Origin of the sequence: Anabaena lutea FACHB-196, assembly GCF_014698305.1 — a bacterium.
GTDB lineage: Bacteria > Cyanobacteriota > Cyanobacteriia > Cyanobacteriales > Nostocaceae > Anabaena > Anabaena lutea.
In genome coordinates this window covers 115,343-171,724 of record NZ_JACJST010000001.1, presented here as the reverse complement: position 1 = coordinate 171,724, position 56,382 = coordinate 115,343, and the positions used below count along the sequence as shown (strand labels likewise).

The window sequence follows — 56,382 nt, the reverse complement described above, 5'->3', positions numbered from 1 at the left end:
AGATTTCCTAACAGAATATCAGACCAAGAATAACCTGTATTTCCTAATGGTGAACCTGGCAACCATTCAACAGTTCCGTGCATTCCAAAATGAACAATTGCATCAGCTTGAAAATCATTTTGTAACCATTTATAATAAGCTGCATATTGGGGATGTGGGGTTAAATCTCTTTCAAACATTAACCGCATGGGATCGCCTTGAATTCCCAAAGGTGGCTGGACACCTATCCACACATTTCCTAATTGCACACCACCAATATTAAACTCATCACCATAGGTTTTAATGCCGCTACCTGTCAGATATTTCCATTGTTTTTCAATGCGAGATGTAAAAAGATATCCTAACCATTTTTCTAATGTTCTAGCATTAACTGTAGAACCCCCGTAAACGAGGGGGGATATGACTCCCTCCTTGTTTGTGGGTAGATTGGGGTTTTCATCTGCTTCTTTAATTTGGCGAATTAATTCTTCCCCATCTTCGGGAAGATCACCAACTGTATAACCCTGTTCTTTCAGTGCATTTAGTAATTTAATTAAACTGCGAGGAACGTTTAATAAAGCGGCAGTTCCTACAGCCCCATAACCAGGAGGAAAGCCATATAAAATAATGGCAATTTTCCGTTCAGAAATAGGTTTTTGGCGGAGGGAAACCCAGCTTTTAACTCTATTAGTTAAACGTTGTAATCGTTCAGGAACTAAATAAATTTGTTCACCAACTAATCCACCCAGGGGAATTGTATCAATTGCGCCATCTAATTCTGGTAAAGCATACAATACAACACTTTGTAAACCGCCGATACCTTGCCTTGTCCAAGAATAAATATCTTGAATTAGTAAAGGTGCAGCGACGATATAAGGAACATTTTTAGCAGTGAGAATGCGTTTAGCAACTTCTATTTGTCTTCCTGCTTCCATTGAACCTGCGGGGCCACCAACCAGGGGAAAACCAATTGTAGAAACTATGGCATCAACTTTTACTGCTTCTGATGAAAGTGAAGGAGTTTCAATGTTACCTATTTGACGTTGTTGGTTTTCGTAGTCACTTGTCATCCAATCTCTGACGGCTACGTGTCCTTCTACACCGTTGATAAAGATGGGTAAAGGTATTAAACCTGCTTCTTCAAAATAGCGTATCAGTTGGGGAATATAGGGTAATTTGGTAATAACGTGCTTTCGGTAAAGTAAAATACCGATGATTGGGTAATTTTTTCTTCCCTGTTCCCTGTTCCCTGTTCCCTGTTCCCTTTTGCGATACCATTGTAAATACTCACGGGGTGATGTAAAAAACCCTTGATAATCGGGATGTAATAACCCCATATCGGGGGTTTCGATGGGTGGCGGTATATCTCCGACTTTTAAATCTAAGTATTTTTCCGCAATTGTCAAAAATAGGGAAGCGACGTTTTCTGAACCGCCGGCGTTCCAGTAACCATAGATAATTAACCAGTTGCGTAAGTCTTGGACTTTTTGCACTGGGACGAATTTTAATAACTTGGGGCCGATTTTGAGAAAACTGATATAACCGGCGAGTTTGTCTTCTTCTTTACCGTTGGTGAATTTGTCAAGGATGAATTTAATGGGTTTGGGCATTCCTTTGGGTTTGTCACCAATGGAAAATGCACCGATTTTTGTTAAACTCATCAATTCCAGTGCTGACTCGAAAATAAGACGAATGGGGATGTTAGCGACGCGTTCCCGCAACCACACAACTTGGTCATAATCGAAGAGTAAGCTGCCAAAGAATACATCTGCGTCTTTGAGTGCGGCTGCAACTTCGGTGCTATTGGTGGTAATATTGCGATCGCTAAATACTCGAATATCCAACTCTGGACACCGAGAATTAGCCACAAAAGCCGCTTTCCGGTATAAGTCCGCGTTAAACGATTCAAACCCAGCAATCAAGACAATGCGTTTCATGCGCTTTTGCTACGAAATATTTCTTTACCTTGATCTTAAACATTCTTGGGGATTATTGGGGGGAATATCTACCTAGAGATTATAATCAACAAGTCTGTTTCCCCATTTGTTGAAAATACAACAGCATACAGAATTTGTGCAATTTGGGATTTATAATCTGTTTGACAGTAGTTAATTTCTCCTAAAAAATCCTCAATTGGCATGGTTGGAAGTAAAAATGTATATTTAAAAATAGCAGCAGTTGAGAAATACTAAAAAGTAAATTGAGGATACACCCATGAAATTTGGAATTGATATGGGGCATAATTGCCCTCCTGATACTGGAGCCAGCGGCATTAAATTTGAGGATAATTTAACTGTAGAGGTAGGTACTAAAGTTATAGCTAAGTTAAAAAGCTTAGGTCATGAAGCAATATCCTGTAACCCAAGTAGTGCTAGTACAGTAAGTCAATCTCTCGGCAGACGCTGTGATATTGCTAATAGAAATAAAGTTGATCTTTATGTTTCTATTCATTTTAATGCCTTTAATGGACAAGCTAATGGTACAGAAATATTTGCTATTAGCGATGCTGGCAAAAAGACCGCCAAATCTGTATTGGATGAAATAATTAAGTTAGGATTTTTTAATCGGGGTGTTAAAAGTGGGTCGCACCTGTATGTTCTCAGAAATACAAATATGTCGGCGATTCTCATAGAATGTTGCTTCATTGATTCTGCCAAAGATATGCAACTATATGATGGTGAAGCAATGGCCAGTGCGATCGTCAAAGGCTTAACTGGTAAAGTCGCATCTGCTCCTGTAAACATCATCAAAGATGAGGAAGACAACACAGATACCAGTATTCTCAAACTACAAAAAGCCTTAAATCAACTCAAAATAACTGATAAAAATGGTAAGCCTTTGGATGAAGATAACTCCATAGGACCAGCAACAGCCTCTGCTGTCGAAAAGTTTCAGAAGATTGCAGGGATTATCCCCACAGGAATGGCAAGCAAGGCCACATGGGATGCCATAAATCAGATATTATCTAAACGAGTCGTCGCCGGAACCAAAGCTACCGGAGCGATTGTTAGATACTTGCAATATCGTGTAGGTGCTGTACCTGATGGGATCTACGGGCCACAGACACAAGGAGCAATTAAGAAATTTCAACAGCAGAATGGTTTAACTGCTGATGGCATTGTCGGAGCAATGACTTGGCAGAAATTAATAGGTTAGATTGAGGAATTGCTGGGGATTAGACATAGGAGTGAAAAAGAATGTAGAGCCGAGAATCCCTACCCAGGTTACGTCTCTACAAGGGTTCTAGGGTACGCATATTTCACTTCTGGAGATGTCTATTGGGGAATGGGAAAGAACTCTTACCAATTCTTTTCCCCACCACCCAGCTAAAATTCTGAAAACAGAGTGCATAAACCAAAAGTGGTCAACCTATAAGTCAGTGAAGGGGATGAAACCCCAGCAAAACAATGACTTCTTAGGAGTATGACCATGAAATTCCGTCACTTAACTGGCTCTTTGTTAACAGCTACCGCACTAATAACCACGACATTACCCGCTTTCGCCGGCCCCTTTGAAATCAAGCCTGCTGGTGTTTTTGCTCCCGCAGCTATCACCCCCGGAACATCCATAGGAAATGGAACTCCCAGCACCTCTACTCCTAGTAACCCAATTGGTACTAGTGAAGTTCAAGGATTAGGAGATCATCAATCTTGGGTAGATCCCAAAACCCTCGCCAAAGACCCCCGCGCCCTATGTAGTGATGTTGGCTTGGGTAACAATACCCGCAACAGTTCCACTAAACTTGCCCTAGCTACCTCTACCAGCACTCGTTCCAGTTCTGCTAGTAGCCATAATGATGGCGGTGGAGGTGGTGTCAGTTTCTTAGGTATTGGTGTCAGCGGTAGTGGTTCTAGTCAAGGTAGCACAAATAAGAGTGACTCCCGCGACCAACGCAACAACCGCACAGAAGAAAATAGCAGCAGTTCCTCAACAGTAGCTCAAGGCAAGAATTGTGATGCTTTTGTTAACTCTGCCGCTGCTAGAGATATGAACTTTGAAGACAACCTCACCCGTCGTTATGAAATCAAATCTGGTCGTCGGGGACAGCAAGTAAATCAACTGCTAGAGGATAAATAAGGTAATTGATAATTGGTAATTGGTGTTGGGTGATTGGGAAAACTTTTCTCATCTCACCCTATTTAGCTTGAGAAAAAATTCACCATGAAAAGCTCAAATCGAGGGATAACTATTACCCTCAGTACAATCTTATTCTTATCTATCACATCTGTTGTTCATGCTCAAACTCCTTCTCGGCACATTCGTGATTCGCAAATTCTCCCCTATTTACTAGATAATCCCGATCAAAATTCGTCGGTGCGAGTACGTTGTGTACCTACTCAGCGACAGGAAATAGACCGACGAAGACGCATGATTAGAGAGAGTCTACTACAACCAAATTCTAATACTGTCACCATTGAAATAGAAGGCAATTGTCGAGGTGTGAGAATAATTACCCCAGAAACTACAGATTTTTTAAATCCCTCGGACTTTAACGACGACTGGCTAATTCGTGAAGGTTCTGGTTGGAATTGGTTGCTACATAATCGTTATCGTTAATTTATACCAAGAGTTACGGGTTTCACAATATTTCAGCGCCGACAATCCTCTTTTCTGATTTTTTCTCACCTGACTGCATAAACTCATCACCCCAAACCTATTGATTGAGTGAAGGGTTAAAACCTCAAAAACACTCACACCACAGGAAAACGGTTATGAAAACACAAATGCTTTTGAGTTTTGCTTGTTCTTTATCTCTGTTGAGTTCTCTCACTATTCCAGCTAATGCTCAACCAGTTCCCTCTCAACCCCCAGTAGTCAGTCAAGAGATTACCATTTCCCAGGATACAGCAATTATTGTCTCTTTTCCTGCACCTGTGACTGTAGATGTAGGACAAAAAAAGGATTATCCGCTCACAGTTCCTTTATCTAGTGCAATTAAAGATGGTCAAGGTAATGTGATTGCACCAGAAAATACACCTGTTACTATTGTTCTCAAACCTGCTGAGGGAGGTGCTAAAATTGTGGCTCAGTCGTTGGTTATTAATGGGCGCATTGTTGCCATTAAAGCATCTAGTCAAATAATTCCTGGTACTACTATTACCCATAAGCGAGCTAATGATAAAGCTGTGGAAAATGGTTCCATTTGGGGGAGAATTGGTGGTAGTACTTTAGGCTTTTTAGGCCAAGGTGATCCTGAGCAATTTGACCGAGGTGCAATGTTAGGAAGCGCTGTAGGATTGGTTTCCGGCTTGCGTTCTGCTGAAAATACCCGCATTGTCCAAATTTCCCAAAGCAGTGTTTATGTGTTGTCTCTTGATGCTCCCATTAGCGTATCTATTCCTTAATCAAGTTTATAGTAATTCTGATTTTTTGAATTACATTTGAATTACATGGGTTGCAAAATTGTTAAATGAAATTTATGGCTAGTTTCAGCTTTCAGATATTGTTCTTGTAGTGGTTGCCATTGCTGCCACAATTGGTAACGATTTGCTGCTAATAATGTGGTTAACCCCCGTAGTTGACTGTTGAGTTCTGATTTAAAAATATCTGCGAGCCACTCATTTAAAACTACGCTATCTTGCAACATACCCAAACTTTCTTGGATATGTTTTACATCAGAGATGTTGGCTGTGAAAGATTCACCATATAACTCAGTAAATAACTCCATTTGGTAGCGAATACGTTTGGCTTGTTTTCGCAAACTATGCAGAGTTTCACCTTCAGTTTTCAGATGTTGTTCTAGTTGTTCCGGTGTCCAGTTAGTTTGAACTACAATTTTTGAATCTACAATTTCAGTACCAATCAGCCACCCTGGATGTAAGAAAAATTCACTCACTTCAGGTAACAACAAATCAGGCAATACTTGCTGAATTGGTAAAGATGCTAAGGGTTGATAACTAGGTTTTTCTAACCAGTCCTGCAAGTCTTTTTTGAAATCTTTGTAAAGTTCATCTTTGAATATTTTATGAACATGAGAAACTTCAATTTCTCGCTGTTTATCTAAAGTAGAGAAAGCTATTTTTAGAGATTCTTGTTCTTTATGAAGCAAATGTGGTTTGTAATCGTTTTCCAGTATCTCTTTTAGCACGTCTAAATCTCGGAGCTTTCCCAGAATGCGGGCAATTTTACCAATATTTTTGTCGCTGACTGACTTAGGTAAATTTAAAGATAGCCCGAACCGACTAACGGCTGTGCGTAGACGACGCATTCCTACACGCATTTGGTGTAGTGCTTCTGGATCTTCATCTTTCTTGACTGATTTTTCCCACTTTACGGTTTTCTTAAAGTGTTTGTCAATTGCTTGGTACGCAAAATCTTCTAAGGTTTTGATTATTGTTGTGGTGTCTGGATTCATAAATAATTACAATTAACTATTTAACAGGTTTTTGCATGATAGCACTAGTCAAAAATTAATATCTACCCTTTGATAGAGTTTTTTAACAACATTTGATACTTGATAAAACTTGATATTTTATATCTATAGATACTTGAATTTTAAAGATTAATGTGCATTAATTACTAATTATTGATTGTTTCATAACCATCAAGTTAAATCAGGAAATTTGAGCAGTTTTAAAGATTAGTAGAGATAGCCTGTACCGGGCAGGTGGGAATACACTGTTCGCAGACAATGCAACGCGATCGCGTGAAGGTGAGTTTATAAGTCTCTGGGTTGACGGATAGGGCTTCAGTTGGACAAACCCCAGTACACAAACCACAGTCTACACATACATCTTCATCAATCACAATTTCACCTAAATTATGGGAAACACTGATATGTTGCGATCGCATCCACTCTATCGCGGCATCTAACTGATCGATATCCCCCAATAGTTCCACTACCAGTTTACCAATTTGATTAGGAGCAACTTGAGCGCGGATAATATTAGCAGCTACGTTAAAATCTTTTGCTAGTCGATAGGTGACAGGCATTTGAATAGCGCGTTTAGGAAAGGTAAGGGTAACACGTTTTTTCATAGATAGGGAAATCAATAATAGGTTTTGTTTTTGTTGTCACGGAAGCAATTCAGGAAGACGTTACACTAGATAATGAAAATGCTTAATAAGTTTTAATAAATCAATTATGAATACAGATGCACCTGTAAAGCCAGAATCGACTGTTGGCGGGCGCTTGAAAAACTTCATCATAGTCATTGTAGCGATCGCACTGAGTGCAGCGCTATTTTTAGGACTGCGAACCCAGACAAATTCAGTTTCTCTCACCCAATTAGACCAAGCATCCACACCCTTAGAGGTAGCAGTTAGCAATAATAAACCCAGCTTAGTAGAATTCTATGCTGATTGGTGTACTGTCTGCCAAAAAATGGCTCCAGATATGGCTCAACTCAAACAGCAGTACGCTGACAAGGTGAATTTTGTCATGCTGAATGTAGATAATATCAAATGGTTGCCAGAAATGCTCAAATATCGGGTAGATGGCATTCCCCATTTTGTGTTTTTGGGCAAGCAAGGAGAAGGTATAGCCGAAACAATTGGCGATATACCCCGTTCCGTCATGTCCAGCAATTTAGAAGCCTTAGTAGCGGGTTCTGCCCTTCCTTATGCCCAAGCCAGCGGACAGGTTTCCAAATTCTCAGCCCCAGTATCAGCAGAAAGTAGTCAAGATGATCCTCGTAGTCATGGTAGCCAGGTTGTAAATTAATTCGTAATTCGTAATTATTCAGGAGTACCGAGTACCGAGTACCGAGTACCGAGTACTGAGTACTAAGTAACCCCATAACTGAAGTTAGGGGATTGAAGCAAGGAAGCATTATTTAGGAGTGCAATAATCTCGTACCCTGCTCTAAGAGGATGTCTGAGAAGTATTTTCTCAAACACCAAAGCCTCGAAACCTAACCCCCCTACCCCCCTTCCCTACAAGGGAATGGGGATTTCAAAGCCTCTCCCCCCGTGGGGGAGAGGTTTGGAGAGGGGTTTATTTATACATTTAATGACTTTTCAGACATCCTCTAAGCAAGCTACGCGCAGCGTGCCGTAGGCATAATAAATACTTTTCCTTCTTCCATGAATGAATTCAGGGGCTTTAGACCTATTTGTGCTGAGTTCTAAATAGGATTCTCACTCATTACTCGGTACTCGGTACTCAGCACTATTTCGGTAATGGGTAATGAGTAATTAATTGCTCATTACCTAATTTTTATCTTCCAAAACACCGCTGCGAATCATCAGTTTTGGCCAGATTAACAAAAAGAAACCCATCCAAATTAATAAAGGAATAGCAACCACAATTGTTAGCCAGATAATTTTAAATATTAACCAGCTACCGCTAATCAATGTTATACCTGTGAGAACTATTGACCAAGGCTGACACCACCAAGGTTTATAGTTCCAAGGACTTATAAGCTTTTGTTCAGACATTGTTTGTACTTAAAAAAGTTTCTTATCAAAAAAAACCAAATGCAAGGAGTTGAAATAATAGGAAAACGATTGGTAGTAGTAATTTAATCCACCACTACAACCTGACCACATTTAGCGTCCATCAGGGTTCCATTTTTCCAGAGCTATGTATTCGTTCTTTACTAAATCTAAAGGCTCAATCACATTACCAGAACTGGATACACGAAACCAATAAACTGGATGAGTAGTTTTATCTGGGTGATTCTCAAACACTCTAACTACATAGAAAGACGCATTGACAGTAGGAGAACTATCAACAACCGCTGCAACACGGATGCTTCCTTTAGAAAGGTTTTCAATTTCTCGTGCTTTGCGTTGCACTTGTGGGAGATTCCAAACTAAATTGTAGGCTTTTGTTGCATCTATTGTTTTGGTAGCTTTATTTGTTTTAGCCACAGTTGGTAAATAAGCCAATCTCTTATGAGGCTGGTTTTCCTGATGATGGCTAATGCTGACAATGCTTGAATATCCTCCTACAACTCCTAGAATGAATGACGCAATTAGAGGGTAATAGTTGAATTGTTTATTGATGCTACGCCTAAGCATAGTGATGCACCTCCGTAATCATTTAACTTTTATCCCTGTGTAACTAGGATACCAGGGGTTAGACCCCCTATGTCTAGTCTTGACAAGAGCATAGATGTTGTTGTACTGAGATGGGTTGGATTTGGCGAATATTTTTGTAACCGGCTTAAGCCAAAAACCCGGATAGACAATAGCGATCCCCACCTCTTACCATCCTATAACTAATCGTGGATATGTGGGGTGGTGTTTTTATCGTGCTAGTAATGATCCCCATCACTGCAAATTACCAAATGGCTATGATCAAACAGTGTAGAAACTTCAAATTATGTGGGGAAGTTTCGGTTGATTTAACTGGTGTCGTAGACTGAGCAAGGACTAAAAGATTTTAAATGAAACAACAATTACGAGTTAACTCATTGCACTTTCTAAGCCTTGGTGCATGATCATAATTACTAGCACTTAATATCATGTCCGGTTGTTCGCGTAGCGTCTCGTCAGAGATATATTTATCATTTAGACTGACGCGGGGACGCGGGGACGCGGAGATTTTTTTTGATAAGTGATTAGGCGGACATGATATAACATGATCTCTGAGAGGATGTTTTAAAAAAAAGACAATAACAACCAAATCGCAACCAAATGATAAATTAGATGTAGAGCATTGAGAGCGATCGCGCAATTGGAAGCTCAAATCCAGTTCACAAGGTCGATTGGGTGCGACTATTGGGGCTAAATAGTGGTAATAAACTTAATATTGTAATTGTAGCGATCAGAAAAACTATGTTTTCACAGAAATTACAGGGTGTGATTTTCGCAATATTCTTAACCCTAAATATGTTCATGCTTCCTGCGGTTACTTCGGCTGCTGGGTTAGGAATTGAGTCAGGTCATCTCGCTTCTTGTCCAGCTTCCCCGAACTGTGTTGTCAGCCAAAATGCTGATGCTAAACACAGCATTGAACCGATTCCCTATCATCTAGACCATGATACAGCCAGAGAAATCTTACTAAAAGTTCTAACTGTCGTTCCCCGGACAGAAGTTATAGAACAGACTGATAATTACATTCATGCTCTTTCTAAAAGCCGTATTTTTAAATTTGTTGATGATGTAGAATTTTATTTACCTGCCGATGAGTCAGTAATTCATATACGTTCAGCATCTCGTGTGGGAGATTCGGATCTGGGAGTTAATCGCAGACGTATGGAACAAATTCGTCTAGCTTTGCGCGATTTAAATATATAATTAGGCATCGCTTGCTTAACACTGCACTTTCCCAAATAGCTCATGTTTTCCGATTTTAGAAAAGTATCCTCAAAAATATGGATTCAGTAAATTATTGGCTAATGAAATCAGAACCAGAAGTTTATAGTATTGCTGATTTGCAACAACAGCATGAGACTATTTGGGACGGTGTACGTAATTATCAAGCTCGTAATTTTCTACGCCAAATGCAGTTGGGAGACTTAGCTTTTTTTTATCATTCTAATACTAATCCCCCAGGTATTGTGGGGTTGATGCGTGTAGTTAAAATAGGTATTGCTGACCCAACACAGTTTGAGCCAACTAGTAAATATTATGACCCTAAATCAACTCCTGAATCCCCTCGGTGGCAAACAGTAGGAGTGGAATTTGTTGAGACTTTCTCTAACCCCATCTCACTATCAACACTCAAAGAAAAATTTACCTCTGATGAGCTACTTTTAGTAAGACCAGGAAATCGGTTATCGGTAATGCCTGTGTCCTCAGCAGTAGCTAAAAAAATACAGATTATGGCATAGAAACTAGTATTAATAAAGTAATGGATTACGCAGTGGCCATTGACAAAATAAAACAAACAGATCCTATTTTAGCTCAAGTAATCGACAAAGTCGGCGAGTGTAAACTCAATCAGGTGCAGCAAACAGGAGATTTATTATCTTGTTTGTGTCGTTCAATTATTTATCAGCAAATATCAGGTAAAGCAGCAGCAGCTATTCACCAGAGATTTTTGCAAATTTACACTGAATCATTAACAAGTTATGATATTCTCAACACTCCAGAAGATGTTTTGCGTTCTGTTGGTATTTCCCGTCCCAAGATTTCATACCTTAAGGATTTAGCACAGCGGTTTGAGAAACTACCTCACTTAGATGAATTGCAAACAATGGATGATGAAACTATCATCAAAACCTTAACTCAAATCAAGGGTGTTGGACGTTGGACTGTGCAGATGTTACTAATGTTTAGGTTACATCGTTGGGATATTTTACCAGTAGATGATTTGGGTATTCGTGCGGCTATTCGTCAAATTTATGATTTATCTGAACTTCCTAAAAAACAAACTGTAGAACAATTTGGTCAACTATGGAAACCTTACCGAACTATTGCTTGTTGGTATCTTTGGCGTAGTTTAGAAAAGACGAGCAAGGAAAATTAAACTAAAATTAAACTAGCGATAGTGTTCCGTAGGAATCGCAACGAGAACAGCGCAGGCATCACTACAGTTCTAACCAATCCATGCAGCTTGAAAAAAGTCACGTTCACAGAACATAGCATAGCGATATGTTGAGTGAATCAAAGTAGAAGTACTATTGTAATTATCTACCAAACTATCTAATTGTTGTGCCAACGGCTGAAAATCTGCACTACTATAAGTACGAATCCAATCTGCATAAAGGTGATTGGGAATGCCATTAACAGCTAACTGTTCTCCCAGAAAAGCATACAAACGCATACAGGGGGACATAGCTGCCGCAGTTAAACCCACATCTCCACCCCAAGCAGTAGCTAACAAAAAGTCAGTATAGCGACGGGTGGCTACTCCTGGTTCTACATCTCGTAAATCAACACCCCACTGAACAGCATAGCCTTGATGTAGCTTTAGTTCTTCCATAACCCCACTAGCTAAGTCATGAAAAGTGGTAAAACCTTGCCAATCTGGGGCTTTAGCAGCTGCAATACTGTAAGCACGGGCAAAGGCTGCTAAGAAAAAAGCATCTTGTCCGACGTAGTAGGCAAACTTCTCTTGTTTGAGAGTACCATCACCAATGCCTTGTACAAAAGGATGCTCTAGACAAGCTTGGGCTAAATCTTTGTTCGCTGCCCACAATTGAGTCGATAAAGTCATTATTTACTCTCTTCCCACAATTTCCCGCACCAACGCTGCTAACTTATCAGCACTATCGGGAACTGCGATCGCTTTGGCATTCTCTCCCATCTTCGCCAACTCTGTCGGTGACTGCAACAAATCTAAAACTCGCTTTTGTAATATTTCCGGTGTCAACTCTGACTGTTTAAAGGTTAAAGCTGCACCAACATTCGTAAAAACCGCAGCATTATAAGATTGATGATCTTCTGCCGCAAAGGGATAAGGTATCAAAATTGCTGGTGTACCACAGACTGCCAATTCTGTTAAACTCCCTGCACCAGAGCGACTAATGGCTAAATTAGCACGGCGCAATAAGGGAGCCATATTGTCGTAAAAAGGTAACTCTATATACTGAGGATGTTGCAGACTTCCAGATTCTGGATCTTTATCCCCTGTTAAATGGACGACATAAGCACCTGCGTCAAACCAAACTTGAGCCGACTGACGCACCAATTTATTCACAGCTACTGCACCCTGACTACCGCCAAAAACGACAATTAGAGGTACACCGTCAGGAATTGGTAAATCTAGAGTATTATCTGTTCCCTCCTCTAGGAATTGAGAACGAACAGGAGTACCCACACAGACATTTTGGGAACGGGGTAAGTATTTTACAGCAACATCAAATCCTACTGCTACTGCACTACACCAAGGGCCAAAAAAGCGAGTGACTTTCCCCGGTAAAGCGTTAGATTCATGAAAAACGACCGGTAAACCCAAAGAACGAGCCGCAATTACCCCAGGGCCAGCAATATAACCACCGGTGGTGAATAATCCTTGAAAATTGCCCTGTTTGAGAATGCGTCTGACTTGTAGAATTGAACTGACAAGCTTAACCAAAACTCGCAGTGAGGAAAAGCCAAAACCTTGCTGAAACCCTTCAACTGCGATCGTATTCAAAGGATATTGGTCTGGGACAAGCTGAGTTTCTAGTCGGTTGGGGACACCCAGCCATTCAATATCATAGTTTGGCAGTTTTTGTGCCAGTGCGATCGCTGGAAACAAATGTCCACCAGTCCCACTAGCAGCTATTAATAATTTTATGGGTGCGTTTGCCATTCAAGCTATACCATTTAGCGCCTAGCTTAACTAAGATAAAACAAATTCCTTACATTCTCTAATCAAATCAGTAAACTATTACTAATGACTAACTATATTGCCTTATTAATGAAACGCAACAAAAAAGTTCCTAGCAGCATTTCTCTGCTTTCGTTCCTACTAACTCTGGGTTTCAGCAGTACTGGGCAATTTGCTCAAGCCGCTACACCCGATAATGCACCCCCATCACTGAAAAACCTGTTGGCACAAATTGATATAGCCGCTAGTCGGGGTGATATTAAAGGAGTAATGCAATTTTACAGCCCTAATTTCAGTCATGGCGATGGTTTAAACCGCCAAACGATGGAACAAGCCTTAACATCTTTCTGGAAGCGGTATCCCCAATTACGCTACAGCACACGTCTGCAATCTTGGAAATCTGAAGGCAATAGCATCATTGCAGAAACTGTCACCAACATCACAGGTTTACCCTCCTCTAATAGTAGTAATCTAGCTCTCAACGCTACTATTACTTCACGTCAGCGTCTTAGTGGTACAAAAATCCTGCGTCAAGACATTTTATCAGAACGCACTCAACTTTCCTCTGGTAGCAAACCACCCCAAATAGAAATTAACCTACCACAACAGGTAAAAGTTGGACAGCAATATAACTTTGATGCTATTGTCCAAGAACCATTGGGTAATGATTTCCTCCTCGGAAGTGCGCTAGAAGAAACTATCCAACCAAACAAATATCTCAACCCCACAGCTATAAATTTAGAATTACTGAGCGCTGGTGGACTGTTTAAAATCGGACGCGCACCATCTACTCCCGGTAATCAATGGATTTCGGCAGTAATTCTGCGTAATGATGGCATGACAATGATTACTCAACGTTTACAAGTAGTGAAAAATTAGTAACTTATTGACACTCCCCACGCCTAAAGGCGGGGGATAAACAGCGTGACTGACGTTTCTTGCTTTTATTGGAATTGCGTCCAACGGAAGTAGAGGGATAAACAGCGTTATAAGTGTGGCGATTGTAACAAATCTGTTTGCATTGACTAAGTTTTTGAAAATACGTATTATGTGTACATAATTACTCAAAATCTCATGAAAATATCTCCGTTCTTGCCATTAGTTGTTGGTAGTGCAGCTGGTATCTTGGCTAGTAGTGCATTTCCAGCACAAGCTTTGGTGTTTAATGTTGGTGGAACAGACTACGACATTACCACTACTACTGATACCTATGATAATATTTCCTCAACGCTGCAATCTCAGCCTTGGTGGGGAATATCTAATCTAGCAGATCAATTGGCTCAAGCAGTTGGTACACAGTTAGGTACACCAAATACTGATGATGAGGGAGATCCTGTTAGTCCCCTTTTTGCATACAATTTTCCAGATCCTGATAACCTTGTTAATGGCTATTATTCTCCTGCTACTAATACATTCACGATTTTCTCCGATACACCATATACTTATGCTATCGTTTCTACTCCTGTCCCCTTCGATATCCCAGGAGGCGCAACAATCCCTACCGTCGGTTCTCTATTCGCCTTGGCACTGATGAGAACAGCTAAAAAGAGAATGGCATTTAAAACCGCTGAATCTACTATCAGTACAGTGATTAGTTAAGTAATTAATTTTCTACTTATATTGGCAGACAATGCAAACGTTTTTTTGTAATCCCGAAGGAATTCTGCTTTTCAATGCTTGATTTATTTTTGTCTCTAATTCCTCAAAATTGTTGATTTGGCGTTGCATATTTGCGGGATATTTTGAATTTTTGTAAACGAAAAAATCTCACTTCTTCGCGCACTATCCCTACGGGACATTATGGCTAACGCCAAGCTTCGCGAACGTGAACGCGTCTTTGCGGTTCAATAATTCATCCCTGTTTTAAGCAGCGCCGTTAATTTTATTGAGATGATATCTAATATCAGTTATCATGACCAAAAATTAATTCACGGTTACAAAGTTGCGCTCTGACTTCTTCGTCGTGAAAAATGCCAATTAAGGCACAACCTTGAGCTTTTTTCTCTTGCAGCAGTTCAATGACTACCTGGCGATTGGTAGCGTCTAGGGCTGAAGTTGGTTCATCTAGTAGCAAAATTGGATAATCAACTGCTAAAGCACGAGTAATATTTACCCGTTGCTTTTCACCTCCAGAAAAGGTAGTGGGGGAAAGATGCCACAGTCGTTCTGAAAGGTTGAGGCGATGAAATAAGTCTTTAACTTTGTGATATGCAACATCTATATCAATACCTAATTCCAACAGTGGTTCTGCGGCAACATCTAACGCTGGTACTCTGGGAATTACTCTTAAAAACTGACTGACATATCCAATGGTTTTCTGCCGAACTGCTAAAATTTCGTGGGGAGCGAGTTGACATAAATCCACCCAATATTCATCATGCTTCACCCAAATAGAACCACTATCAACGCGATAGTTAGCATATAAACAGCGCATAAATGTAGATTTCCCACTACCGGAAGTTCCAGAAAGAGCAACACATTCCCCAGCATTAACGCTCAAAGACACACCTTCTAGCACCGATAAATTAATGCCTCCTTGCTGATGCAGAATAAAACTTTTTCGCAAATTATCAACTTGTAAAAGTGCTTGGTTAGGAAAGTTGACTGGATGATGATTAATAGTTAATGATTGCATTGTTAAGAAACTCACGGTGTTAAAGCGGCGCTGACTAGTAGTTGAGTGTATGGATGTTGTGGATCATCAAGCACTTGATCAGTTAAACCTGATTCCACCACCTGTCCTTGTTGCATGACTAATAATCTGTGTGCCAGCAATCTGACTACGCCGATATCGTGGGTAACTATAATCACGCTGAGGTGAAAATTGCGGACAAGCGATCGCAACAAATCCAATAACCGCGCTTGCACCGAAACATCCAACCCACCTGTCGGTTCGTCCATCAAGATTAACCGAGGACGTGTCACCAATACACGGGCAAGTTGTAATCTTTGTTGCATCCCTCCAGAAAAGTGGACTGGTAAATCATCTATCCGTGTTGGGTCAATTTCCACTTGTTGTAGCCAATGGGCAGCCTCATCTCGAATATTGCCGTAGTGCCGTACCCCAATATCTAGTAAGCGTTCACCGATATTTGCTCCCGCACTCACCTTCATTCGCAGACCATCACGGGGATTTTGCTGTACAAAGCCCCACTCAGTTCGCATCAATAATCGCCGTTTAGCTTCCGCAAGTTGAAAAATTTCTAAGTCTTCACCGCTACGGCTAGTATAAGTAACATTACCTTTGTCAATAGAAATGTAATTGGCAATAGCACTTAGCAAAGTAGATTTACCCGAACCTGATTCTCCGACAATACCGAGAACTTGCCCAGGATAGAGATTAAAAGAAATGCGATCGCAAGCTTTAATTGCGCCGTAAGATTTACTCAGTTGGTGAACCTGTAAAAGGGGTTTAGTCATTTTATTGGGCATTGGGCATTGGGCATTGGGCATTGGTCATTGGTCATTGGTCATTGGTCATTAGTCAAGAAAGTTGTTAGCTAGGGAATAACTCTCTACTTTTTCTCCCCCTACAAAAGTCTGTATCTGAGCAGATCCACATTCGTCCACCTTGGTCGTCAATGACTACCTCATCTAAGTAGCTTTCTGTAGAACCGCATAATTCACAAGCTTTATCCCATTTTTCTACAGTAAAGGGATAGTCCTCAAAATCGAGACTTTTAACTTTGGTATACGGTGGAATTGCATATATGCGCTTTTCTCTCCCTGCACCAAATAATTGCAATGCCGGACTCATATCCATTTTGGGATTATCAAAGCGAGGGATCGGACTAGGACTCATCAGATAGCGGTTATGCACCATTACTGGGTAGTCGTAGGATGTGGCAATATGTCCATGTGTGGTAATATCTTCGTAAAGCTTGACGTACATAGCTCCGTATTCTTCCAGAGCGTGCATTTTGCCCGTCTCGACAGATGAGGGTTCTAGCCAGCGCAAAGGTTCAGGAATGGGTACTTGGTAAACTAAAATCTGTCCTTCTTGTAGTGGTGTTTCGGGTATACGGTGGCGAGTCTGAATTAAAGTCGCTGCTTGTGTGTGTTCTGTTGTCTTTACACCACAAACTTTTTTGAAAAAGCGACGAATATTCACGGCGTTAGTGGTGTCGTCTGCTCCTTGGTCAATAACTTTCAAGACATCATTTTGACCAATGACAGCAGCCGTGACCTGAATTCCACCAGTACCCCAGCCGTAAGACATGGGCATTTCTCTGGAAGAAAAGGGAATTTGATGTCCTGGAATTGCTACGGCTTTCAGCAAGGCACGACGAATGGAACGCTTTGTTTGCTCGTCTAAGTATGCAAAGTTAAAGCCTGTTTCTGGGGATTGGGGATTGGGGATTGGGGACTGGGGACTGGGAGAAATATTCATTTGATTGGCGATATGAAACAGAATCTGGGATGATAATGCTTTCAATGGTAGGTTTCATAGTTATTTGATGTGATATCGGGCGACTTCTTGACCTGTTACATAAACAGATGCGATCGCAGCTATGGCGGATGGTAAAGGATTATCAGGAGATATCAACAGGAAATCAGCATCTAACCCAGGAGCGATTTTACCTTTGCGATCGCTAATTCCTGCTGCTTGTGCTGGTCGGTTGGAAACTAATGACCATGCTTGTTCAAAGGACATTAAGCCTAATTCTTGGAGTTTGAAGGGTGCATAAAACAAGGAAGGATAATGATAATCTGAGCAAAGACAATCGATGACGTTATTTTTAACTGCCTCAGCTACACTCATTAAGCCTAAGTGAGAACCACCACGCACTAAGTTAGGCGCACCCATGAGAACTGCTGCACCATATTCACGAGATTGGGCAGCTAAGTCCACAGTAGCGGGAAATTCGGCGATCGCTACTCGGCGTTGTTGACTGAGTGTTACTTTCTCAGGACTATCATCATCGTGGGAAGCAAGGGGAATACTGTAGGTATGAGCTAAATTCACTAGTTGTTCTATTTGCGCTTCTCCTTCATGTCGTCGTGCTGCTACCTGATCGATTAATTCTTCAATCTCTTCTATAGACATGGATGATCTTTGCTTCACACTATTGAGATAGCGGCTCAATCTCTTTTGATTTCCTGGAGGTGGTAGGTGATCGTTGATGGATAAAATATGTACCCTGCCAGATTCCATCCAATCACACAATTCTTGATGACCTACGATATTTGCTTCTTCATGTCTGATATGAATGCGATGGTTGCAATTTAAGACTTGTTTTCCTGCCCCTAAGATGAAGTCAATTAAAGCACGGGCAGAATCTCGGCTACGTAAACCTGGTTCATAAGAATCGGTAATTGAGCAATAGAAAGTTGTGATACCAGATGCTAAGAGGTTGCGGTCATTATCTGCGATCGCTATTGGTAGAGGAAAGTTAACTCCCGGACGGGGGCAAATCATCCTTTCAAAAGCATCGCCATGTAAGTCAATAATTCCTGGTAACATCTGGAGTCCTTGAGCATTTACCAAATCAAATCCATCAGGACTATTTGTCTGATCAATCCTGGTAAATTGCCCATCTTCAATTAAAACTGTGGCATCTTTTAACCAACCATCGGGAGTTAATACATTTGCTCCTTGAATAGCAATTTTTGTATTTCTTAGTTTTGAGGTTATTTGCATAGTTTGTGTTATTGTTACTGACTTACACTAATTTTTTCAAACGAGGATAAAAACTAAATTTCCCGTAAGTATTCAGGATAGATAATACTCCAAGTCAGAAGAATAAAGACGTTTCGAGTCAAATTTAATAATTTTGATAAAATCTTGCTTCTCTCTATTCTTCATTTCATAAGCATTCTGATTCCTGACTCCTGACTCCTGAATTCTTACAATTTCCCTATTCCCTGTTCTCTCTACTTCTAATTTTCCGCACTACATTTAGCTCTGCTTGAAAGTCAATGTAGTGTGGGAGTTTGAGATGTTGGACAAAACCTTGTGCTTCCACATTGTCAGAGTGGGAAAGTACAAACTCGACGTTTTGGGCTGGGCCTTGAATAGTTTCCCCTAATTCCTCGGCTCGCATTGCTCTATCAACCAACGCCATCGACATAGCTTTACGTTCGTTGTAGCCAAAAGTGAGACCATAACCACGGGTAAATTGTGCAGGTAATTCTTTACTACCTTTAAACTGATTGACCATTTGCACTTCGGTGACAGTAATATCTGCGATCGCTATTTCAAATCCCAATTCTTCTGGACAAATCACCACCTCTACTTCCCCCATCCGAATCTCTCCCGCAAAAGGATGGTTTCTGCCATAGCCCCGTTGTGTAGAATATGCCAGCGATAACAAAAAACCTTCATCTGCACGCGCTAAATTTTGCAGTCTTGCATCCCTTCCCGCAGGAAAAGTCAATGGTTGACGAGTTAAGTCAAATGGTTGAGATGAGGGAGATAACGGAGAATCATTATTTACTTGCTCCCCCTGCTCCCCTGCTCCCCTGCTCCCATGCCCTTCTTCCGCTTGCATCAATCCTTCACGATCTAAAGTGTCAATTACACGCAAAACTGTTTCTGTAATTGCTTCTGCTTCTGGTGCTTCAGGAATTTGTCCTTCTGCTATTAATTTAAAGTCTAGTAGACGATGAATGTAATCGAAGGTAGTCCCTAATCTTTGTCCTCCTGGTACATCTTTAAAAATGGCAGAAATGCGGCGTTGAATCTGCATTTTGCTGGTGTCTAATGGCTGGCTATAGTAAAAGCGGGGTAGTGTTGTCCGGTAGGCTCGTAATAAAAAAATTGCTTCTACTAAATCACCCCAAGATTGTTTAATGGCTAGGGCTGCCAACTCTCGATCATATAAGCTACCTTCACACATCACCCGTTCTACTGCTAGGTTTAGCTGTTGTTCAATTTGGTCTAGGCTCAGTTCGGGAATAGCAGGATCACCTCTGCGTCTACTTTGCAGGAGTGCTTCTGCATTTTCAATTGCCTGTTCACCGCCTTTAACTGCAACGTATGGCATAATTTGTAATTTGTAATTTGTAATTTGTAATTTGTGATTGATAAATTGGCGTTGCTGATTAAGAGTATGATTTTATTTCACGCAGAGGCGCAAAGTCACAGAGAGTAACAGTTTGAAATCTTTGATTTTTCAATTTCATACTTCAATTCAGCAACGCCGATAAATTTAGGTTTGAACTGAGTTTTTTACTACTAACTTTGCTGTGCGTGGTAGACCCATGACTGCATTTTTTGTAAATAAAAACACATCTACACCTTGTGGATAAGCTTGGTGATTCTGCATCCAGAATTCCCAAAAATGATGGGGAAGTGTGGGAGAAATCTCTTGCTGATCTAAAATACCTGAACCTGTCAAAATTACAGGCTTTCCCATCTCAAAACTTTCTACCTGTATCAACAATGTTGTTGAAGCCTCAGGTTTTTCAGCTGTCCCCCAGTTAAAAATAGATAATTCTGGCAATGCTGCCAAATCTTGAATTAAAGCAAAATTAGCTTCCTCTGGGTACTGAGTAAAACGACAGCCAGCATGGAACAACAACCAATCTCTCACTTGATCTGCAAAACTCGGCTGTAGCCATACCACAACATCCAAATCCAGCAATGTCAAACAAGCAGCCCCACAAGCAGGTGTTACACCCAAAGGTACACTCATATCAGCGCTGATATGATAAGGTGTACCCGGTCGAGCATTAGCATCAAGCAACCCTCTAAACGTCCTCTGAGCATCATGAATTGAGTCTCGAAAGCCAGGTAAGTACGTAATTTTATTCATTAATTTTCCCTTATCTCCCCCTGCTTCCCCTGCCCCCTGCCCCCTGACAAGGGTAGGTTTTTAATATTATCTGTTAAGGCAGGACTAGGAAGACAAGGAGGGAAAGTAGACAAGGAAGATTTTCTCCGCACAATGGTCTTTTTGTTACCAATAAAATATAATTTTGTACGGTTTTCCTCCCTTGTCCACTGTCCTTCCTTGTCCCCCAAGTCTTGCCCTCACGACAATGTAAAATACCTACCCTTGTGAGCCCCCTGCCCCTCACCCTTCCCCTCTCACCATTGTGAAGAAATTGACCTGAGTGGCTGCTGCTTGACGCTGCTTTAGTTCCTGCTGCTGTTGGTATTCAGCTTGCAAAGGTTGAATTACTTCAGCCTGAATTTGATCGTGCCAATTTGGGGTTTGTAGTAACGCATCACAAACAGCGGCTAGTTCTGCATGACGGTGCGATCGCCCTGCTACATAACCAAATCCAGCTATCGCTTCGTGGCCTTGGCTCTCTAACTGTACGACACAGCGAGTTATGGTAATTTCTCCCAAGTTAAATGGCTGTCCATTACCTCCAGCACATCCCCGCACCATTGCTAAACCAATCTCTGGGGGGCGTAAAAAGCTATAGTTGGGCAAAGTACGTAATTTGTTTACCAGTTTTTCTAATAGCTCTAACTCGGCTTTAGCTAATGTTGCCATCCATACTTGTCGCTGCGTCACAGTAGACATAAGTTGAGTTATGGTATTTTGTTTTAAACTATTCTGAACTTGTCTAGACATCTAGATGAAAAATAGATTAACGCAATTTTGACAATTTGACCTTTTTTTAATTGGGAGCGAAGCGACTTGACATCTAAATTATTGATATATGAAGGAAGTAAGATTAACGAACCCTCCTGACCTCTGCTAAACTAGCCATTTTCTCACTCTCGCAGAAAGCAAATCAATGGTAGCAGTAGCAACAACCAAAATAATGAGAATTACACAGACTTTTTGATATTCAAATGAACCAAAACTTTGATATAATGAAACACCAATACCACCAGCCCCGACGATTCCTAACACAGAAGCAGAGCGCACATTTGACTCAAATCTGTAGAGAGTAAAAGAAGTCCACAAAGGCATAACTTGCGGAATCACTCCATAAATAACTTCTTGAATCTGACTTGCACCAGTAGCTCTAATTCCTTCTATAGGTCCTGGCTCAATTGATTCTACAGCCTCTGAAAACAGCTTACCGAGAATGCCTGTAGTATGCACAAATAAAGCCAAAACTCCTGCAAATGGACCTAACCCTACAGCAACTACAAATATAAGTGCAAAGACGACTTCATTAATAGCACGCATAGCATCTAAGAGGCGACGTGTCGGTTGTACAACCCATATTGGACACATATTATTAGATGCTAGGATAGATAGAGGAACAGCTGCGATCGCTGCCATTATGGTTCCCCAAATTCCCATTGATATAGTAATTAGTGTTTCTGAAAAATAATACTTCCAATCAGTAAAATCAGGTGGAAAATATGCTCTTATATATTCCACCATGTTGTCTCCCTGTAGTAGAAGCAAAGGGAAATTTAACTCACTTTGGTTATAGGCAAAAATCAATGCAGCAACACTCACTAAAAAAAACACAACTCTTTTAATATTCACAAGTTTTGCTTCTTTCTCTAACATTGCTACTACGGTGGGAGATGCGTTAGTAATTGTCTGGTTTTGTGACCGCATTTTTTCTAACTATAAACTGAAGTTTACTGAATTTCTTTAAGTTGCTGATTGAGTTCTGCTATTTTTTGCTTTTTTTCTTGCTCACTAAGATTGTCTTGATTTTTAGTTTCTTCGATTTTTTTTCCAATTTCTAGTTCGCGAATTGTATGCCAATTTTTATCTTCAGCCTCTACAAAACCAGATACTTTCATAGGTGCTAAGATTTTAGCATCTTTGTAGTTATAGAAAAAGTTTTGAAACTTCTTTTTGATATCTGCTGGTAAATCTCGACGATAAGCAATCGGATCACTGGGAATTAGAGGTGATTGCCAAATAACTTCAAGCTTCTGTCTAGCTGTAGGATTGGTGCTTTCTAGACGACTTAATACCTCATTGCTGATGGTTGCTACATCTATCTGTTTATTAGCTACAGCTAGGGCGCAGGCTTCATGATTACCAGCGAAAATCAAACGTTTAAATGCTTTTTTAGGATCAATACCATTTTTAGCAAAAATATAGTAACTGGGAACTAAAAACCCAGAGGTAGAGCTTGGATCATTAAAAGCAAAGGTAAGCTTAGATGCATTTTCAATTACATATTTATCGCCACCTGCTGCTATCGCTTTGGCCGTAATGGAATTGTCTTTATTAGCAATTAAATGAGAATAGTAGCCTTTAGTTCCATCTTCACTCACAACCTGAGCAAATGCTTCTGCATCTGCAACTTTTGCTGCTTGAATATAAGGTTTACCACCTAGCCAAGCTACCTGAACTTTACCAAAGCGCATGGCTTCTATAACTGCTGCATACTGGGTAACGTAGAAGGGTTTAATGGGAATACCAATTTCTTGTGACATAGCAGCAGCGAAAGGTTCCCATATCGGTTTTTGATTAGCTTGAGATTCTGTAGACAGAACACCAAAATTAATTTCTTTAATGGCTGCGGTACTACTATTAGTAGTGCTAGTAGTACTCTTATTATCAGAATTAGAAGTACAAGCTGAAAGTATTTTTGCACTTGCCAAAGTCATGGTAAACAAAGAAGCCTGTTGAATAAATAATCTTCTGTTCATAAGTTTTAGTTGTGGAATGTAAGTCAAAAGATGATAATTTACAGCAGATTAAGCTAGTAACGAGTAACGAGTAGGAAGGAGTGTCAACCACTCGTTACTCACAATTCTTCTGAGTCTATAATAGTTCTCCGTGTCCTCTCATGATTAGTTCTTCGACTGCTGTACCGTAAATTTCATTAAGTTTATTGTCATTTAGTTCTACGGTTGCACCATCAAACATGATTTCGCCATCTCTGAGTGCGATCGCTCGATCAAAGTAACAACGCACCATTTGTATCTGATGCAAGGAAGCCACTACAGTAATTCTGCTTTGGCGATTTAGCTGCACGAGTAACTCCATGACTTTCCGCGCCGACTCAGGATCTAGGGAAGCAATGGGTTCATCGGCAAGGATGATTTTCGCTCCTTGCACTAAACAACGCGCGATCGCCACCCGTTGCTGTTGCCCTCCAGACAGTATAGATGCGCGATTATAAGCGTATTCAATAATACCTACTCGCTCTAGTGCAGCCAGAGCTTGGACTTTTTCTGCTTTGGTAAATAAATGTAATATTGAGCGTAAAATAGACAATCTTGCTAAGTTACCAACAAGAACATTTTCCATCACTGTTAGCCGATTGACTAAATTAAACTGTTGGAAGATACAGCCTATCTGACTTCGTAAATACCTAATTTTAGAGTGTAATTTCCCCTCGCTTTGTAGGGCAGTGCCAAAAATATGAACTGTACCTGCATCTCCAATATGCAAGCCATTGATGTGCCTCAAAAGGGTAGATTTGCCTGAGCCAGATGCACCTATAAGAGCAACCATTTCTCCTTCATTAATTGTGCAGGATACATCTTTGAGTGCTGTTTTACCTTTGAAACTTTTCGAGAAGTTACTAACTTCAATAGCCATTTGTTGACATTTCAATATCTCCGATTAAAATTAATATTACTTTATTAAGTAATGATTATGCAAAAGTTAATTGATAACTGAATTATTTAACTATATATAAGTAGCATTTAGCCCTGATAGCAAGACTCTAGCTTCAGCAGGGATGGATGGCATGGTTAGACTTTGGCGGCGCGACGGTTTGAAACCATTCACAGATAACTACAATGATTCATTTAGAAAACCAAATCGTATTCATCACAGGTGCAAGTAGCGGCATTGGTGCAGCTTGCGCCAAAATCTTCGCTAATGCAGGTGCAAAACTGATTTTAGCTGCTCGACGGTACGATCGCTTGCAAGAATTTGCCAAAACCTTAAATTTACAGGCTGACAAAATCTATTTATTGCAACTAGATGTGTGCGATCGCGCTGCCGTCGAATCCACAATCTCTAATTTACCCCCAGATTGGTCAAATATTGACATCTTAATCAACAACGCCGGTTTAAGTCGCGGATTAGATAAACTGCATGAAGGCGATATCCAAGACTGGGAAGAAATGATTGATACTAATATCAAGGGTTTGCTCTACCTCACCCGCTACGTAGTCCCCGGTATGGTTGCTCGTAATCGTGGTCATGTAATTAACCTTGGTTCCATTGCCGGACATCAAACTTACCCCGGTGGTAACGTCTATTGTGGGACAAAAGCCGCAGTTAAAGCCATTTCCGAAGGTTTGAAACAAGATTTATTAGGTACTCCCATCCGTGTAACATCTGTTGATCCGGGAATGGTGGAAACAGAATTTAGTGAAGTCCGTTTTCATGGTAATAAAGAACGCGCCAAAAAAGTTTATCAGGGACTTACACCCCTTACCCCTGATGATGTCGCTGATGTCATATTTTTCTGTGCGACGCGATCGCCTCACGTTAATATAAACGAAGTCATTCTCATGCCCGTTGACCAAGCTAGTGCAACCTTAGTTAACCGACGCATTTAAAAAACCTAATTGGGTAAATCCCTGCTAAAAATTAAGAGTTCCTGCACATTCCCAACCATCTTAAAATGTCCCCAGAATTTCCTATCGGTAGTAAAGTCCGTGTCGTAGAACTACCACCCTACGTCAAAACCGCTGACCCAATGCCCATGCTACGCCCTCCTAACGTAATTAGCATTGGCGAAGAAGGTATAGTCCTTGACCGTCGTCCCGGAGGATATTGGGGCGTGCGTTTTGGACAGGGAGCCTTTCTCATAGATAGCCAATACATTGAAAGCACAGAAAAGCTTCCTGAATCTCAACCAGAATCAGAATAGCAGCCACCAAGAATGATAACTTAACATAAGTTATTATTCAGGTTTAGACAATGATTTCCCGCCGCACTTTTATCAGCATCTTATTTGCCACTTGTTTGTCCCTGATGAGTTGGTTAAACTTTACCCCCACTGCTCATGCTTTAGGAGGTAAACTACCCACAATTAACCAACCAGCACCAGAGTTTACATTACCCACCAATACAGGAGAGGGCAAAATTTCCCTCTCTGACTTGCGTGGTAAATGGGTAGTTCTGTATTTTTATCCCAAAGATTTCACATCTGGCTGCACAATCGAAGCACGTCGTTTTCAGCAAGATTTGCCCAAATACATAGAAAAAAATGCGGAAATTATCGGTGTTAGTGCAGATGACATTGATTCCCATGCCGAATTTTGTGACTCAGAAGGGTTAAAATTTCCTTTATTAGCTGATACTAACGGCGCAGTCAGTAAAACTTACGGTTCTTGGATAGGCTATGTATCTATGCGCCATAGTTTTATTATTGATCCTCAGGGTGTTCTTCGTGATACTTTTGTGAAAGTCAACCCAAATATTCACAGTGCAGAAGTTTTAGCGCGACTGGAAAAACTACAGTCAGCCGCTTCTTAATTCAAATTTCCATAAGTTAAAACACAGAAGGACGAAAAGTTAGTTGAATTTATCAACATTTATCTCCTCTGTGTTCTCTATTTGTTCTCTATATCCTCTGAAGTGATCACCTCTTTTTTATAAATAATTGGTAATTCTTCATTCTCTCCGCGTCTCCCTATCCCCAATTTCCCATTCGGGTACTATTTCCAATGAATCATGATCCTTTTATAGTTCCACCAGGTACAAAGATTTCTTTAAAAAATGACTATAACCCAAGTTATCAAACATCCTCTGAAGAAAAAGTCGATGCCAACATAAAATTAACAGCAGGTATTCAACAATTAGCTAATTATCAAGATATTCTTTATGCTCAAAACACCTATGCCTTGCTGATTATTTTTCAAGCAATGGATGCTGCTGGTAAAGATAGCACCATTAAACACGTAATGTCTGGTATTAATCCCCAAGGATGTCAGGTTTTTAGTTTCAAAGCACCAAGTGCAGAAGAATTAGACCATGATTATTTATGGCGATCAATGAAGGCTTTACCAGAACGAGGACGAATTGGCATATTTAACCGTTCATACTATGAAGAAGTACTAGTAGTGCGCGTACATCCAGAAATTCTAGAAAAACAACAACTTCACTGTATTCCTCAAGGTAAACATATATGGCAACAGCGTTTTGAGGAAATTAATAATTTTGAAAAATATTTAGTAAATAATGGAATTATTGTTCTCAAATTTTTTCTTAATGTCTCTAAAAAAGAACAGAAAAAACGTTTTTTAGATAGAATTAAATCACCAGAAAAGCATTGGAAATTTTCAGCTAGTGATGTAAAAGAACGGGCTTTTTGGGATGATTATATGCTCGCTTATGAAGAAGTTTTTAATCACACTAGCACTGAATTTGCACCTTGGTATATTATTCCTGCTGATCGTAAATGGTTTACAAGGTTGATAGTCGCTGATATTATCTGTAAAAAATTACAAGCATTAAATTTACAATATCCAACTCTTAGTGAAGAGCATAAACAGCGACTTTTGGAAGCTAAGAAAATGTTGGAAAGCGAAGATTAACTTACAGTAGTTTTCGTTGCTTGTAGATGAGAGTGCGATAGGGCAAGTGCTGAACCGTTAGGTCTGGTAGGTCTGGGAATCGTCTTTGCTGATTACTTAATCCATTATATAATGTAATCATCATCCTATCGAGTCAGGAGAATTTATTATGCTGACTACTAATACTAACAAAACATTATATGAACAAGATTTCTACTTATGGATACAAACCACTGTTAAACTATTGCAGGAAGGTAAATTAGAACAATTAGATATTCAGAATTTGATTGAAGAAATCGACAGTATGGGGCGGAGTGAAAAGAAAGAATTAAAAACTCGCTTAATAGTCTTAATTGAACATTTATTAAAACTGCAATATTGGATAGAAGAGAAAGATTATAATGCTAGAGGTTGGCGCAATACGGTTGTTGAGCAAAGACGACAAATAGCTTATACTCTGGCAGATAGTCCCAGTTTGAAATCTGTCTTAAATGATGTATTTCTAGACTGTTATACAGATGCTAGAAATGATACCCTCAGAAAATATCAACTTGACTCAGAATTATTCCCCGAAGAGTCACCCTTCTCTTTAGTTGATATTCTCAATGTAGATTTTATACCCTAAATTTAGAGCGTTCACTTCTTATAAATCAAAAACACCGAACCAATCGGCCCAAAGTTTTCCAAATAGATTTTCTTGTTGTAATACAACCCCGGCGACATTCCCCCATCAAATAAAATCCCCTCTTGAATTCTCCCTAAACAATTATTTCTGGCAATTCCTGTTAACACATCATCAAACTGACTGGGTAGCAACTCTTTATTATTTGCAGAAATTTCCAGACTAGAATTAGCTTTTGCATCATTTACTAACAGAATTACATAACCTTTACTTGTAATCGCAGCCATAGAGCGATTAGTTGCACCTTTACAAGCAAATTCTCCCAAGGCTTTACAAATATCTTTAAACTTACCTTGACTATAAAATCTGCCATTACCACCTACCAAATTATAATTAAGAGAATTCGCTCCTCTTCTTCCAGTATCAATAGTAGCTATACGTTCCTTTGGGTTTCCACCTGATATCCCAAAAGAAGAACGTTTATTTTTAAACGCACCTGAATACTCTACCCCACGAGAAATATTTAAACCTTGGGGTTTATTCACAGTATCTATATAGTCAGCATTAATTGCTGCAATTGGTGATTTACCATTTAATTTAGAATTTTCATCCGCAATTAGTTGACCAAACTGTTTGGGTATGAATTCTTTGCGAAAGTTGCCTCTACTATCTTTAGCATATATTTTATGAGCTAAACCCACATTAACTTTAAAATCTAGTTCTGCTGATTTAGGATTAAAAAGAATTACATGATTTATACCTTTAGTGTATCTTTCACCTTGATTATTAGTCTTAAAAAATTCAATACTAAACTGCGAATTATTACCTGGACACTTAGCAGATGGTTTTGGGGCTGAATTAGCTGCCATATCCTGACAACCTGATAATAAACCTGCTGCTATTGTCGCAATAAATAAAGAGAAAGGTAAGTTACAGTTTCTTTCCTCACAGGAGAGAAGTTTGGAGAGAGATCCTAAATTTAATTTTTTGAAGTACATATCATGAAAAAACCTGCTACAGCATTACTATAGCGGGGATTATGTCTAAGTCCGACAAATCGATATAATCCCATTTACTTATACCATTTCCATTCAATATGCATTATACTTTATTTTGCGTTATTAAGCGGAACATAAAGCTTCAGTTATAAAAAGTTATGTTTGTAAGCTGCAACAACTATCCTAAAGATAGGCAATGGTTTACGACTAATGAAGGATTTAGATACCTTCAACACTTTTTAACATTAGGGGATATATAGGACTAATATTTGATTTTTGAAATATACGTAAGGTGGGCATTGCCCACCCTACAAATACGGAGATTTTTTCAAGAATCAAATCGGATTCCTATAGTTTATTCCCCAAATTGCATTCATGGAAGGGTATGACGTTGTATTGATTGGTGGTGGTTCCACTAGCTATGCTTCCAGCAGGGTTATTATTTAATCATCAATACTACCAATTTATTAATGAAGCAATGAATTTTTATCAAGCTATCTTTAATTATCAATTGTTGATAAATGATGTCTATATAAGGGCATTTGCAGAATTTCTAAAACAATGGAATTATCCACCGAGTAAAAATGGGAATAGCTTGGATAATTTGCAACAAATAATCCAAATTTGGACTAGTGAATTTGATCGTAAATTTGCAGATAAATTTCGGTCAGAAGATGCCGTCATTGTCCAAGGTAAATTTTTAAATACAGCTATTATTAACTGGTCATACCAGAAAGAATTAATAAAAGAATTTTTGCCAATTCTAGGTTTGGTGCGTCAAATTAATCCCCTGAATATTGTTAACTATTTTTATGAAGATAAAATACAATTGGGAGTTACACCGAAAGTAGAAGTATACAAAGAAGATAAAATTGTATTATACCACTATTCACCTGGTAAAAATTCTTTAAATATCCCTATCTTGATTGTTTATGCTTTGGTCAACCGTCCCTACATTGTTGATTTACAAGAAGGACGTTCTTTTGTTGCTAATTTGCTCAAACTCGGTTTAGATGTCTATTTGATTGATTGGGGATATCCTGGTGAGGATGAACGTTGGCTAACCTTAGATAAATATATCAATGGTTATATAAATAATTGTGTAGATGTGATATCCAAAATCCATAATCTAACGCAGATTAATTTATTGGGAATTTGTCAAGGTGGAACATTCAGCCTTTGTTACAGTTCTCTGTATCCAGAGAAGGTAAAAAACCTAATTACTATGATTACTCCTGTAGATTTTCATGTTAATGATGGACTACTCAATATTTGGAGTGGATCTACTTTAGGTTCTCAGGCTTTAGATGTAGACTTAATGGTTGATACTTTGGGGAATATTCCTGGTGATTTTCTCAATTATGTCTTTTTAATGTTGAAACCTTTTCAATTAGGAATTAAAAAATATATTGATTTGCTAGAGATTATTGAATCTGAAGAAAAGCTACTGAATTTTTTGAGAATGGAAAAATGGATTTTTGATAGTCCTGACCAAGCAGGGGAGACTTTTCGACAGTTTATTAAGGATTTATATCAAGGAAATAAATTGATTAAAGGGGAAATGGAAATTGGTAATCAGCGAGTTGATTTAGCCAATATCAAAATACCGATTTTAAACATTTACGCCGAACATGATCATTTAGTTCCCCCAGCTTCATCTTTAGCACTTGAGAAATATATTGCTAGTACTGATTATACAGTACATTGTTTTCCAATTGGACATATTGGAATGTATGTCAGTAGTAAGGTGCAGAAAGACTTACCGTTAACTATTGGAAATTGGCTGAAAGAGCGATTGTAAAAATCTCTTAAAATTTCGTTTATTAGCTTTAAAGCTTATATTTAAAAGGAGGCAGAGCCTCCTCAGCTGCATTCCCAGCCAGAGACTGGGAACGAGATATTAGTTGGGTTTCCTTGCGTCAATCCAACCTACCTTAATTGGTTTATGATTTACGCATCATTTTAAAATAACTATCCCACAATTTTCTTTGCGTGTCGATGGAGAAACGATTTACTTGTTCTTGGAATTCTAAAGAGTTTTTCACTAAGTCTTCTTGTAGTTTCATACTTTGCTCTAAATTTTCTGGGGGATTTGATAAATTGAGATTCTGCATACTCGATAAAGTTGAAGTCCAATTATCGAAAATAATACTTTGGAATTCATTTAATTGTCGAAAGAACTGCTCAAAGTTATTGAAAAGATCCATTATGATTACTCCTATTGGATGATATTATTTGATTCAAACTCAATTCTAAAGTAACTATATATATAAGATTTTATTTATTTCTTAAGAGTGATTTGTTAATAAATATTTTTTTATATTCTAAAGTTAAAAATAATGGAATTTAAAGTTTGATTTTCATGTATTTAGAGAGATCACAGAAAACCCCCTCAACTGCGCTGCCGAGCCTCTGCGTGAGATAAAAAAATATATTGATGGAGCAGTATGCAAGAAGCTTATATTGTCTCAGCAGTACGCACACCACTGGGTAAATTTGGCGGTGTTTTAGCAGATTTGTCACCAGTAGATTTGGGTGCGATCGCAATGAGTGCGGCTTTAGAAAAAGCGGGAATTTCGGGAGAGGCTTTAGACTTATATATTTTTGGTAATGTACTCAGAGCCGGACACGGACAGTCATTACCCCGTCAAGCAGCTTTCCAAACTGGGATTCCTGACACAGTAAACGGTTATGCAGTAGATATGGTGTGTTCGTCGGGAATGATGAGCGCAATCAATGCTGCTACAGCAATTCGTTCCGGTGAAGCTGATTTAGTGCTGACTGGAGGGATGGAATCTATGTCTCAAACCGGGTTTTTACTTTCACACCGCGCTCGCTGGGGATATAAATTTTTACAGAATTCACCAGAACAACTCAGGGATATTTTAGTTGATGACGGACTCACAGATCCCATCAGTGGGGAAACAATGGGAGAACAAGCAGAACGATTAGCAACAACTTACCAAATTACCCGAACCGAGTTAGATGAAATTGCTTTTTATTCACAACAAAGAGCAACAGAAGCTACCGCAAACGGACTGCTCAAACAGGAAATTACACCAATTAAAATTGAAGGAAAAAAAGGCAACCAAATTATTGATCAAGATGAAGGAATTCGCCCAGAAACAAGTTTAGAAAGTCTGGCAAAATTGAAACCCACATTTAGAGAAGATGGAGTTTTTACCGCTGGTAACAGTAGTCAAATATCAGATGGTGCAGCCGCCTTAGTTTTAGCAAGTAAAACAGCAGTAGAACAGCATCAACTTCAACCAATAGCCAGATTAATAGGTGGAACATGGACAGGAGGAGAAGCTTGGCGATTTCCCGAAGCGCCGATTTTAGCTGTAAATAAACTGTTAGAAAAACTGAAAATGAAAATCTATGACTTTGACTTATTTGAAAACAACGAAGCCTTCGCTTTAAGTAACGCCTTATTTAATCGCTTACTAGGAGTTCCCCAAGAGAAATTAAACGTTTTTGGGGGAGCGATCGCACTAGGACATCCTTTAGGTGCTTCAGGAGCGCGAATTTTAGTTACCCTTCTCAACGCCCTACAACAAAAAAACGGACATTTAGGACTAGCCGCAGTTTGTCATGGTAGCGGAGGAGGAACAGCGATCGCATTAGAAAGACTCAGGTAAATTTACACCAAACTCTGTTTCTCTATTTCTTCGCGCCTCCGCGCCTCTGCGTGAGATAAAAATATGACCTTAGGATTAGAAGATCAAGTAATTTTAGTCACAGGTGGAAATCGAGGCATAGGAAGTGCGATCGTCAACTTGCTTTTAGAGTTAGGAAGCAAAGTAGCCTACACCTACCGCAGTATCCACACACCCCAACTTGGCACACTCGCAATATCCGCAGATGTCACCGATAAAATCGGCATGGCACAAGTAGCAGAACAAGTAGAAAAACAACTCGGTGCAATTGACGGAATAGTAGCTAATGCCGGCATCACCAAAGACAACTTTTTCCCCAAGGTAACAAGTGCAGACTGGGATGCAGTCATAGATACAAACTTAAAAGGAGTTTACAACACCCTCCAACCGATTATTCCCAAAATGTACGATCGCCGTTCCGGTTCAGTAGTTTGTATTTCCTCAATTTCCGGCGAACAGGGAAACCTCGGACAAACTAATTATGCAGCATCCAAAGCAGCAGTAATAGGTTTCACCAAATCATTAGCCAAAGAAGCCGCCAGGTATGGAGTGCGAGTAAATGCAGTAGCACCGGGATTCATTGAAACCGATATGCTTAACCCCATTTCTGACAAAGTAAAACAACGAATTTTATCAGAAATTCCCCTATCACGCTTTGGTAAACCCGAAGAAATCGCTTGGGCTGTAGCCTTCCTACTTTCACCCTTAGCTAGTAGCTACATTACCGGAACAGTTTTGCGAGTTAACGGCGCACATCATACGTAGAAGATAGGGAACAGGGAACAGGGAATAGGGAATAGTAAAAGCTTTCAATTCATTGGTTATTCAAAAACACCTTTACAAAAAATGACTACAGAAACTGTAACAAAAGAAAAATATATAGATGTCAGTGGCTTAAACATCCGCTACTGGACAGCAGGTAACAACGATCCACCTTTAGTCTTATTACATGGAGTTGGTGAAAGCGTTATTGATTGGTCTTGGGTACTACCCAAACTAGCAACCAATCACCGTGTTTTAGCAATTGATCTACCTGGTAGTGGCGAAAGTGATAAACCAAAACGCGATTATTCCCTTGATTTTCTCACCCAGTTCTTAGCCGATTTTCTCAAAACTCTAGAAATTCAAAAAGCTGTATTGGTTGGTAATTCTCTGGGTGGAATGATTTCCATGCGTTTGGCGTTATCAAAACCTGAACAAGTAGCGGCTTTAGTGCTGGTAGATAGTATGGGATTTAGCAACATCGTTAACCCCATTCTGTCGAATTTAACTTTACCTGTATATGGAGAATTAGCGATCGCTTGGTGCAAAACTTCTCTAGGAGCAACGCAGCGGGCTTTATCACGGGCTGTACTGCTGTTTGCCCAACCTGTGAAAGTTCCTTCTCAATGGATAGCAGAACAGGAGCGCATGGCTAAAATACCGGGCTTTTTAGAGGCTGCTTTATCTGCTCTTCGCGCCCAATTAAATTTATTTGGACAGCATCAAATCATACTTGATTCTCTCCCCCAGTTGCAAATGCCAACTCTGATTATCTGGGGAATCAATGATTTAGTTTTACCAAATAACCAAGCTCAAAATGCTGTTAGTCGTCTCAAACAAGGACACCTGGCTTTAATACCCAACTGTGGACATATACCTCAAGTTGAGTGTCCTGAATTATTCACTACTGAGTTAAACAAGTTTCTAGTGTTGGTGAATCAAAGTATGAATTTGTCTCACGCAGAGGCGCAGAGGCACAGAGAGTAAGAGTTTTAGAGATATTTTGTGTCAGTCGTAATTTTGTTGAAGATTGAAAGGAGTCGCATCTATGCAATTAAAGCCGATAAATCAACAAGTTGTTTCCGTTGTTGGTGCTTCTAGCGGTATTGGCCGAGAAACAGCTTTACAATTTGCTCGACGGGGTGCAAAAGTTGTAGTTTCCGCCCGGAGTGAGTCAGGGTTAAAGTCTGTGGTGGAGGAAATTCGCAGTTTTGGCGGTGAAGCAACTTCCATTGTTGCTGATGTGCAGGAATTTGAGCAGGTAAATGCGATCGCAGATAAGACGGTAGAAACATTTGGGCGAATTGATACTTGGGTGCATACTCCCGCAGTAGGGCTTTTTGCCACTTTCGACAACACAAAACCAGAAGAATTTAAGCACGTTATTGATGTGGACTTAGTTGGACAAGCTTATGGCGCAATGGCTGCTTTACCCCATTTGAAGCGGGAAGGAAGAGGGGCGCTAATTCATATTTCTTCAATGGAAGGTAGGCGATCGCTTCCTTATCAAAGTGCTTACTCTGCCGCAAAACATGGAATTGAAGGCTTTGTGGAAGCCATGCGGATAGAGTTACAGCATGATAAATGGCCAATTAGTGTCACAAGTATCAAACCTGCGGTAATTAATACCCCATTTTGGAATAATGGTTTAACTAAGTTAGGCGTAAAACCAGCCGGTATACCACCTTACTACGACCCCAGGCTGGTAGCTGATGCAGTCGTCTATGTAGCGGAACACCCAACTCGTGATCTTTTAGTTGGTGATGCAGCCAAAGTGTTAGATGTATTACAACGACTTTCTCCTGGGCTAGTAGATTCACTGTTACTAACCATCGGTTTTGATTTACAGCGTAGTTCTGAGCCAAAATCTGAAAACGCACCAAATAACTTTTATCAGCCTGTTCCCGAACACGACAGAATAGATGGGGACTATAAAACACAAGTCATCCCCAGCTTTTTTGATGCCTTAGATAAAAATCCCCTGTTGCAATGGGGAGCGATAGCGGCTACAGGTGTTTTAGCGTTATTAGCAGTACAAACCTTGAAAAACAGAGGGTAATAATTTTGGATTTTGGATTTTAGATTTTGGATGCTGAAAATATTAATGTATAAGCTTTTCAGCTTTACATCTATCGCCATCATTTTTCCATCTCCAGACATAAATGGAAAAAGTAAAAATGAACCCAAATACTTAATTTAAAAGTATTTTTTTGATCTAACTAGAGGCTGATGAAGATCAAAGATTTGGTTAGTTTTCTAGAAAAGAGAAGCTGCACAAATATCAGATAAAAGTTTGCCAACTAGTTTGATTTTGTCTTCAGTGGCATCTGCAACCAACGAGGAATCCAAATGTTTTATCACAACAAGAGACTACAGTATTACACACCGCCCCAACGACCAGATCCAATCTACGCCAAGAAAGTCCAGGAACTTATAGGTGGCGTTTTTGGGGAAATGACCGTGATGATGCAGTACCTGTTTCAGGGTTGGAATAGTCGCGGGCCTGCCAAATATCGAGATATGTTGTTAGATACAGGTACTGAGGAAATTGGGCATATTGAGATCCTCTCCACCTTAATTGGTCATTTGCTCGATAAAGCACCGCTGAAATTGCAAGAACAAGCCGCAGAAGACCCTGTTGTCGGTGCAGTTATGGGTGGTACTAGCCCACTGGATGTAATTACAGATGTGATCGCAGCGGCAATGAACCCCCAGCATACCATTGTCACTGGTTTAGGAGCGCAGGCAGCCGACAGTGTGGGCTTTCCTTGGAACGGTCGCTTTATTGCCTCCAGTGGTAATCTGTTGGCAGATTTTCGAGCTAATCTCCACGCTGAAACTCAGGGACGTTTGCAAGCAGTGAGGCTGTATGAGATGAGCGACGACCCAGGGGTCAAAGATACCCTGAGTTTCTTAATCGCTCGTGACACCATGCATCAAAACCAGTGGTTAGCAGCCATTGAAGAAATAGAAAGCTCTGGTATAGAAACCACTCCTGTTCCCAGTTCCTTCCCCCAAAACTTGGAAAAACACGAATTTGCCTATCAATTCTGGAATCATTCAGAAGGCACTCAAAGCGAAGAAGGTCGCTGGGCAAAAGGACGCTCTATGGACGGTAAAGGGGAATTCGAGTATGTGGCACATCCCCAACCGTTAGGGCCAGAACCCCAACTATCACCTCCTGATCCACGCCTACACGATACACCACACCCCGGACAGACTCAAGGTAATGGAGCCAGCGCCCCTCCTTTGGTTGAGCGCACAACGACTATCGGTGGCTAATATGCCAGTTGCGTAAGTCCTGTAAAGTCTAACAATTGCTCACATTTCCTGACTTTTGTTTTTGTTCATCTGAGGTGATAATCACATCAAAAAACCCGCTATAGGATTACTATAGCGGGGATTATTAAAAGTTGCAGTTATGGCGTAATGCTTTGCTTTACTCTCGCAGGTCTAGCCGCTAACTGTCCCAGATTCAAGGGACAGTTTAGGGACAGTGAGAGAAATAAAACCGATTAATCACAATGGGAATATCCAACTCAAGTTTAGCTACGGCGGTAAACGCTACTCATTCAATCCCATCCCCGGTGGTCACTACAACACCAAAAGGGATCTAGCCAATGCCAGAGCGATTGCAACTCAGATACAGAATGATATATTAGCTGGGAACTTTGACCAGACTTTAAATCGCTATAGGTTAGCACCTAAGAAGTCTCAGGAGGTCTGTAAACCTACCACGCTACTACAACTCTGGGATCTCTGGGTAAGTTCTTTAGATGTCTCTGAATCTGCCAGGGCTACTCATTACCGATGGGTGCGCGTCATGATTTCTAAAGCTTCTCCAGATTTAACGGATGTAAGCTGGCTAAATAAGCTTAATCTAGCCTCAGCTACCCTAAAAGAGCGTATAAGTTTAATCAAATCATGTTGTAGTTGGGGGATAACTCAAGGGTATTTAGAATCTAACCCATACCAATCAATCAAAACTCGCGGTGATAAGCCGAAGGATATTAAACCGTTTACATCGGAAGAGGTTAGGTTAATCATAGAGGGTTTTGATAAACTATACCCACACTACACCCCGTTTGTGAAGTTCCTGTTGATTACTGGTTGCCGGACTTCTGAAGCGATAGGTTTGTGCTGGCAACACATTGATTTACTCAAGGGTGAGGTAGTAATCAAAGAAAGCTTATCTAAAGATGTGACCGGGAACGGCTACCAGAGGATAAGGAAAGGTACTAAGACGGGGGATATCAGATACCTGAGTTTACCTGATCATCTGCGATCGCTACTTGAGGAGATTAAGCCAGTAGGCGCTAACCCTGATGATCTGGTATTCACCACACCACGGGGTAAACATATCGACCAGGATACCTTTAGAAAATCATATTGGGTTAAGGTGCTTAAACATCAGGAAATACCTTACCGTAAACCCTACACAACGAGGCATACAATGGTGAGTCACGCCATAGACCAGGGAATACCGTTGACCGGGGTAGCGTATCTGGCAGGGCATAAGGACATCTCGATGATTATTAAAAACTACGGTCACATGATAAATAGACCGGAGTTGCCGAAGTTACCAATAGATTAATGCGACTTAGTGGTGAACTTGGCAGCTTTGCAGACATCGGTTAGCAATGCGATCGCTACTTGTGATTCAGCCTCAACAAATATCACACCATCCTCAACCTCAGCCCACCATGAGGGTATCTTGTAGATCATAGGGTTGTGTCGGTAATCTAAATCTATTTTGCCGTCAAGACACCAAGGGGTAGCTGCTGACCGTTCCCGGTATCCCTGGTTATCCTGGATTGCGTAGCGGAAACGGGTAATACCAAGGTAATCAACGGTAACAGGTTTATTGACTAGACCTAATCTTTCACCAGTTCCTGCTTTACCAGGAATCCAAGTCACTTCTGCATTAGCGGGCATTATAAGAATAAATAAGAATAAAACGAGTAGTATGCTAAAATGTTTATTCATAATAGTTAAATAACTCTAGCCTCATTATGGTATAAAAATACCCTCTAGGTAGAGGGTATCTGAGGCTAACTATATTTTTGTGGTGATTGAGACGGTATATCTATCCGAAGTAATCCACATAAACAATATTTCGAGCCTTGTTACTCTTGTAAGGAGTAAGCTTATTTATCAACCCTCTATCATTCTCTGATGCCAATAAGAAAGCATCTATGTGGTTGAGATTACCTTGCCACTCTACCTTAGATTGTTCCATCAACTGCATGACTCTATCAAATGTTGATTCTAGAACAGGTACTTGGTACTTTTTAGCGTTGTTAATCATGGTGTGTCTCAGATTTAGATTCTTTGGTGTGCGATTTGATTACTAAAGGGATTGGATTACTAAGCCTTTTCTGATGTGACAATGGCGTTTATGGCTTCTGAATCAGTAACCCAGCGTTGCGTGCTATTGGAGTTGATGAACTGGGAAACCCAAGAGCCATCTAGACTGTGATAAAAAGTCCCTAGTAGTTGCGTACCGCGCCATAAACGGTGTAGATCACCAAAATCTAAATCTTGAACTTTGTCGATATCCAGCCCCGTGAGCTTAGGTAAGGTTACGGGCGCTTGTAAGCATGACTGTGGCATAATAGAAAAAACCTTTATTTAGGGTTTGAGAGAAAGCGACCTCGCACCGACCAAAGTTTGTGGTCGCTTTCTTTATGTCTTTCTATTACTAATAGTAGTATTACTACATAACAGAGTCAATAATATTTGTATTACTATTAGTAATACTATTAAACTAACCATATAAGTTTTATATATTACTAAATGTAGTGCTAAATATAGTAATATTAGTTTATTGTCAGAAACAAGATAGACTAATGCCTGTGAAGATTAATCTAAAAGAAGTACGCGAGCTAAGAGAGATGTCTCAGTACGAGTTAGCTCAGAAAACGGGTATGTCTCCACAGAATGTGCAAAAACTAGAACAGGGTAGATCCAAGGGTATCCAGCTTGATACTTTAGATACCCTTTGTGAAGTCTTAGACTGTAAAGTACAAGATATATTGGTGAGAGTTTGATTAAAATCTGTGATACTTATAGAGTGCAGCCCAATGAAGTGATAGTGTGCATATCGCCTGAAGATATCCAACAGTAAACCCTCACTCGTTAACTCACGTTGCATACATCGGGTCAACTTTTCATGCCCTCCTCACTACCCCGCAAGGTTTCCGGGTTTTGGGAACTGTCTTGGCTGCCCTGATTACCTGAGATATCCAGCAAGCATTTATACCTATTTCTTTAGACAGATATTTGATTATCTTTAGATTTTCTTAAGGTTTCATAGGCTGACTCTGGTACAGCCAGAGGCTGAAACCCTTATTTTACCGTACCCCTGGGACTAAATCTGAGACTTGACAGATCCTAGATAGGAACAATAAATGCGACAGGAGGGTGGTTATGAAGAGAGATAGAGAGGTTAGGTTTAGGGCTTCCACACAGGAGGTAGAGGTTATCAGACAGAAGGCTGATGATGCGGGCTACTGCCTCTCAGAATACCTGAGACTCTTGGCTTTAGGATACCTAGCTAGTCAGTCCACCTAACCCGCACAAACCAAATAGGGGTATCTAGTCCCACCTAGTTACCCCCTTAGTTTAAACATATTCGGGCTGATGCCCAAAGGATGTAATAAATGTCTCATGCTGAAAGATTTGTAGAAGCCTATTCTACCACATCTAGTCCTAACAAGTCAAATATTGATGACTTGGAAAGCCTGCTAAGTCTGGTGGAAAGATCAGATATATTGAGTTTGTATTGGAATGTTCCAGGGTCTTCTAAGTTCAATAATAAAGCCCATCGCTTCCAAACAGAAGCGGCTTATGAAATAAAAACATTTATCAACAAAGCAGGGGCTAATGCAGGGTATATATTCTGGGAAGTATTTAAGAAAGCCTATAAGGATCATCTACAGATGAATGCCTGGACTGGGGAACTACTACTTGATGGTAAGCCAACAACTCATGAGGAGTTACTAGACAGGTTAGAGAATGCTTTGGGTATGCTAAGTAAGCTATCTAAGGAACAGTTCGAGAGGAAGTTTCAGGTATTCATGGGTACTGGGTTTAACCCGGTCAGAAAGGAGTTGGAAGCGATCGCCAAACAGTATACATATCTCAGAACTGAAACAGTTACACCGGAACACCCAATGGTTAAAGATGGGTTTTGTGATGTAGATGTCCCCATCGAGATTGAAGATATCAAGATGCTACCTGAGTGGGGTAGCCTAGCCAGTATCCTCTTTGGAGCAGATGACCCACTATCCCAGATGATGCTAGAGAAGTGGTTAATAGCCGCTGTAGCCAGGGTTATGACCCCCGGTTGTCAGGCTGATAATACCCTAGTGTTAATGGGTAAACAGGGTATCGGTAAGTCTAGTTTCTTCCGAGTGCTAGGTGGTGAATATTTCCTAGACCTGGATAACAGCACTGATGGTACTGAGGTCAAGCGACAGTTGGCTAAGTCTTGGATAGTGGAACTGGGGGAGATGGAGGGCATCACCCGGAAGAAAGAGGTAGAGGAGCTTAAAGCATTCCTGACCAAGACCAAGGATACATTTAGAGGGCTATTTGAGAGGAAACCCGCAGATCACCCGCGCCATGTGGTATTCGGTGGTACTTGTAACTCTGATGAGGTCTTGAGAGATCCTACAGGTTCTAGGCGGTTCTGGATTATCCCATGTGGCGACAGGGATATTAACATAGATTTCCTGAAAGAGAACCGGGAGGCTATTCTAGCAAGTGCTTACCGCTTATGGAAAAATGGGGTTACTTGGTGGGCAGATAAAGAGATGTCCCAGGCATCTGAAGATAGAAACAAGGATTACCAAGAGTCCAATGAGTTTGAACACATAGTCAGTGACCTAATATCCAGGATCGAGAAAAATATTCAGGATTATGAGAATAGGGATAGTAGCGGTACTGATGAGAAGTCCTATGATGGGGTAGCTATTAAAGCCTCTGATCTTATGATTGCGGGGTTAGGCATCCCACCTGAGAGATTTAAGATCAACAGAAATGACCGCAAGGTCACACAGGTACTAAAAGAAAAGTTAAAGTATGAAAAAACCCGCTTAACGACAGATGATGGTAAACAGGTATGGTACTGGGTAAAACCAGGCGTATCTAATGCCTACAGGGTCACTCTCCAAAATATTCAGCAAGTTAAAGAAGATCAGAGGCTAGGTTGAGACTATCAACTCTAACTTGAGACTATCAGGATTAGTTGTGATAGTCTCAGCTATAACCTAGATGCAGCAAGGGTTTCTAGCTTCTAAGACTATCAAGACTATCAAGACTATCAAAAATAGAAAAGTATAACCAGGCTAAGTAACTTAAGTACAATCAAATACATTTTGTACATATATCTAAGGTAAGTTGGGTGAATCTGATAGTCTTGATAGTCTCAATGGCTGAAACCTATACACAGTAAGCAAGACAGCACAAAAACAACACCGGATTCCTGATAGTCTTAGATAGTCTTGATAGTCTGATTAATCCCTATCCTCTTGTATGTCTTGCGCGTTGTGTGTACCTTGTGTACCAGCCTCTTGATACAGAGACGCGCACTTAGTTCTGGCTCTTTCTATCATGGCAGGATGAAATATTTCTTTACCAAGTACCATAGCTATTTCTGCTGTTCTATTTGTCATACTTGGGTAGAACTTGGCATAATCTGAAATATAAGATTGAAGGCGCTCTCTAGCTTCCTGTTCAGAAGCTTTATCAATCTCTGTAATATAAGAAGACAGCCGTACTAGTTCATAAAGGGCTTTTTCGTTATCAGTAGTAACTTCCTGCCCCATTTCCCTATAAACTTCAAGCACAGGGATTTTGACCTCATTATGCCATGTATCATTTTCAGTTCCAGGCTCCCCTGCTGATGCTAACCTATTACAATCAGGTTCTGTAGACTTATCCTCAACTACTTTTTTGGCTTGTTCAGTAGTTAAAACCTTATCTGTTGGTACATCAGGATTGCGCTCTAATGGTGTACTCGCTACCTCTGGGGCTTGCTGTGGAGGGGTTTTAGGTTCGGTTAAATCCCTCAATAGTATTACCCCAACAAGGATAATGGCAATCACAGCAGATGTTTTAGGGTACTTACAAGCAAGACCCCATAGTTTCTTAATCATGCTACCAGCTATTACATAATGTTTTGTTTATTTTATACAAAAAGTCATATAAGGCTACTAAAACCACACTAACACGGTATACTTGCATCAAGACTAAAACAGTGAGTAAAAGATACCACAAATAGTACAAGTGTTTAGGGGCTAACTAATATGTCCGGTGTTATCAAACTAACCAAGCAAGTTAAAATCAATGGTGAAATGACTAACGAGATTAAGGGTGTAGACCTGGCAGGAGTGGAAGCCTTAGACGCGGACAAAAATGTAGTAGAAGACTACTGGGACGGTGAGCAAGTAGTGGGCTTCCGATTCACATTTAATAACAATACTGATATGATTTTACACAAAAGTAGTATTGACCCTGATTCTGAGGAGTTCCTATTAGATGCCCTTGATACTATGTAGCAGTTGAGCAGGTTTGTTTATCTGGTAGTTACTGGATATTAGGTGTTAGGCTTTGGCTGTGGCGATCGCAGTTGCCGGAGTCCAAAACTCCCTAGTGTCATCAGTGGGTATCCAAGATAAACCGTCAGGATCTCTCTCAGCAGTCCATTCTCTTATAACTCTTTCCCTTCTCATACTCTTAAGCTGAGTTTCATAATGCTTGGCTTCCTTGGGCGTTTTCGCTAACCTCTCAACCAGAGCCGACTTAGTTAGTTTACGGGGGACACCACCCAAAGTATCCATAATCTTCTCGGTAGGATCGGGGGTATCCTGACTGATTTGAGGAACTGTGGCATCTTTACCCACTTCCAGAGGTTCACCAGTTTCCACAGTATTGTCTAATGGGGATGATGGCTGATCACCCAAACGGTTATCTGGTAGCGGTGCTGATGCCTCTAGCTTTGCTAAAAACTCATCGGCTGCCTCTACAGCGTCTTGTAAGTCCCAGCCAAACCTCTGATACTTAGTATCTGACCAACCAACCACTTTAGCTTTGATGATACTTGGGTGGTTTTCCTTAGCCTCCCATAATGCCAAAGCTTCCTCTAGTGCTGTTATAGGTGCATAGTCGCGGTCTATGCGTGGCTTTGCTATCTCCCAAACTGCATCCGGGTAAACCTTAGCAACTTCTAGCCACTTTCTATTTCCGTTTAGGCTTTTATTCCAAAAAGCCACTACACGATCATCGGGAAACACTAAGAACTCACGCTGTTCTACCTTCTGGGTTTTATACTTTCCCACCTTTAACTCCCACTCTATAGGGAGTTTAGCACCTATAGGATAGCTACACACACTTTTGTTAACACTATTATCTTGCGAAGTCATACTGTTAACAGCTTTACTGATAAGTTGAGTAACTACCTCAACTCTAGATTTACCGCTTTCCTGGCAAAGTTTATCTAACTGGTCGATTACTTCTGCTTCGAGCCTTAGCCCAACTACCTTAGTTGTCATACACACACTTGATACAATGTAGTCGCCACCTGAAATAAAGCCACTCGTAGTCATTGACCCCGATTAGCCCTGTTCAGTTTTCTGCAACTCCCTGATGAACCGATCCAGGGCTTTACCAGCCTGCGATTGTCTACCTAGCCCTAATCCGTTCAAAACACTGTTAGCGATCGCTTGGTAATCAGGTGTAGTTTGTACCTGGTTGGCGGTTAGACTCTCTAATATCTGCTGATGTTGCATTACAGTTACCCTTAGCTCTCTGATCTCTACCTGTAGAGTCTCTAGTACGGAACTAGGGGTATCTTGGCTTTGTACTTCAATCTGTTTAGGCTGCCTAACTGATGTTTGCCTGATACCCTGGGCTACTTGATGCAACCTGGTATAGTTAACCTCCTCAGTCTTGCCAATATACCGTTTATGTAACTTACCGCTTACTTTCTTGTAAGCGTACCAGTAAACTCCTGTAGGTAACTTGTCTTTCCTAGCCCGATAACTATTCTCTCCAGCCTCAAATCCGAAAGAGCCATTAGCCTCCAACCACTGAATAAAATCAGGTGATTCTAGGCTGATTTGACCGTCTTCAGTGGTCAGATATGTACTGTTTTTCGCTATGTACGGGGATTGCATCTGGTTAACCGTAGGTTACTACTACATTATAGTTAACCTTTGATAGCAACCTAAAAGTATACTATCAAAGTTATGTATTAATCAGGTTATTTATCATAAGCAACTATGATAGGTTAACTATTTACAGTTAACTACTAATGGTCTAATATGGTTACATAGGTGAGAGACACCACAGCGACCAGCCCCGGTTAAACCGCTTCACACAACTGGGGTACACTTGAAAGGATTCATACCATGTTATTACAGAGCCGCATCATCACAGTTAACTCAGAAATCGATTTTATTCAGGAACAAATAACCGCGCTACAGACCAAGCTAACCGACCTACAAAGTTTCTCTCAGCAACTACAGAGCGTTGACCAAGCCACAGATAGCGCACTTAATCAACTCAGTTCCGCTGTTGCCTTAATCAATGCCGTCTGTCCAGAGGAGTTATCAACTTTTAAAGCTGCCATTGATGCCCTGATGCAAGGCGACAGGCTACGACTAGCGGCTACTGTGGAGAATGAGGACTCACCTGTTACCCCTGAACCTGTAGAGCCTACACCGGAAGTAACTGTAGATGTTGATCCTACTCACGCAGGTGAACAACCAGAGGAAACCCCGGAAGCCTCGGAAAATCACAATGGCAACGGGAATGGTAAGGGTCATCATAAAACTGATAGTGATAGCTTTGTGATGCTGGCAACCATTGAGGAGCTTAAAGCCTGTGAGCGCCCCAGATTGATTAAACTTGCCAATAAATACCAGATACCCGGATATCAGAACAAGACAAGGGACAAGCTGGCAGAGCTACTGGCTGGTAAGGTTACGGTGGATGAGATTACCCCGGTAGGTGGTAAGGGTAGCAAGTAGCCACAGTTCCCCGGTTACGCTATGTGATCGGGACTTCCATAGTGGTTAAACACCCCGCATAATGTTTCATTATGACTTCGGGGCTGTTACCTACCCATCGCGCTATCTGTGGTATTGGGACTCCCGCTTCTAAGCACTGAGTAATAAATGTGTGCCTAGTGTTATATAGGCATCGGTAGCGATCTACTTTACCTTCTTTTACTAACCGGGGGATTACACCGTGATATATCTTCTTACCAGATCGACAACCTCTCCAGATTTGGTTAGTAAATCGGGAGTTATTGATAGGCGAACCGCCCGGAATCGTGAAGACTAGGGCATCAGGGGTGCGGTCATCAGGTCTAATACTTAACAACAGTTCCCTAAGCACGGGGTTACATGGGAACTTTCTACTTACTCCGGTTTTGGTAGTCTTTGTGATACCGTACTGTCCGTCATAGGACTCACAGAAGATAATCTGAGTACAGTCAGAGTTGATGTGTTGCCACTTGAGCGCGATCGCTTCCCCAGTCCTACAACCAGTTAGGAATAGAAACTTGATAAAGGGGACATAGTGGGATTGCGTGGGATGTTCTTGAAAGGCATTGATGATTGCATCACGCTCTTGGGTACTGAAAGGGTCAATGTCCTTCTGTCCTCTAGGCTTCCTAATATCCCCAGCCATCCCTAGAAATGGGTTATCTTTTATCAGCTTTGACTTGACAGCCCAATCACAACACGCTGAAATATATACTAATACCTTCTGTGCAGTATTGGCACTGTAGGTAGCCAATAAATAATCTCTGATAGTGATCGCATCCCCCAGACGATCTGTAGGTAGGCTCTTGATGTGGGTGTAGTACCTACCTAAATAATCCTTTTTATATGTGGTGGCTGCTACCTGGGGTTTCTTGAACTCACTATGTTTCTCCCAGAGAGTGACTAAGCTAACCGAGGATTGCTTAGGTGCGACAGTAACTTTAGGCTTGAAATGTGATTTATATCTCTCTAATGTCGGGTCAAGATTCCCTGTCTCAATATCTTCCTCTATATCCCAAGCCAACCTCTGAACTTTCTTAAAGTTATCTGGGTCTGCTTTTAAGCCTGTGCTGATGTATCGGGGACTATCCTTGGCTACAATCCTGGGCAGTCTTAATCTCCAATACCCTGCTCTTTCCTCTATACCCACTGTAACCATTGGACACCCTTTTACATAACTTAATAAACTTACTGGTAGCCCCTATTGTGATTGCACCATTAGGACATATTTTAGCACAACTCGATGATTAACTTATTGTGTTATTAGTGACAAGTCAAATACTATGGTAGCTATCCTAAAAATCCAATAAGCTTATGGCAGTCTAAGTTGTATTGCTTTTATATGAAGGGTTGAGAGTTAACATTGCTGGTTAACATAACAGAAAAATCTGGTATTAACTATAGTGTTAATAAACACTAAAATATCTACAATAGTATTGATATTACGTAGTTAGCCAGCACCAAGGGGGAGAATATAACAGTCCTCAGTTGCCATGAATAATGCAGTGTACACACTAGGTCAACTTATGAAGATTACTTTTGTTTATAAGCCTTTATAGCAGGGATAAAAGGATGCGAGGTGACTTTTTTATCCCTGACCACAATAAGAATACTGTCGTACTTGACCTAAAAATCCCATAAACTTTAGGGACAAATAAGGGACAGTTAGCGGTAAATCCATAGCCAACATGAAGCGTGTAAAGCCTCCTACCTTCTGCCTTCTGCCTTCTCCATGAAAAACCCGCTACAGGATTACTATAGCGGGGATTATTAAAAGTTGCAGTTATGGCGTAATGTAAAATTCAAAATTCAAAATTCAAAATTCAAACTTTATTTAAGCCATTCCAGAACAGCTTCTTCTTTGGTATTGGTATTGCGGGAAGGTGTTTCACGCTCAAACTTCATGTGAATTGAACGGCTTTGTTCACCATCAGCAGCAACAGCTAAAATTGGGTAATCAATTAAACCATCTTGGAAGGACATTTGGAAACGGAATGTACCATCTGGATTCAGCTTAATTGGACGACCACCAATAGTTACATTCGCATCTGGTTCAGTTGCACCGTATACAATCAATTCAGCGTCAGCAATTAACCAGAACTGACGAGGACGTACAGGTACTGCGGAAGCAGAGAAGCCAACACCAGACATACCTACACCGGACATAGTTAAACCGGATACGGTGGGAACTGCCCACATACCCACACCAGATGGGAATACGTAGGAACTAAGAGCTTGTTCTGGACGTGCAGAACCGGGTACTTGTTGCATGGAACCGAAGAGAGAACCAGCTACCCGTTGAGCTTCAGCAGATTCTGCTAAACCAAAGATTTGGTCATAAATGGGGTTGCCATTTGCAGTTCCAGCAGCAGTAGTGGCAATTTTCTTAGCTGGGGGAACTAGTTCATACTTAGTCTTACCGCGTAAGTCTTCTTCAAAGTCTACGGTGATGAAGACATCTTCAATCCAGTCGGAAGGATAGACGGGAGGAATGTGAACTCTAGCAGAACGAGCTAATACCAACCAACGACCATCTGCGGTACGATAACCGATATCGATGACATAATCGCGATCGCTTACCGGAATTGGTAAATACCATTCTCTTGCTAGTTCATCAGCAGGATATTCCTGAATACTGTGGGGGCTTTGATGTTCAATATTAATATCAGTAACATCATAAATCCGCAGTGCTAGGGTCTGTCCGCCTTGACGACGAAGTTCTTCTTTGTGATCATTGGGAATATCCCAATATGTGTAAGCCCATTGAGGATCACGAGGTAATAAAACGATGCGGCTTTCACCATAACCTGCTGGTAAATCGGCAAGTGCCTCATCCACATCAGCTAGAGAGCCACCAGTACGATCTTCCTGACCTAATTCAAACTTTGCTGCTTCCACGGTTTCCTGTGCCTCCAGTGAACGAGATGGACTAAGCGAAACTTTGTTGCGCTGGATTTCTTGAATCGATGCCAGCAATTGAGATTTACGCATTCGGCTATAGCGAGAAACACCGCATTCACTTGCAACTTTGCGAAGTTGCCGTAATGTCATCTCCTCTAGCGGGGGGCGTTCTTTTGCCATTAATTTGGCCTCCAGTAGTTTTAAAGGTAAATGATTTCCCCGGGTTATAGAATGGTTGTTAAAATGTCACCTATCCCAGATGAATTTCTTATTCCTGACTTCTGGTTTTGCCCAGTTTATAAGTGTTTTAGTTGGTTTTTAAATTGAGATTCGCAAACTTTCGATTCCTCGTCTTGCCATCATTAGCATTTCTTCGGGATCAGCGGTTTGCTTTCGTTAAATAAATATTAACCAGTAATCATGCCTAGTGAGCAAGGGGTGTGAAGACGGTTTTTGGTCTGTTTGACGTATTTATTAGCCATTCGGGGATCACTATGTCATCAAATCATGACATAAGGAGTTTTAGACGGGGTAGTTATATCAAGATTCCATGACATTTGAGTTTTTAGCCCTGATATCCTCGATTTCTCAAAGAAGTCGGGGATCTGATTGATTAATTGATTACTCATACACTGCTGCTGTAATTTGCCGATAATAGGCTTGATATTCCTCAGACAGCAGCGGTTTCCACCAATCATGATTTTCGAGATACCATTGCACTGTGAGGCGTAAACCCTCAGTAATTGTCATAGAAGGACTCCAATCAAGCTCAGTTTTCAACTTATTGGCGTTAATTGCATATCGTCGGTCATGTCCGGGTCTATCTTTGACAAAAGTAATCAATTTTTCAGATGGACGCACTGGTAAATCAGGTGCTAACTCGTCCATAATTTGGCATAAAGTTTTTACAAGACTGATATTTTCAACTTCATTATTACCACCAATATTGTAATTTTCCCCCGGTTTTCCTTGATGAATTACCACATCTAAAGCATGACAATGATCATTAACATAAAGCCAATCTCGCACATTTTTACCATCTCCATAAACTGGTAATGGCTTACCCATTAAAATATTGATGCACATTAAGGGAATCAGCTTTTCTGGAAATTGAAAAGCCCCATAATTATTAGAGCAATTGGTGATAATTGTAGGTAATTTATAAGTATGGTAATAAGCACGAACTAAGTGATCACTTCCAGCCTTTGAAGCTGAATAAGGACTATTAGGAGCATAAGCTGTAGTTTCTGAGAAAGCCGGGTCATTGGGGGATAAACTACCATAGACTTCATCAGTAGAAATATGGAGAAAAAGATCCTTATCTGGTTGTGCTTTTGTTTCCCAGTATTGACGGAATGATTCTAAAAGAGTGAAAGTTCCAACTACATTAGTTTGTATAAAAGCCCCAGGAGAAAGAATGGAACGGTCTACATGAGATTCAGCAGCAAAATGAGCGATGGTATCAATATTTTCTTCTACTAGGATTTTATCAACAAGAGAAGCATCGCAAATATTTCCCAGGACAAAGCGAAAATTCTCTTGTTCCTGAACTAACTTCAAATTGGAGAGATTTCCAGCATAGGTTAAAGCATCCAAAACCACTACACGGTCATTTGGATAAAGCCGACACCAGTGATGTACAAAATTCGCACCAATAAACCCCGCACCCCCAGTTACTAATAAACGACGACTCATATTGATTTTGGATTTTAGATTTTGGATTTTAAATTGAAATTATTGTTTGATTACGAATTACGAATTATTTCAACATTTTTTTCTCTGTTGGATTTCTTCTGTTGTGTATAAACATTGCCCGTAACATTTATACATCAGTTAAATTATTTTTTAAAAAATTTCTTTTTCAGTTTACTATATACTCTATTTATAAATAATTTTGCTAAACGCAATTGAGTTAAATTTTTAATCGGTGTGGAAAAATGGCTTTTGTGGTCAAAAAATTCATTGATTTCTGCCAAAATTACTGTAAATCGCTGAATAATATTTTCACTCCGGTACTCTGATAAAACCTCTGTTGATAAAGTTAAACAAACTGGAGATGTTAAAGATTTTAAAATTTTCTGTACATCATATTCTAGAGAATAGCCAGCTATTTTATAGCAATTAAATCCAGGATCTAAGTAATCAGACAGTCCACCGTTAACGCTAGAAAGAACTTGACAACCACAAGCTAGGGCTTCCATTGGTTGTAAACCAAAACCTTCACTAACGCCTTGTTGCGCCCAATATTCAGCGGAGTCGTAAAGATAAATTTTCGCTCGGTTGAATAATCCCGGTAAATCTTCGATATAAGAGTCAACGACAAATACTTTGCATTTTTGCTGCAATGCGGGAATTAATTCTTTGATTAAATATTCAGAAGATTTCCGAGACTGAACTAAAACATCAATATCTCGTTCTAGATGCAAATTTGTAAATTCATTAGCGATTTGATTAGGTAAATAATAAATAAGATTATTTGGTGCTTTTTGTCCCCAATATCCCATCGTGTTGCGGCTGACTGTAATAATGGGAATATTTGCTGGTAGATTTAATTTATAACCTGCACTGTGAGCATGATAAACCACATTGTATTTGTGCAGTTTAGGCGCTAATTTAGCAATATCAAATCCCCAACTAATTACAAAAATAACATCATTTAAGTTGTTTTCTTTGAGCAGATCATCCAGAAAAATCTGACCTTTTTCGCGTTGACGATAAGTGACAACTTCCGCATTACAAATTCGTTGAGCTAAACTAACTGTTTTTAACTCTGCCCAAAGACCACCACAGGCAAATTTTCCATCTGTACCAGGAACTAAAAAGTAAAGTTTTCTCATTAGACAATTAATAGGTATTTAAGTAGAAAGGCACAAAAAAACCGTAGACGCGGAGCGGCTTCTCGAAGAGTACTATGTAACTAAAAGTAAAGTTGCCCAAAAACCTCTTTCCTTCTGCCCCCTGCCCCCTGCCTTGTCATAACGACAATTTTTAACGCCAACCTACTTATTTAGTCACACCACTTCACTTTGACAAAATGTGATTCACGTCCCCAAGCATCATGTGTCTGAATAATATTTTCAGTCTCAAGGTTAAAGGGGATAGCTGTTGTTAAATAACGTTGAGCGATAGAACCTAAATAGGGTGCAAGTTCAGATGCTGTTGTCGCTGCTAAACCTAAACCTATGAGTTGTTCCATTGGTCGAAATGGTACCAATAAATGCACACCTACAGCTAATCCAGCAGTTAATAGCATTGCTACCGATAAATTTGTACCACAACGGGGATGCACGGCTAAATCCCATTCTCCACTGGTGAGACGATGTTGGGCTAGTGTTACCGCACGTCGCAAATAACTGATATTGACATCACCGTAAAGGTAAAATCCATCTTCTGTAGACAAACCACTTAGTAATTCGTTATCCAATAGCACATTTGTCGGCTTTCCTGGAGGGTAATAAGCGCTTTTAGTTTCACTGAGAACCCAAACAGTAGCGTGTTCTAGGGCGTGAACCTGACGCAGCATGAGAATTTCTTGTAACCCAGGAAGAAAAGATAGCTGTTTAAGTAATTCAGCATCTTGCTTGGGTGATGGTGCTATAAAGTCAAAGTTCAAAAAGTTAAAGGGAGATGAGCCATCTGGAAAAGAAGCAGTAGTATTCATTTTCCCCCAAGCGGATAAAGCAACATATATTTCTTTCCAATGTAGCGCTTGTCGGACTAGATTATTGCTAATTTTTGTGGATAATTTTGGGAAATTTTTGAAAAAGATAAAGGTGTGGGGAAAAGAGTAAATACAAATTATACCCTTTTCCCCTTATGCCTTCCCTGACTTCTTGTAAAAGTCTATTGATTCCTTGAGCCTTTCCTCGGTTATCTGTTTTGCCCAATTGTAAGAGGAATTATGATGTACAGGTTCCGATACTGAAAAGAAAGTTGATTCCTTAGCGTCAACTCCCGCTAAGTGAAAGTTGCGGAACTTGTGGTAGAGGTTCACACTGAAAAAGAGGAGTGAGGAGGAGAACAATCAGTAAACCTCAAAATTGACTTTTCAGCATCCCAGACAGGAATAATAGCTATCGACTAACTAACGGTTTCATCGTTATGGGTGGGGAGAGTACAACAATTGACATCGTTTAAGCATACTTTTCCCCATTGCAAAGCCCAACGAACCAAAGCGACGCGGTTATCGGTCTTGGTTTTGGTGAGAATATTGCTGATATGGTTATCTACTGTACGTTTGCTAATCTCCAGTTTTCCTGCAATTTCTTGGTTAGTTAAGCCTGCGGCCACTAAGTCGATAATTTGCAGTTCTCTGTCTGACAGACTAACAGGGGTCCCAGACTCACTAGCAGCCATGACTTATTTATTCCTCCCTTGGTATATGTACTCAATCGCTCTTTACCAATTCTAAAAGATTCTCTCAGAGGTAGGCATTACAAATGTTCCCACTAATACCAAAGTCAATATTTTCTTTGGATTTGATCTGGAGGTTAATCTAGTCTATAAAATATTTTGTATTAAATAGTACGTTTTTGCATAAAAATTCTCTTGTCTACTGAGGTAGTAAATTTGGAAATTTAAAAGCAGGTATACTCTATTTAGTCACAAAAATTGCTATTGTATTCTATGAATAACTGGAGACAAATGAATAAAGTTTGTTGTATATTTTATACATAATCCTAATCCCAAGTCGTAAATCAAAAATGAGATGAGTAATCCCCGTGTTTTGTGCCTTGGCGAAGTTTTGTTTGATTGTTTAGCTGATCAAATGGGGCTAAAGCTGGAAGAAGTGCAGTCTTGGACTCCCTACCCAGGGGGAGCGCCTGCTAATGTCGCTTGTGCTTTGGTGAAGTTGGGAACGCCAGCAGGGTTTATTGGCGCAGTAGGAGAGGATGAAGCAGGTAATGATCTGGTGAAGCTATTACAGGATATCGGTGTAGATACGACGGGTGTGCAACGTCATCCTATAGCACCAACGCGACAAGTTTATGTTACTAGGGATTTGGCAGGCGATCGCACTTTTGCTGGATTTGGCGAATATGAGACTTCGGAATTTGCTGATACCCGTCTAGTAGCCAAGCAATTACCACATTCGCTGTTTGATGAAGCAGACTTTTTGGTTTTAGGAACTTTAGAACTAGCCTATCCTGAAAGTGAGCAAGCTGTTTTGCGAGCCTTAGAGTTAGCCGAACAATATGATCTGAAAATTATTCTTGATGTGAATTGGCGACCAGTATTTTGGCAAGATGAAAATACAGCCAAGTCAAAAATTCAGGCATTATTAAAGAGATTTGATTTTCTCAAACTGACTAAAGAAGAAGCAGAATGGTTATTTGATACTACAGACCCAGGAGCAATTACTTATCGCTTGAATTCACTGGAAGGAGTTTTGGTGACAGATGGTGAAAATGGTTGCGCCTATTGTTTAGGTGAGAATGAAGGCAAATTACCTGCTTTTTCTATACCTGTTGTTGATACTACGGGTGCGGGAGATAGCTTTTTAGCTGGGTTTATCCATCAATTACATATATCTGGAATTCAAAATTTGCGGGATGGAGAAACCGCAAAACGAGTTGTCACCTATGCTAGTGCTGTGGGGGCGCTAACTACTATTAAACCTGGTGCGATCGCATCCCAACCCACTGCGGCTGAAGTTGATGCTTTTCTGGCTTCTCATCAACTTTAGATCGTTACATATTCAGCAGGGATATCAGCTACTATTGGTTGATATTCCTGACTGGAAAATGGACGAAAATCATCACGCCATTCTGCGGTTAAACTACATAATAAACGTAGCTGAAGTGGTGCTGGTACTGGGTTGATGCGCTCAACGTATACTTTTAGAAGTTCTGAATTTTTGTTGTTTAGTTTAAAAACATCATCTACAATATAGCGGGGACAATAACCAACAATATGATGATCCTTTGTACATAAAAGCAATGCACGTGAGTCATAGGGATTTTGAAATTCGTTAGCTAAATACAAAACTTCTTGGGTTTGTAATTGATGAATTCTTTCGGTTGCAGATGGGGGAAAATGTCGCAAACCATGAGCAAAAAAATGAATTTTGTATAAACCATTTTCATCAGGTTCTGGACAAGGGAAAACTTCATAATGATCTGTTACCTTACGTCCTCCAGAACGCGAAAGAATAGCAATTGGATCATCTTCGTTTTCAGGTATATTCAGCCATTGAATACAATCTTTATAGTCTGGTCGAGAAGTTTGCATCACTCGGTTATAAAACAATGGGAATAATTCAGTTGATTTATAAACCCTGTGCAAATCTGGGAACGAATATACTAGGTTGAAATCACATTTATCTTGTGCTTGTCTAGCTCCTTGGGTGTATACAAAAGTATATTTTTCACCATCAAATGTTAATCTCCCGACAGGGAACCAAGCACGAGTTGTTGGATCTTGCCAAGCTAAGAAAAGAGTTTTCATAGATAAAAAATTCACTGTAAATTTAGCAGTTCCTTTTGATTTAATTCAAGTATTTTGTGAGCAAATTCTATTGCTGGTATGGATATTCGATGTTTGGGAATACGCATAATAATTTTTAAAGTATCATTACTGCTAATTTCTGCCAATCTATCAAGCCAAATTTTTGCAGCATTGGGATAAAGTTTTTTTACTTCACAAAAAACATCAAAGTTTCTGAGGCGGTGTGTATTACCAACTTGGGTATAAAAAACAGAATAGCATTTTTGGGCATAGGATTCAACAGCAAAAGCCTTATCTTTTGTGGTTAATCTTTGTTGTCGTTTGGAGTCAGGCTCGTTTCTACCAAGACTAGAACCATGATCATAAGTTGGTGATAAGTAAATTCTATCTTTAACACTGATAAATGCCCAGTTTTCATGGTGTCGATCAGTATTACCTATCCACGCATCTAACAGCAAGTATCCGACAAAAGTATCAATTGCAGTATTAATTCCTTCTGGTGGTATCCATTCTATCGGTAAGTTAAGCGAAGTAGCTTCAATGGTACTGAATACATTATTAATTGTGTGTTGGGAATGATCTTTTGGATGTTGTGGATAGTCAGGTAATTTTTGAGCGAGAATTTCCCTACCAGTAATGAGAGTACCGTTTTTCCATTCTCCTCGTAAAAATGAGGGTGAAACAGTACCTTTTTCTCCCCTGTATATAGCTAATTCCTGTTCAGCATGGGGTAGTCCCAGTAATTTGCACAATTCAGTAGCAATTTTTTCTGCCCAATCCTCTCCAGTATTTGGTCTAGCTTTCTTAAAGAGACAACGACTAAGGTTATCGTCATAGAACCAGAACTTTATTCGTGTTCCCAAATCCTCAATATCCTGAGAAGCATCTAGGGGAACTTCAATGATTGGAAACAGATCTGACATGATTTATCATGACGGCAAACACATAGTATGGTAATCATCTCATCAACTAGCCTAAATTCCTAAAGCTTTTCTAATCTTCTCTACAATCACTTCAGGCGATTCAGAAACATCAACGCAGATACAATTATTTGGCTCTTCAAGGTCATAAAACTGGCTTTTGAGGAGCTTTTCGGTCATAAAGTGATTTTGTCGCGTTTTTAGCCGTTTTTCAATCACATCAAATGCACCTTTCAGATAAACTAGCTGAACACGATTATCAATTATCAGCATTTGGCGATAACTAGCTTTAAGGGCAGAACAAGCCAAAACTACATTTTTATTTTCTTGTTGCCAATTTTTGATAGCAGCTTGTAAATCTTCTAACCAAGGCATTCTATCAGCATCATTGAGGGGAATACCACCCTGCATTTTTTCGATGTTAGCTGGTGGGTGAAATGTATCAGCGTCGCTAAATTCCCAATTTAGTGATTCTGCTAAAAGTTTCCCAATGCTAGTTTTACCAGAACCAGAAACGCCCATTAAAAGA

At 40.2% G+C, this 56,382-nt stretch carries 62 protein-coding genes and 1 pseudogene (2 of these 63 only partly in view); 29 read left to right on the top strand and 34 right to left on the bottom strand.

Features of this window, described 5'->3' with window-relative positions:
- On the bottom strand, positions 1–1,916 hold the 5' portion of the coding sequence (gene bchH / locus H6G59_RS00840) for a magnesium chelatase subunit H (protein WP_190711285.1). The gene continues 1,822 nt to the left of window position 1, outside the view; the window shows 1,916 of its 3,738 coding nt (coding positions 1–1,916); it begins with the start codon at positions 1,914–1,916; the stop codon falls past the left edge of the window.
- 277 nt (positions 1,917–2,193) lie between these two features.
- Here bchH and H6G59_RS00835 point away from each other — a divergent pair, with 277 nt between their 5' ends.
- The 4 genes from H6G59_RS00835 to H6G59_RS00820 all read left to right on the top strand — a co-directional run bounded on the left by H6G59_RS00835 (position 2,194) and on the right by H6G59_RS00820 (position 5,324).
- On the top strand, positions 2,194–3,135 hold the full coding sequence (locus H6G59_RS00835) for an N-acetylmuramoyl-L-alanine amidase (RefSeq protein ID WP_190711284.1): 942 nt from the start codon (positions 2,194–2,196) through the stop codon (positions 3,133–3,135).
- 273 nt (positions 3,136–3,408) lie between these two features.
- Positions 3,409–4,056: a hypothetical protein gene (locus H6G59_RS00830; RefSeq protein WP_190711283.1), complete on the top strand. Its 648-nt coding sequence runs from the start codon at positions 3,409–3,411 to the stop codon at positions 4,054–4,056.
- 84 nt (positions 4,057–4,140) lie between these two features.
- Complete coding sequence (locus H6G59_RS00825; protein ID WP_190711282.1) at positions 4,141–4,536, top strand: hypothetical protein; 396 nt, start codon at positions 4,141–4,143, stop codon at positions 4,534–4,536.
- Between the two features lie 155 nt (positions 4,537–4,691).
- Positions 4,692–5,324, top strand: coding sequence for a hypothetical protein (locus H6G59_RS00820; RefSeq protein ID WP_190711281.1), 633 nt, complete (start codon positions 4,692–4,694; stop codon positions 5,322–5,324).
- 41 nt (positions 5,325–5,365) lie between these two features.
- Here H6G59_RS00820 and H6G59_RS00815 read toward each other — a convergent pair whose 3' ends face one another.
- Both H6G59_RS00815 and H6G59_RS00810 read right to left on the bottom strand, forming a co-directional pair.
- Positions 5,366–6,334: a CHAD domain-containing protein gene (locus H6G59_RS00815; protein WP_190711280.1), complete on the bottom strand. Its 969-nt coding sequence runs from the start codon at positions 6,332–6,334 to the stop codon at positions 5,366–5,368.
- A gap of 218 nt (positions 6,335–6,552) precedes the next feature.
- Positions 6,553–6,957 (bottom strand): NIL domain-containing protein, encoded by a 405-nt coding sequence (locus H6G59_RS00810; RefSeq protein WP_190711279.1) that lies wholly within the window; start codon positions 6,955–6,957, stop codon positions 6,553–6,555.
- A 106-nt stretch (positions 6,958–7,063) separates the two neighbouring features.
- On the opposite strand from H6G59_RS00810, the gene H6G59_RS00805 reads away from it, so the two are divergent.
- Positions 7,064–7,642 (top strand): thioredoxin family protein, encoded by a 579-nt coding sequence (locus tag H6G59_RS00805; protein WP_190711278.1) that lies wholly within the window; start codon positions 7,064–7,066, stop codon positions 7,640–7,642.
- A gap of 488 nt (positions 7,643–8,130) precedes the next feature.
- On the opposite strand, the gene H6G59_RS00800 is transcribed toward H6G59_RS00805, so the two are convergent.
- Both H6G59_RS00800 and H6G59_RS00795 read right to left on the bottom strand, forming a co-directional pair.
- A complete protein-coding gene (locus H6G59_RS00800; protein ID WP_190711277.1) occupies positions 8,131–8,358 on the bottom strand; it encodes a DUF6737 family protein in 228 nt (75 codons plus the stop codon).
- A gap of 111 nt (positions 8,359–8,469) precedes the next feature.
- Positions 8,470–8,943, bottom strand: coding sequence for a hypothetical protein (locus H6G59_RS00795; protein ID WP_190711276.1), 474 nt, complete (start codon positions 8,941–8,943; stop codon positions 8,470–8,472).
- Positions 8,944–9,702: 759 nt separating this feature from the next.
- Between H6G59_RS00795 and H6G59_RS00790 the strand changes: the two genes are divergently transcribed.
- The 3 genes from H6G59_RS00790 (at position 9,703) to H6G59_RS00780 (ending at position 11,338) form a co-directional block, all read left to right on the top strand.
- On the top strand, positions 9,703–10,164 hold the full coding sequence (locus H6G59_RS00790) for a DUF1499 domain-containing protein (RefSeq protein ID WP_190711275.1): 462 nt from the start codon (positions 9,703–9,705) through the stop codon (positions 10,162–10,164).
- A gap of 101 nt (positions 10,165–10,265) precedes the next feature.
- Complete coding sequence (locus tag H6G59_RS00785) at positions 10,266–10,700, top strand: EVE domain-containing protein (protein ID WP_190711274.1); 435 nt, start codon at positions 10,266–10,268, stop codon at positions 10,698–10,700.
- Between the two features lie 20 nt (positions 10,701–10,720).
- Complete coding sequence (locus tag H6G59_RS00780) at positions 10,721–11,338, top strand: DNA-3-methyladenine glycosylase family protein (protein ID WP_190711273.1); 618 nt, start codon at positions 10,721–10,723, stop codon at positions 11,336–11,338.
- A gap of 69 nt (positions 11,339–11,407) precedes the next feature.
- Here the strand turns inward: H6G59_RS00780 and H6G59_RS00775 are convergent, their stop codons facing one another.
- Together H6G59_RS00775 and murG are read right to left on the bottom strand one after the other, a co-directional pair.
- Positions 11,408–12,028, bottom strand: a complete 621-nt coding sequence (locus tag H6G59_RS00775) for a TenA family protein (RefSeq protein ID WP_190711272.1) — start codon at positions 12,026–12,028, stop codon at positions 11,408–11,410.
- 3 nt (positions 12,029–12,031) lie between these two features.
- Positions 12,032–13,108 (bottom strand): undecaprenyldiphospho-muramoylpentapeptide beta-N-acetylglucosaminyltransferase, encoded by a 1,077-nt coding sequence (gene murG, locus H6G59_RS00770; RefSeq protein ID WP_190711271.1) that lies wholly within the window; start codon positions 13,106–13,108, stop codon positions 12,032–12,034.
- An 84-nt stretch (positions 13,109–13,192) separates the two neighbouring features.
- Here murG and H6G59_RS00765 point away from each other — a divergent pair, with 84 nt between their 5' ends.
- Entirely contained in the window at positions 13,193–14,005 is an 813-nt protein-coding gene (locus H6G59_RS00765; RefSeq protein ID WP_190711270.1) for a nuclear transport factor 2 family protein, read from the top strand.
- Positions 14,006–14,200: 195 nt separating this feature from the next.
- A complete protein-coding gene (locus H6G59_RS00760) occupies positions 14,201–14,725 on the top strand; it encodes a hypothetical protein (protein WP_190711269.1) in 525 nt (174 codons plus the stop codon).
- 304 nt (positions 14,726–15,029) lie between these two features.
- On the opposite strand, the gene phnL is transcribed toward H6G59_RS00760, so the two are convergent.
- From phnL to phnC, 10 genes are all read right to left on the bottom strand, one after another.
- On the bottom strand, positions 15,030–15,761 hold the full coding sequence (phnL, locus tag H6G59_RS00755; RefSeq protein WP_190711268.1) for a phosphonate C-P lyase system protein PhnL: 732 nt from the start codon (positions 15,759–15,761) through the stop codon (positions 15,030–15,032).
- 11 nt (positions 15,762–15,772) lie between these two features.
- The gene (gene phnK / locus H6G59_RS00750; RefSeq protein WP_127053348.1) at positions 15,773–16,546 is read right to left on the bottom strand and encodes a phosphonate C-P lyase system protein PhnK; all 774 of its coding nucleotides are present in this window, start codon (positions 16,544–16,546) and stop codon (positions 15,773–15,775) included.
- 76 nt (positions 16,547–16,622) lie between these two features.
- Complete coding sequence (locus H6G59_RS00745; protein ID WP_190711540.1) at positions 16,623–17,516, bottom strand: alpha-D-ribose 1-methylphosphonate 5-phosphate C-P-lyase PhnJ; 894 nt, start codon at positions 17,514–17,516, stop codon at positions 16,623–16,625.
- 60 nt (positions 17,517–17,576) lie between these two features.
- Entirely contained in the window at positions 17,577–18,767 is a 1,191-nt protein-coding gene (locus H6G59_RS00740; protein ID WP_190711267.1) for an alpha-D-ribose 1-methylphosphonate 5-triphosphate diphosphatase, read from the bottom strand.
- Positions 18,768–18,984: 217 nt separating this feature from the next.
- A complete protein-coding gene (locus H6G59_RS00735; RefSeq protein WP_190711266.1) occupies positions 18,985–20,112 on the bottom strand; it encodes a carbon-phosphorus lyase complex subunit in 1,128 nt (375 codons plus the stop codon).
- A gap of 165 nt (positions 20,113–20,277) precedes the next feature.
- Positions 20,278–20,883, bottom strand: a complete 606-nt coding sequence (gene phnH / locus H6G59_RS00730) for a phosphonate C-P lyase system protein PhnH (protein WP_190711265.1) — start codon at positions 20,881–20,883, stop codon at positions 20,278–20,280.
- Between the two features lie 261 nt (positions 20,884–21,144).
- Positions 21,145–21,603: a phosphonate C-P lyase system protein PhnG gene (phnG, locus tag H6G59_RS00725; protein ID WP_190711539.1), complete on the bottom strand. Its 459-nt coding sequence runs from the start codon at positions 21,601–21,603 to the stop codon at positions 21,145–21,147.
- Between the two features lie 177 nt (positions 21,604–21,780).
- Entirely contained in the window at positions 21,781–22,605 is an 825-nt protein-coding gene (gene phnE, locus H6G59_RS00720) for a phosphonate ABC transporter, permease protein PhnE (protein WP_190711264.1), read from the bottom strand.
- 23 nt (positions 22,606–22,628) lie between these two features.
- A complete protein-coding gene (phnD, locus tag H6G59_RS00715) occupies positions 22,629–23,657 on the bottom strand; it encodes a phosphonate ABC transporter substrate-binding protein (protein ID WP_190711263.1) in 1,029 nt (342 codons plus the stop codon).
- Between the two features lie 115 nt (positions 23,658–23,772).
- Positions 23,773–24,555, bottom strand: coding sequence for a phosphonate ABC transporter ATP-binding protein (gene phnC, locus H6G59_RS00710; protein WP_190711262.1), 783 nt, complete (start codon positions 24,553–24,555; stop codon positions 23,773–23,775).
- Between the two features lie 106 nt (positions 24,556–24,661).
- Between phnC and H6G59_RS27790 the strand changes: the two are divergent.
- The 6 genes and pseudogenes from H6G59_RS27790 to H6G59_RS00685 all read left to right on the top strand — a co-directional run.
- Positions 24,662–24,805 (top strand): annotated as a pseudogene (locus H6G59_RS27790) (hypothetical protein); the annotation flags it as partial.
- Complete coding sequence (locus tag H6G59_RS00705) at positions 24,759–25,529, top strand: SDR family oxidoreductase (protein ID WP_190711261.1); 771 nt, start codon at positions 24,759–24,761, stop codon at positions 25,527–25,529. The pseudogene H6G59_RS27790 and the gene H6G59_RS00705, both read left to right, overlap by 47 nt.
- Before the next feature lie 65 nt (positions 25,530–25,594).
- Entirely contained in the window at positions 25,595–25,843 is a 249-nt protein-coding gene (gene sipA / locus H6G59_RS00700) for a regulatory protein SipA (RefSeq protein ID WP_190711260.1), read from the top strand.
- A 50-nt stretch (positions 25,844–25,893) separates the two neighbouring features.
- Positions 25,894–26,451, top strand: a complete 558-nt coding sequence (locus tag H6G59_RS00695; RefSeq protein WP_190648885.1) for a peroxiredoxin — start codon at positions 25,894–25,896, stop codon at positions 26,449–26,451.
- A gap of 191 nt (positions 26,452–26,642) precedes the next feature.
- Positions 26,643–27,512 (top strand): polyphosphate kinase 2 family protein, encoded by an 870-nt coding sequence (locus tag H6G59_RS00690; RefSeq protein WP_190711259.1) that lies wholly within the window; start codon positions 26,643–26,645, stop codon positions 27,510–27,512.
- A 148-nt stretch (positions 27,513–27,660) separates the two neighbouring features.
- Positions 27,661–28,116, top strand: a complete 456-nt coding sequence (locus H6G59_RS00685) for a DUF29 domain-containing protein (protein WP_190711258.1) — start codon at positions 27,661–27,663, stop codon at positions 28,114–28,116.
- A gap of 11 nt (positions 28,117–28,127) precedes the next feature.
- Here the strand turns inward: H6G59_RS00685 and H6G59_RS00680 are convergent, their stop codons facing one another.
- On the bottom strand, positions 28,128–28,982 hold the full coding sequence (locus H6G59_RS00680; protein ID WP_242038756.1) for a phosphodiester glycosidase family protein: 855 nt from the start codon (positions 28,980–28,982) through the stop codon (positions 28,128–28,130).
- A gap of 550 nt (positions 28,983–29,532) precedes the next feature.
- On the opposite strand from H6G59_RS00680, the gene phaC reads away from it, so the two are divergent.
- Positions 29,533–30,912: a class III poly(R)-hydroxyalkanoic acid synthase subunit PhaC gene (phaC, locus tag H6G59_RS00675; RefSeq protein WP_190711256.1), complete on the top strand. Its 1,380-nt coding sequence runs from the start codon at positions 29,533–29,535 to the stop codon at positions 30,910–30,912.
- 142 nt (positions 30,913–31,054) lie between these two features.
- On the opposite strand, the gene H6G59_RS00670 is transcribed toward phaC, so the two are convergent.
- Entirely contained in the window at positions 31,055–31,318 is a 264-nt protein-coding gene (locus H6G59_RS00670; RefSeq protein ID WP_190711255.1) for a hypothetical protein, read from the bottom strand.
- Between the two features lie 240 nt (positions 31,319–31,558).
- Between H6G59_RS00670 and H6G59_RS00665 the strand changes: the two genes are divergently transcribed.
- The 6 genes from H6G59_RS00665 (at position 31,559) to H6G59_RS00640 (ending at position 38,126) form a co-directional block, all read left to right on the top strand.
- Complete coding sequence (locus tag H6G59_RS00665) at positions 31,559–32,752, top strand: thiolase family protein (RefSeq protein WP_190711254.1); 1,194 nt, start codon at positions 31,559–31,561, stop codon at positions 32,750–32,752.
- Positions 32,753–32,815: 63 nt separating this feature from the next.
- Positions 32,816–33,535 (top strand): 3-oxoacyl-ACP reductase FabG, encoded by a 720-nt coding sequence (gene fabG, locus H6G59_RS00660; protein WP_190711253.1) that lies wholly within the window; start codon positions 32,816–32,818, stop codon positions 33,533–33,535.
- 81 nt (positions 33,536–33,616) lie between these two features.
- Positions 33,617–34,519: an alpha/beta fold hydrolase gene (locus H6G59_RS00655; RefSeq protein WP_190711252.1), complete on the top strand. Its 903-nt coding sequence runs from the start codon at positions 33,617–33,619 to the stop codon at positions 34,517–34,519.
- 61 nt (positions 34,520–34,580) lie between these two features.
- Positions 34,581–35,591, top strand: a complete 1,011-nt coding sequence (locus H6G59_RS00650; RefSeq protein ID WP_190711251.1) for an SDR family oxidoreductase — start codon at positions 34,581–34,583, stop codon at positions 35,589–35,591.
- A gap of 290 nt (positions 35,592–35,881) precedes the next feature.
- Positions 35,882–36,814, top strand: a complete 933-nt coding sequence (locus tag H6G59_RS00645) for a manganese catalase (protein ID WP_190711250.1) — start codon at positions 35,882–35,884, stop codon at positions 36,812–36,814.
- Between the two features lie 214 nt (positions 36,815–37,028).
- Entirely contained in the window at positions 37,029–38,126 is a 1,098-nt protein-coding gene (locus H6G59_RS00640) for a tyrosine-type recombinase/integrase (RefSeq protein ID WP_190711249.1), read from the top strand.
- On the opposite strand, the gene H6G59_RS00635 is transcribed toward H6G59_RS00640, so the two are convergent.
- From H6G59_RS00635 to H6G59_RS00625, 3 genes are all read right to left on the bottom strand, one after another.
- Positions 38,123–38,518 (bottom strand): hypothetical protein, encoded by a 396-nt coding sequence (locus tag H6G59_RS00635; RefSeq protein ID WP_190711248.1) that lies wholly within the window; start codon positions 38,516–38,518, stop codon positions 38,123–38,125. The genes H6G59_RS00640 and H6G59_RS00635 overlap by 4 nt on opposite strands.
- 100 nt (positions 38,519–38,618) lie before the next feature.
- Positions 38,619–38,840 (bottom strand): hypothetical protein, encoded by a 222-nt coding sequence (locus tag H6G59_RS00630; protein ID WP_190711247.1) that lies wholly within the window; start codon positions 38,838–38,840, stop codon positions 38,619–38,621.
- Positions 38,841–38,899: 59 nt separating this feature from the next.
- Positions 38,900–39,145 (bottom strand): hypothetical protein, encoded by a 246-nt coding sequence (locus tag H6G59_RS00625; RefSeq protein ID WP_190711246.1) that lies wholly within the window; start codon positions 39,143–39,145, stop codon positions 38,900–38,902.
- A gap of 236 nt (positions 39,146–39,381) precedes the next feature.
- Here H6G59_RS00625 and H6G59_RS00620 point away from each other — a divergent pair, with 236 nt between their 5' ends.
- The 3 genes from H6G59_RS00620 to H6G59_RS00615 all read left to right on the top strand — a co-directional run bounded on the left by H6G59_RS00620 (position 39,382) and on the right by H6G59_RS00615 (position 41,748).
- Positions 39,382–39,582: a helix-turn-helix domain-containing protein gene (locus H6G59_RS00620; RefSeq protein WP_190711245.1), complete on the top strand. Its 201-nt coding sequence runs from the start codon at positions 39,382–39,384 to the stop codon at positions 39,580–39,582.
- A 379-nt stretch (positions 39,583–39,961) separates the two neighbouring features.
- Complete coding sequence (locus H6G59_RS27785) at positions 39,962–40,105, top strand: plasmid mobilization protein (RefSeq protein WP_422601573.1); 144 nt, start codon at positions 39,962–39,964, stop codon at positions 40,103–40,105.
- 89 nt (positions 40,106–40,194) lie between these two features.
- Positions 40,195–41,748: a virulence-associated E family protein gene (locus H6G59_RS00615; RefSeq protein WP_190711244.1), complete on the top strand. Its 1,554-nt coding sequence runs from the start codon at positions 40,195–40,197 to the stop codon at positions 41,746–41,748.
- 303 nt (positions 41,749–42,051) lie between these two features.
- Here H6G59_RS00615 and H6G59_RS00610 read toward each other — a convergent pair whose 3' ends face one another.
- Positions 42,052–42,693: a hypothetical protein gene (locus tag H6G59_RS00610; RefSeq protein WP_190711243.1), complete on the bottom strand. Its 642-nt coding sequence runs from the start codon at positions 42,691–42,693 to the stop codon at positions 42,052–42,054.
- A 150-nt stretch (positions 42,694–42,843) separates the two neighbouring features.
- Between H6G59_RS00610 and H6G59_RS00605 the strand changes: the two genes are divergently transcribed.
- Positions 42,844–43,095 (top strand): hypothetical protein, encoded by a 252-nt coding sequence (locus H6G59_RS00605; RefSeq protein WP_190711242.1) that lies wholly within the window; start codon positions 42,844–42,846, stop codon positions 43,093–43,095.
- A gap of 45 nt (positions 43,096–43,140) precedes the next feature.
- Here the strand turns inward: H6G59_RS00605 and H6G59_RS00600 are convergent, their stop codons facing one another.
- A complete protein-coding gene (locus tag H6G59_RS00600) occupies positions 43,141–44,088 on the bottom strand; it encodes a hypothetical protein (protein WP_190711241.1) in 948 nt (315 codons plus the stop codon).
- Positions 44,089–44,151: 63 nt separating this feature from the next.
- Entirely contained in the window at positions 44,152–44,712 is a 561-nt protein-coding gene (locus tag H6G59_RS00595) for a DUF6788 family protein (RefSeq protein ID WP_190711240.1), read from the bottom strand.
- A 234-nt stretch (positions 44,713–44,946) separates the two neighbouring features.
- On the opposite strand from H6G59_RS00595, the gene H6G59_RS00590 reads away from it, so the two are divergent.
- Positions 44,947–45,567, top strand: a complete 621-nt coding sequence (locus tag H6G59_RS00590) for a hypothetical protein (RefSeq protein WP_190711239.1) — start codon at positions 44,947–44,949, stop codon at positions 45,565–45,567.
- A 19-nt stretch (positions 45,568–45,586) separates the two neighbouring features.
- Here the strand turns inward: H6G59_RS00590 and H6G59_RS00585 are convergent, their stop codons facing one another.
- The 6 genes from H6G59_RS00585 to pedR all read right to left on the bottom strand — a co-directional run bounded on the left by H6G59_RS00585 (position 45,587) and on the right by pedR (position 52,842).
- A complete protein-coding gene (locus H6G59_RS00585) occupies positions 45,587–46,744 on the bottom strand; it encodes a tyrosine-type recombinase/integrase (protein WP_190711238.1) in 1,158 nt (385 codons plus the stop codon).
- Positions 46,745–47,415: 671 nt separating this feature from the next.
- Positions 47,416–48,666, bottom strand: coding sequence for a DUF4912 domain-containing protein (locus H6G59_RS00580; RefSeq protein WP_190711237.1), 1,251 nt, complete (start codon positions 48,664–48,666; stop codon positions 47,416–47,418).
- 441 nt (positions 48,667–49,107) lie between these two features.
- Positions 49,108–50,181, bottom strand: coding sequence for a dTDP-glucose 4,6-dehydratase (gene rfbB / locus H6G59_RS00575; protein ID WP_190711236.1), 1,074 nt, complete (start codon positions 50,179–50,181; stop codon positions 49,108–49,110).
- Between the two features lie 143 nt (positions 50,182–50,324).
- Positions 50,325–51,323: a glycosyltransferase gene (locus H6G59_RS00570; protein WP_190711235.1), complete on the bottom strand. Its 999-nt coding sequence runs from the start codon at positions 51,321–51,323 to the stop codon at positions 50,325–50,327.
- Between the two features lie 170 nt (positions 51,324–51,493).
- Positions 51,494–52,147 (bottom strand): DUF6391 domain-containing protein, encoded by a 654-nt coding sequence (locus H6G59_RS00565; protein WP_190711234.1) that lies wholly within the window; start codon positions 52,145–52,147, stop codon positions 51,494–51,496.
- A 419-nt stretch (positions 52,148–52,566) separates the two neighbouring features.
- Positions 52,567–52,842, bottom strand: a complete 276-nt coding sequence (gene pedR / locus H6G59_RS00560) for a photosynthetic electron transport-dependent transcriptional regulator PedR (RefSeq protein ID WP_190711233.1) — start codon at positions 52,840–52,842, stop codon at positions 52,567–52,569.
- A gap of 352 nt (positions 52,843–53,194) precedes the next feature.
- Here pedR and H6G59_RS00555 point away from each other — a divergent pair, with 352 nt between their 5' ends.
- The gene (locus H6G59_RS00555; protein ID WP_190711232.1) at positions 53,195–54,172 is read left to right on the top strand and encodes a carbohydrate kinase family protein; all 978 of its coding nucleotides are present in this window, start codon (positions 53,195–53,197) and stop codon (positions 54,170–54,172) included.
- Here H6G59_RS00555 and H6G59_RS00550 read toward each other — a convergent pair.
- The 3 genes in view from H6G59_RS00550 to H6G59_RS00540 are tightly spaced (at most 51 nt apart) and all read right to left on the bottom strand, a layout consistent with a single transcriptional unit that may run on beyond the window.
- Positions 54,169–54,933, bottom strand: coding sequence for an HIRAN domain-containing protein (locus H6G59_RS00550; protein WP_190711231.1), 765 nt, complete (start codon positions 54,931–54,933; stop codon positions 54,169–54,171). The two genes, H6G59_RS00555 and H6G59_RS00550, sit on opposite strands and share 4 nt — an antisense overlap.
- Before the next feature lie 11 nt (positions 54,934–54,944).
- Positions 54,945–55,856, bottom strand: coding sequence for a HipA domain-containing protein (locus tag H6G59_RS00545; RefSeq protein WP_190711230.1), 912 nt, complete (start codon positions 55,854–55,856; stop codon positions 54,945–54,947).
- 51 nt (positions 55,857–55,907) lie between these two features.
- A protein-coding gene (locus H6G59_RS00540) for a gluconokinase (protein ID WP_190711229.1) crosses the window boundary here: on the bottom strand, positions 55,908–56,382 show its 3' portion. It continues 8 nt past the right edge of the window; only the last 475 of its 483 coding nucleotides appear in the window; its start codon lies beyond the right edge, outside the window; the stop codon is at positions 55,908–55,910.

Excerpts from the sequence above, each read along its gene's own strand:
- H6G59_RS00555 (WP_190711232.1), top strand. The coding sequence starts at position 53,195 with ATGAGTAATCCCCGTGTTTTGTGCCTTGGCGAAGTTTTGTTTGATTGT.
- H6G59_RS00760 (WP_190711269.1), top strand. The coding sequence starts at position 14,201 with ATGAAAATATCTCCGTTCTTGCCATTAGTTGTTGGTAGTGCAGCTGGT.
- fabG (WP_190711253.1), top strand. The coding sequence starts at position 32,816 with ATGACCTTAGGATTAGAAGATCAAGTAATTTTAGTCACAGGTGGAAAT.
- H6G59_RS00630 (WP_190711247.1), bottom strand. The coding sequence starts at position 38,840 with ATGATTAACAACGCTAAAAAGTACCAAGTACCTGTTCTAGAATCAACA.
- H6G59_RS27785 (WP_422601573.1), top strand. The coding sequence starts at position 39,962 with ATGAAGAGAGATAGAGAGGTTAGGTTTAGGGCTTCCACACAGGAGGTA.
- H6G59_RS00665 (WP_190711254.1), top strand. The coding sequence starts at position 31,559 with ATGCAAGAAGCTTATATTGTCTCAGCAGTACGCACACCACTGGGTAAA.
- H6G59_RS00685 (WP_190711258.1), top strand. The coding sequence starts at position 27,661 with ATGCTGACTACTAATACTAACAAAACATTATATGAACAAGATTTCTAC.
- H6G59_RS00595 (WP_190711240.1), bottom strand. The coding sequence starts at position 44,712 with ATGCAATCCCCGTACATAGCGAAAAACAGTACATATCTGACCACTGAA.
- H6G59_RS00795 (WP_190711276.1), bottom strand. The coding sequence starts at position 8,943 with ATGCTTAGGCGTAGCATCAATAAACAATTCAACTATTACCCTCTAATT.
- phnC (WP_190711262.1), bottom strand. The coding sequence starts at position 24,555 with ATGGCTATTGAAGTTAGTAACTTCTCGAAAAGTTTCAAAGGTAAAACA.
- phnE (WP_190711264.1), bottom strand. The coding sequence starts at position 22,605 with ATGCGGTCACAAAACCAGACAATTACTAACGCATCTCCCACCGTAGTA.
- H6G59_RS00810 (WP_190711279.1), bottom strand. The coding sequence starts at position 6,957 with ATGAAAAAACGTGTTACCCTTACCTTTCCTAAACGCGCTATTCAAATG.
- H6G59_RS00815 (WP_190711280.1), bottom strand. The coding sequence starts at position 6,334 with ATGAATCCAGACACCACAACAATAATCAAAACCTTAGAAGATTTTGCG.
- H6G59_RS00735 (WP_190711266.1), bottom strand. The coding sequence starts at position 20,112 with ATGCCATACGTTGCAGTTAAAGGCGGTGAACAGGCAATTGAAAATGCA.
- H6G59_RS00550 (WP_190711231.1), bottom strand. The coding sequence starts at position 54,933 with ATGAAAACTCTTTTCTTAGCTTGGCAAGATCCAACAACTCGTGCTTGG.
- H6G59_RS00620 (WP_190711245.1), top strand. The coding sequence starts at position 39,382 with ATGCCTGTGAAGATTAATCTAAAAGAAGTACGCGAGCTAAGAGAGATG.
- H6G59_RS00820 (WP_190711281.1), top strand. The coding sequence starts at position 4,692 with ATGAAAACACAAATGCTTTTGAGTTTTGCTTGTTCTTTATCTCTGTTG.
- sipA (WP_190711260.1), top strand. The coding sequence starts at position 25,595 with ATGTCCCCAGAATTTCCTATCGGTAGTAAAGTCCGTGTCGTAGAACTA.
- H6G59_RS00615 (WP_190711244.1), top strand. The coding sequence starts at position 40,195 with ATGTCTCATGCTGAAAGATTTGTAGAAGCCTATTCTACCACATCTAGT.
- H6G59_RS00805 (WP_190711278.1), top strand. The coding sequence starts at position 7,064 with ATGAATACAGATGCACCTGTAAAGCCAGAATCGACTGTTGGCGGGCGC.
- H6G59_RS00585 (WP_190711238.1), bottom strand. The coding sequence starts at position 46,744 with ATGGTTACAGTGGGTATAGAGGAAAGAGCAGGGTATTGGAGATTAAGA.
- H6G59_RS00650 (WP_190711251.1), top strand. The coding sequence starts at position 34,581 with ATGCAATTAAAGCCGATAAATCAACAAGTTGTTTCCGTTGTTGGTGCT.
- H6G59_RS00695 (WP_190648885.1), top strand. The coding sequence starts at position 25,894 with ATGATTTCCCGCCGCACTTTTATCAGCATCTTATTTGCCACTTGTTTG.
- phnH (WP_190711265.1), bottom strand. The coding sequence starts at position 20,883 with ATGAATAAAATTACGTACTTACCTGGCTTTCGAGACTCAATTCATGAT.
- H6G59_RS00645 (WP_190711250.1), top strand. The coding sequence starts at position 35,882 with ATGTTTTATCACAACAAGAGACTACAGTATTACACACCGCCCCAACGA.
- H6G59_RS00655 (WP_190711252.1), top strand. The coding sequence starts at position 33,617 with ATGACTACAGAAACTGTAACAAAAGAAAAATATATAGATGTCAGTGGC.
- H6G59_RS00785 (WP_190711274.1), top strand. The coding sequence starts at position 10,266 with ATGAAATCAGAACCAGAAGTTTATAGTATTGCTGATTTGCAACAACAG.
- H6G59_RS00570 (WP_190711235.1), bottom strand. The coding sequence starts at position 51,323 with ATGAGAAAACTTTACTTTTTAGTTCCTGGTACAGATGGAAAATTTGCC.
- H6G59_RS00835 (WP_190711284.1), top strand. The coding sequence starts at position 2,194 with ATGAAATTTGGAATTGATATGGGGCATAATTGCCCTCCTGATACTGGA.
- rfbB (WP_190711236.1), bottom strand. The coding sequence starts at position 50,181 with ATGAGTCGTCGTTTATTAGTAACTGGGGGTGCGGGGTTTATTGGTGCG.
- murG (WP_190711271.1), bottom strand. The coding sequence starts at position 13,108 with ATGGCAAACGCACCCATAAAATTATTAATAGCTGCTAGTGGGACTGGT.
- H6G59_RS00780 (WP_190711273.1), top strand. The coding sequence starts at position 10,721 with ATGGATTACGCAGTGGCCATTGACAAAATAAAACAAACAGATCCTATT.
- H6G59_RS00580 (WP_190711237.1), bottom strand. The coding sequence starts at position 48,666 with ATGGCAAAAGAACGCCCCCCGCTAGAGGAGATGACATTACGGCAACTT.
- H6G59_RS00635 (WP_190711248.1), bottom strand. The coding sequence starts at position 38,518 with ATGAATAAACATTTTAGCATACTACTCGTTTTATTCTTATTTATTCTT.
- H6G59_RS00765 (WP_190711270.1), top strand. The coding sequence starts at position 13,193 with ATGACTAACTATATTGCCTTATTAATGAAACGCAACAAAAAAGTTCCT.
- H6G59_RS00790 (WP_190711275.1), top strand. The coding sequence starts at position 9,703 with ATGTTTTCACAGAAATTACAGGGTGTGATTTTCGCAATATTCTTAACC.
- phaC (WP_190711256.1), top strand. The coding sequence starts at position 29,533 with ATGCTTCCAGCAGGGTTATTATTTAATCATCAATACTACCAATTTATT.
- phnL (WP_190711268.1), bottom strand. The coding sequence starts at position 15,761 with ATGCAATCATTAACTATTAATCATCATCCAGTCAACTTTCCTAACCAA.
- H6G59_RS00605 (WP_190711242.1), top strand. The coding sequence starts at position 42,844 with ATGTCCGGTGTTATCAAACTAACCAAGCAAGTTAAAATCAATGGTGAA.
- H6G59_RS00565 (WP_190711234.1), bottom strand. The coding sequence starts at position 52,147 with ATGAATACTACTGCTTCTTTTCCAGATGGCTCATCTCCCTTTAACTTT.
- H6G59_RS00705 (WP_190711261.1), top strand. The coding sequence starts at position 24,759 with ATGATTCATTTAGAAAACCAAATCGTATTCATCACAGGTGCAAGTAGC.
- pedR (WP_190711233.1), bottom strand. The coding sequence starts at position 52,842 with ATGGCTGCTAGTGAGTCTGGGACCCCTGTTAGTCTGTCAGACAGAGAA.
- H6G59_RS00825 (WP_190711282.1), top strand. The coding sequence starts at position 4,141 with ATGAAAAGCTCAAATCGAGGGATAACTATTACCCTCAGTACAATCTTA.
- H6G59_RS00775 (WP_190711272.1), bottom strand. The coding sequence starts at position 12,028 with ATGACTTTATCGACTCAATTGTGGGCAGCGAACAAAGATTTAGCCCAA.
- H6G59_RS00590 (WP_190711239.1), top strand. The coding sequence starts at position 44,947 with ATGTTATTACAGAGCCGCATCATCACAGTTAACTCAGAAATCGATTTT.
- H6G59_RS00545 (WP_190711230.1), bottom strand. The coding sequence starts at position 55,856 with ATGTCAGATCTGTTTCCAATCATTGAAGTTCCCCTAGATGCTTCTCAG.
- H6G59_RS00745 (WP_190711540.1), bottom strand. The coding sequence starts at position 17,516 with ATGAATATTTCTCCCAGTCCCCAGTCCCCAATCCCCAATCCCCAATCC.
- H6G59_RS00670 (WP_190711255.1), bottom strand. The coding sequence starts at position 31,318 with ATGGATCTTTTCAATAACTTTGAGCAGTTCTTTCGACAATTAAATGAA.
- H6G59_RS00690 (WP_190711259.1), top strand. The coding sequence starts at position 26,643 with ATGAATCATGATCCTTTTATAGTTCCACCAGGTACAAAGATTTCTTTA.
- phnK (WP_127053348.1), bottom strand. The coding sequence starts at position 16,546 with ATGACTAAACCCCTTTTACAGGTTCACCAACTGAGTAAATCTTACGGC.
- H6G59_RS00830 (WP_190711283.1), top strand. The coding sequence starts at position 3,409 with ATGAAATTCCGTCACTTAACTGGCTCTTTGTTAACAGCTACCGCACTA.
- H6G59_RS00680 (WP_242038756.1), bottom strand. The coding sequence starts at position 28,982 with ATGGCAGCTAATTCAGCCCCAAAACCATCTGCTAAGTGTCCAGGTAAT.
- H6G59_RS00600 (WP_190711241.1), bottom strand. The coding sequence starts at position 44,088 with ATGACAACTAAGGTAGTTGGGCTAAGGCTCGAAGCAGAAGTAATCGAC.
- phnG (WP_190711539.1), bottom strand. The coding sequence starts at position 21,603 with ATGTCTACTGTGACGCAGCGACAAGTATGGATGGCAACATTAGCTAAA.
- H6G59_RS00740 (WP_190711267.1), bottom strand. The coding sequence starts at position 18,767 with ATGCAAATAACCTCAAAACTAAGAAATACAAAAATTGCTATTCAAGGA.
- H6G59_RS00625 (WP_190711246.1), bottom strand. The coding sequence starts at position 39,145 with ATGCCACAGTCATGCTTACAAGCGCCCGTAACCTTACCTAAGCTCACG.
- phnD (WP_190711263.1), bottom strand. The coding sequence starts at position 23,657 with ATGAACAGAAGATTATTTATTCAACAGGCTTCTTTGTTTACCATGACT.
- H6G59_RS00800 (WP_190711277.1), bottom strand. The coding sequence starts at position 8,358 with ATGTCTGAACAAAAGCTTATAAGTCCTTGGAACTATAAACCTTGGTGG.
- H6G59_RS00610 (WP_190711243.1), bottom strand. The coding sequence starts at position 42,693 with ATGATTAAGAAACTATGGGGTCTTGCTTGTAAGTACCCTAAAACATCT.